This window comes from Streptomyces sp. NPDC002853 (assembly GCF_053591915.1).
Genome location: NZ_JBSFUS010000006.1, coordinates 115,343 through 173,013 on the forward strand (window position 1 = coordinate 115,343; position 57,671 = coordinate 173,013).

Below are 57,671 nucleotides of genomic sequence, written 5' to 3' on the forward strand. Positions count from 1 at the left end.
TCGTCGAGCGTGCCGCGCGAGCCGGCCACCGTGAAGACCACGGCGTCCACGGCCGGGTCCACTGCCACGAAGGAGATGACCTTGACGCCGTCCGCGAGCTTGATGCCCGTCATGCCACCCGCGGGGCGGCCCTGCGGGCGTACCTGCGAGGCCTGGTAGCGCAAGAGCTGGGCGTCGTCCGTGATGAAGACCAGGTCCTCCTCGCCGGTGCGCAGCTCGGCCGCGCCGACGATCCGGTCACCGTCCTTGAGGGTGATGACCTCGAGCTCTTCCTTGTTGGACGGATAGTCCGGGACGACGCGCTTGACCACGCCCTGTTCGGTGCCCAGGGCCAGACCCGGTGAGGACTCGTCCAGGGTCATCAGGCAGATCAGCTTCTCGTCCGTCTCCAGGGAGAGCAGCTCCGAGACCGGCGCGCCTCCGGAGAGGTTCGGCGCCGAATGCGTCTCCGGGAGCTGGGGGAGGTCCACCACGGAGAGGCGCAGCAGGCGTCCGGCAGAAGTCACCGCGCCCACCTCGCCGCGCGCGGTCGCGGGCACCGCGGAGACGATCACATCGTGCTTGACGCGCTTGGTGTCGCTCTCGGCGAACGGCTCGCCGTTGGCCGTACGGGCCAGCAGGCCGGTCGAGGACAGGAGCACGCGGCAGGGGTCGTCCGCCACCTGCAGCGAGACGGTGGGCGCCGGGGTGCCCGCCGACTCCAGGAGGACCGTGCGCCGGTCGGTGCCGAACTTCTTGGACACGGCGGCCAGTTCGGCGGAGACCAGCTTGCGCAGCTCGGCGTCCGACTCCAGGATGCGGGTCAGCTCCTCGATCTCGGCGTTGAGCTTGTCGCGCTCGGACTCCAGCTCGATGCGGTCGAACTTGGTGAGGCGGCGCAGCGGCGTGTCGAGGATGTACTGCGTCTGGATCTCGCTCAGCGAGAAGCGCTCCATCAGGCGCTCCTTGGCCTGCGCGGAGTTGTCGCTGGAGCGGATGAGGCGGATGACCTCGTCGATGTCCAGGAGGGCGACCAGAAGGCCCTCGACCAGGTGCAGCCTGGCCTGCTTCTTGCCGCGGCGGAACTCGCTGCGGCGGCGCACCACGTTGAAGCGGTGGTCGAGGTAGACCTCGAGCAGTTCCTTGAGGCCGAGCGTGAGGGGCTGGCCGTCCACCAGGGCCACGTTGTTGATGCCGAAGGACTCCTCCATCGGCGTCAGCTTGTAGAGCTGCTCGAGGACGGCCTCCGGGACGAAGCCGTTCTTGATCTCGATGACCAGGCGCAGGCCGTGCGAGCGGTCCGTGAGGTCCTTGACGTCCGCGATGCCCTGCAGCTTCTTCGAGCCGACCAGGTCCTTGATCTTCGAGATGACCTTCTCGGGGCCCACGGAGAAGGGCAGTTCGGTGACGACCAGGCCCTTGCGGCGCGCGCTCACGTTCTCGACGGCCACCGTCGCGCGGATCTTGAAGGTGCCGCGCCCTGATTCGTACGCGTCCTTGACCCCGGTCAGGCCGACGATGCGGCCGCCCGTGGGCAGGTCGGGGCCCGGGACGAAACGCATCAGCGTCTCCAGGTCGGCCCCGGGGTGCTTGATCAGGTGACGGGCGGCCGCGATGACCTCGCCGAGGTTGTGCGGCGGCATGTTCGTCGCCATGCCGACGGCGATGCCCGAAGCGCCGTTCACCAGGAGGTTCGGATAGGCCGCCGGGAGGGTGACCGGTTCCTGCTCCTGGCCGTCGTAGTTCGACTCGAAGTCGACCGTGTTCTCGTCGATCGACTCCGTCATCAAGGACGTCGCGTCGGCCATCTTGCACTCGGTGTACCGCATGGCGGCCGGCGGGTCGTCGTTGCCGAGGGAGCCGAAGTTGCCGTGGCCGTCCACCAGCGGCAGGCGCATGGAGAAGGGCTGGGCCATGCGCACCAGGGCGTCGTAGATCGACGCGTCGCCGTGGGGGTGCAACTTACCCATGACCTCGCCGACGACGCGGGCGCACTTCACATAGCCGCGCTCCGGGCGCAGGCCCATCTCGCTCATCTGATAGACGATGCGCCGGTGCACCGGCTTCATGCCGTCGCGGGCGTCCGGCAGGGCGCGCGAGTAGATGACCGAATACGCGTACTCGAGGAAGGAGCCCTGCATCTCGTCGACGACGTCGATGTCGAGGATCTTCTCCTCGAACGAGTCATCGGGCGGCGGGGTCTTCGTGCTGCGGCGGGCCATCGCTGCTGCGGCTCCTTCAGGGTGTCTGCCAGGGCATCAAAGGGATCTGACGCCGACCATTGTGGACTGTCCCACTGACAACGCCGACCACGACCCGGACTTCGGGGCCGACTACGCCGAGCGCGGAGCGGGAACTTCACAGGTTGTCGGCACGCTTGCATACAGTGTCAGGACTGGCAGAATTTCCAGCTTTTCGCGATCGAAGGGACGTACATGCCCATGGGTCACACGGCCACAGCCGAGGCCGGCTCCGGCGGCCTGACAGCGACCGAGCACCGGCTGGCCAACGGCCTGCGCGTGGTGCTCTCCGAGGACCACCTGACCCCGGTCGCCGCGGTCTGCCTCTGGTACGACGTCGGTTCACGCCACGAGGTCAAGGGGCGTACGGGCCTCGCGCACCTCTTCGAGCACCTCATGTTCCAGGGTTCGAAGCAGGTGCAGGGCAACGGCCACTTCGAGCTGGTGCAGGGTGCGGGCGGTTCGCTCAACGGCACCACGAGCTTCGAGCGCACGAACTATTTCGAGACCATGCCCACACACCAGCTCGAGCTGGCCCTGTGGCTGGAAGCCGACCGCATGGGCTCGCTGCTCTCCGCGCTCGACGAAGAATCCATGGAGAACCAGCGCGACGTCGTCAAGAACGAGCGCCGCCAGCGCTACGACAACGTTCCGTACGGCACGGCCTTCGAGAAGCTGACCGCCCTCTCGTACCCCGAGGGCCACCCCTACCACCACACCCCGATCGGCTCCATGGCCGACCTGGACGCGGCGACGCTGGAGGACGCGCGGGCGTTCTTCCGTACCTACTACGCGCCCAACAACGCGGTTCTGTCGATCGTCGGCGACATCGACCCGGAGCAGACCCTCGCCTGGGTCGAGAAGTACTTCGGGTCCATCCCCTCGCACGACGGCAAGCAGCCGCCGCGCGACGGTTCGCTGCCCGACACGATCGGCAAGGAGCTGCGCGAGGTCGTCGAGGAAGAGGTCCCCGCCCGCGCCCTGATGGCCGCCTACCGCCTCCCGGAGGACGGCACGCGCGCGTGCGACGCGGCCGACCTGGCGCTGACGGTCCTCGGCAGCGGCGAGTCGTCGCGGCTCTACAACCGCCTCGTGCGCCGCGACCGCACCGCCGTGGCGGCCGGTTTCGGCCTGCTGCGGCTCGCCGGCGCCCCCTCGCTCGGCTGGCTCGACGTGAAGACGTCCGGTGACGTCGAGGTCCCCGTCATCGAGGCCGCGGTCGACGAGGAGCTCGCCCGCTTCGCGGAAGAGGGCCCCACCGAGGAGGAGATGGAGCGCGCCCAGGCACAGCTGGAGCGCGAGTGGCTCGACCGTCTCTCCACGGTGGCGGGCCGCGCGGACGAACTCTGCCGGTACGCGGTCCTGTTCGGCGACCCGCAGCTCGCCCTCACCGCCGTCGGGCGCGTCCTGGACGTCACCGCGGAAGAGGTCAGGGCGGCCGCCGCCGCGCGCCTGCGCCCCGACAACCGCGCGGTGCTCGTGTACGAGCCCATCGAGGGCGCTGCCGCCGCCGAAGCCACCGACGAGGACGAAGAGGAGGCGGCGAAGTGACCGAGGCCGCAACGATGCAGTTCCACCCGCAGCCCCAGGCGGGCGACGCACGGCCGTGGGCCTTCCCCGCGCCCGAGCGCGCCACCCTGGACAACGGCCTCACGGTGCTGCGCTGCCACCGCCCCGGCCAGCAGGTCGTCGCGGTGGAGGTCCACCTGGAGGCGCCGCTCGAAGCCGAGCCCGCCGGCCTGGACGGCGTCGCCACCATCATGGCGAGGGCCTTCAACGAAGGCACGGACAAGCACTCCGCCGAGGACTTCGCCGCCGAACTCGACCGCTGCGGCGCCACCATGGACGCGCACGCCGACCACCCCGGCGTACGCGTATCGCTCGAAGTCCCGGTCTCCCGCCTCCCGAAGGCGCTCGGTCTGCTCTCCGACGCCCTGCGCGCCCCCGCCTTCGCGGACAGCGAGATCGAGCGCCTCGTGCGCAACCGCCTTGACGAGATCCCGCACGAGGCCGCCAACCCGGGGCGTCGCGCCGCCAAGGAGCTCTCCCGGCAGCTCTTCCCGGCGACCTCGCGCATGTCGCGCCCCCGTCAGGGCACCGAGGAGACGGTGACGCCCATCGACTCGGCGGCGGTGCGCGCCTTCTACGAGAAGCACGTGCGTCCCGCCACGGCGACCGTCGTCGTCGTGGGCGACCTGACCGGTGTCGATCTGGACGCCGTGCTCGCCGACACCATCGGGGCCTGGACGGGCGGCACCGCCGAGCCGCGTCCGGTGCCCCCGGTGACCGCGGACGACACCGGGCGTGTCGTCATCGTGGACCGCCCCGGAGCCGTCCAGACGCAGCTGCTCATCGGCCGCGTGGGACCGGACCGCCACGACCGCGTGTGGCCCGCGCAGGTGCTCGGCACGTACTGCCTCGGAGGCACCCTCACCTCGCGCCTCGACCGCGTCCTGCGCGAGGAGAAGGGATACACCTACGGCGTACGGTCGTTCGCCCAGGTCCTGCGTTCCGCACCGGACGGCACCGGCGCCGCGATGCTCGCCATCAGCGGCTCCGTGGACACCGAGTCCACGGGCCCGGCGCTCGACGACCTGTGGAAGGTCCTGCGCACCCTCGCGGCCGACGGCCTCACGGACGCCGAGCGCGATGTCGCCGTGCAGAACCTGGTGGGCGTGGCCCCGCTCAAGTACGAGATGGCGGCGTCCGTCGCGGCCACCCTCGCCGACCAGGTCGAGCAGCACCTGCCGGACGACTTCCAGGCCCAGCTGTACCGCCAGTTGGCCGCGACCGGCACCGTGGAGGCCACTGCCGCCGTCGTGAGCGCCTTCCCGGTGGACCGGCTGGTGACGGTGCTGGTCGGTGACGCCGCGCAGATCGAGGAGCCCGTCAGGGCGCTCGGCATCGGTGAAGTGAGTGTGGTCACGGGCTGAGTGGCAGTCAGGACATATCGGGACCCCAGTGGCTGAGATTTACCACTGGGGTCCTCTTATGTCCGAATTGATATGGAGGTTACGTGTCTGACCTGTGGCGTGCGCTACAAAAGCTCTGATCCGTTTGTCGTTTGAAAGATGGCCCGCTTAGCGTCATCCCGGCTGTTCGTCATGCAGTACGCCGCACCCGCGGCACCGGACAGTCATCGCCGAGTCCCCGTACGGCGCGAGCCAGGGGAGCCGGGGACCCACATGTCCCCTTGGGGTGAATCGGGAACCTTGCCGTCAGGTGAGGGACTCGTAGGAGACCTTCCTGCTCCGAACCCGTCAGCTAACCCGGTAGGCGAGAAGGAAGGAAAGGATCAGCCGCTTCATGGCGTTCACCCGTGCCACCGGGAAGCACCGTCGCCCGAGCCGCCTCACGCGTACGACCGCGAACGTGGCGGGCGTCGCCGCCCTCACCACCACCGGTGTCATCGGAGGCCTGGCCGCTCCGGCGCTCGCCGCCGACGACGCGGCGGCTCTTGAGCACACCGGCCTGACCCAGGCCATCTCCGTGGGCGACTCGCTCGCCGAGAGCATCGACGCGCAGGCCGCTGCCCAGCAGCAGGCCGCCGACGACGCCGCAGCCGCCAAGAAGGCCGAAGAGGCCGCCAAGAAGAAGGCCGAAGAGGCGAAGCGCAAGGCCGAGGCCGAGGCGAAGGCCAAGGCCAAGAAGGAGCGCGAGGCCAAGGAGCGTGCCGCTCGCGAGGCCGAGCGCAAGCGCCTCAACAGCTACGTCTCCCCGATCTCCGGCTCGTACGTCTCCACGGGCTATCAGACCGGCGGCGCCATGTGGTCCTCCGGCAGCCACACCGGCGTGGACTTCCACGCGGCCTCCGGTACGTCGGTCCACGCGGTCGGCTCCGGCACCGTCGTCGAGGCCGGCTGGGGCGGCGCCTACGGCAACAACGTGGTCATCAAGATGAACGACGGCACGTACACCCAGTACGGCCACATGTCGTCCCTCGGCGTCACGGTCGGCCAGGCGGTCACTCCGGGCCAGCAGATAGGCCTCTCCGGCTCCACCGGCAACTCCAGCGGCCCGCACCTGCACTTCGAGGCCCGCACCGGCGCGGACTACGGCACGGACATCGACCCCGTCTCGTACCTCCGCTCGCACGGCGTCAACGTCTGATCCCAGCGGTCGAACGCGGACGCACGAGCGTCACTGATTCACCGAAAGCCCCGGCTCGTCGAGCCGGGGCTTTCGCCGTTCCCGCATCTCCTCTGGCCAAAAGTATCCCTGGATTTCAGCCTGCCGTCGGAAATTCGGCCGCCCTGCAATAGAGTCGCAGAACAGGCGTCGATCGACCGCGTTTCGCGGGGATTAAGGCGGAGGTCAGTCATGCGCATTCCCGCGCACTCGGTATGCACGGCAATCCGGGACGACATCGTCTCCGGTGTCTACGAACGGGGCGGCCGGCTCACCGAGGAACTGCTCGCGCGCCGCTACGGAGTCTCCCGTGTCCCGGTGCGCGAAGCCCTGCGCACCCTCGAGGCAGAGGGCTTCGTCGTCACACGCCGGCACGCGGGCGCGTGCGTCGCGGAGCCGACCGCGCAGGAGGCCGCCGACCTCCTCGAGATCCGCGCGCTCCTGGAGCCTCTGGGCGCCGCTCGCGCCGCCCATCGCCGCACGGAGGCGCACCTGAAGGTCCTGCGCGGTCTCGTCAGGCTCGGTCAGGAGCGGGCGAGGCGGGGACACAGCGAGGATCTGCGCTCCCTGGGCGGCTGGTTCCACGAGACGCTCGCCCAGGCTTCCGGCAGCCCGGGCCTCACGGCCTTGCTCACCCAGCTCCGGCACAAGATCGCCTGGATGTACGTGGTCGAGGCGTCTGCCGCTCCCGCCGAGGCCTGGGCCGAGTACGCCGCGATCGTCGACGCGGTGACGCGCGGGGACGCGGAGCGCGCCAGGTCGCTCACCGCGGCCCACACGGAGCGGACGACGGCCGCGCATCGTGTGAGGGATTCGCAACATGTCGTAAACACGGTGGGCCTGCGGCATTAACAGAGGCGCCGTATACAAAGAAGTGCTATTCGGAGGGGGCGAATTCCTGCTGCCCGAATTCAGCTTCCGATGCCCTGCGCCGGTATTCGGTCAATGGGCACAGTCGATGAGCGCAGCCAATGGGTACGGTCAATGCGTGCGGTCAAGCGTGTGGTCAATGGGCATGGAAAAGCCGTAGGGCCCGCCCCCATTTCGGGGGAGGGCCCTACGGCGTATGAGTCTCAGCCTTTGTCAGACGGTCTCGGGGAGTTCCTCGAGGCCGTCCGCGACCAGCTTCGCCAGACGGTCGAGGGCGGCGTCCGCACCCTCGGCGTCGGAGGCGAGCACGATCTCCTCGCCGCCCTGCGCGCCCAGACCGAGCACCGCGAGCATGGAGGCGGCGTTCACGGGGTTGCCGTCAGCCTTGGCGATCGTCACGGGGACGCCGGCGGCGGTGGCCGCGCGGACGAAGATGGAGGCGGGTCGGGCGTGAAGGCCCTCGGCCCAGCCGACGTTGACGCGGCGCTCAGCCATGTGTTGCTGCCCTTCCAGGTGTCTCACACTTGTCTAGACCAGTGTCTCATGCCGTCACGAGTGCTCCGCCGGGCCGCAGGTCCATACGGTGCCGGCCGATGGTCCGGCTCCGTCGACCGTACGTCCTCGCGCCCCGGGCCCTCGTCCCGCTGTTCGACGTCTCCTAGCCTGCCCCGGCCAAGGCGGCCCCGCGACCCGTACCCTGGGCCCATGCAGACCCCGTCGGACCGGCACGCATACCCCTCCCACTGGGAAGCCGATGTCGTCCTGCGTGACGGAGGCACCGCCCGGATCAGGCCGATCACGGCCGAGGACGCGGACCGCCTGGTCAGCTTCTACGAACAGGTCTCGGACGAGTCGAAGTACTACCGCTTCTTCGCGCCCTACCCCCGTCTGTCCGCCAAGGACGTGCACCGCTTCACCCATCACGACCAGGTGGACCGGGTGGGTCTCGCGGCCACCGTGGGCGGTGAGTTCATCGCCACCGTGCGCTTCGACCGCATCGACGAGCGCGGCATGTCCGCCAGCGCGCCCGCCGACGAGGCCGAGGTCGCCTTCCTCGTGCAGGACGCCCATCAGGGCAGGGGGGTCGCCTCCACCCTGCTCGAACACATCGCCGCCGTCGCCAGGGAGCGCGGCATCCGCCGCTTCGCCGCCGAGGTGCTGCCCGCGAACACCAAGATGATCAAGGTGTTCACGGATGCGGGCTACCAGCAGAAGCGCAGCTTCGAGGACGGCGTCGTACGGCTCGAATTCGATCTGGAACCGACCGACCGCTCCCTCGCCGTGCAGCGCGCCCGTGAGCAGCGGGCCGAGGCGCGGTCGGTGCAGCGGCTGCTCACGCCGAAGTCGGTCGCGGTCATCGGCGTCGGACGCACGCCGGGCGGCGTGGGGCGCAGCGTCCTGCGGAACCTGCGCGAGGCGGGCTTCACGGGGCGGCTGTACGCGGTGAACGGCGCGTTCGAGAAAGGCACCGAGGTCGACGGGGTGCCCGCGTACCGCTCTGTGCGGGACATCGAAGAGACGGTCGAGCTCGCCGTCGTCACCGTGCCCGCCGAGCGGGTGCCGCAGGCCGTCGACGAGTGCGGCGAGCGTGGGGTGCTCGGACTCGTCGTGATCTCCGCCGGATACGCGGAGAGCGGCCCCGAAGGGCGGGAGCGGCAGCGCGAACTGGTGCGCCAGGCGCGGTCGTACGGCACGCGCATCCTCGGCCCGAACGCCTTCGGGGTCATCAATACGTCGCCGGACGTACGCCTCAACGCCTCGCTGGCCCCGCATCCTCCCGAGCGCGGCAGGATCGGCCTCTTCACGCAGTCCGGTGCGATCGGCATCGCGCTCCTCTCCGGGCTGCACCGGCGTGGTGCGGGCCTGTCGACCTTCGTGAGCGCGGGCAATCGCGCGGATGTGTCGGGCAACGACGTCCTCCAGTACTGGTACGAGGACCCGGACACCGATGTCGCCCTGATGTACCTCGAATCCATCGGCAACCCGCGCAAGTTCACCCGGCTCGCCCGGCGCGCGGCCACGGCCAAGCCGCTGGTCGTGGTGCAGGGGGCGAAGCACAGCGGAATCGCGCCCACGGGCCACGCCGTGCAGGCCACGCGGCTTCCGTATGCCACGGTGTCGGCGCTGCTCCGCCAGGCGGGAGTCATCCGGGTCGACACCGTGACGGAGATGGTGGACGCGGGGCTGCTGCTCGCGGGGCAGCCGTTGCCCTCCGGGCCGCGGGTGGCGATCCTCGGCAACTCCGAATCGCTCGGGCTGCTCACGTTCGACGCGTGTGTCGCCGACGGGCTCCGGCCGCTGCCGCCGGTGGATCTGACCACGGGTGCCACTCCCGCGGACTTCCGCGTGGCGCTCGCCGACGCGCTGTCGGACGACGCCTGCGATGCCGTGATCGTCACCGCCATCCCCTGGGTGGGCGAGGACGGGGCCACCACCACCGCCCCCGAGGGGGAGGAGCTTGCCGCTGCGTTGCGGGCGGCTTCTGCCGGGTGCCCGGCGAAGCCGGTAGCCGTGGTCCACGTGGAACTCGGCGGCCTCGCCGAAGCGTTGGCTGCCGCCAGCCGGACCCGGCCTGACGCCGCTGCCCGGGTTTCCTCCGCACCCGGCAGCGAGCGCTGTGCCCACCCGCCCCGCCCCGCGGAACGCCCGCCCACGGCAACGACGGCTGCGGAGAGCGCCCCCGAAGCCTCCGGCCCGGCCCAGCCGCACCGAATCCCCGCCTACCCCGCCGCCGAACGCGCCGTCCGGGCCCTCGCCGAAGCCGTGAAGTACGCCCAGTGGCGGCGCGAGGCCAAGGAACCCGGCAAGGTCCACGAGTACGAGGACATCGACGAGAGCGGCACCGCCCGGCGGATCGACGAGCTGCTCGCCGCGCAGGACGACCCGCGCGGCGCCACCCTCGCCCAGGACGACGCCCGCGAACTGCTCGGGCGGTACGGCATCGACGTACGGGACGCCCGGCCCGCGCCCGACCCGGACGCGGCCGTGGCCGCCGCCCGCGCGCTCGGCTACCCCGTGGCCCTCAAGACCACGGCCCCGCACCTGCGCCACCGCGCCGACCTCGGCGGCGTGCGGCTCGACCTGGCGGACGAGGAACAACTGCGCCGGGCCTACGAAGATTTGACCCGCGCCTTCGGCAGGCCCGCCGAGCTGCGGCCCGTCGTGCAGGCGATGGCGCCCCGCGGCGTCGACACCGTCGTCCGGGCGGTCATCGACCCGGCGGCCGGAGCGGTGCTCTCGTTCGGGCTCGCCGGCGCCGCGTCCGAGCTGCTCGGCGACACCGGGCACCGCCTCGTCCCGGTCACCGAGCGCGACGCGGGTTCCCTGGTCAGGTCCATCCGGACCGCCCCGCTCCTCTTCGGCTGGCGCGGTTCGGCGCCGGTCGACACCCCGGCACTCGAAGAGCTGCTCCAGCGGGTCTCGCGCCTCGTCGACGATCACCCCGAGGTGGTCGCCGTGTCCCTGGAGCCCGTGGTCGTCGCCCAGCGCGGCCTTTCCGTGCTCGGCGCCTCCGTGCGGCTCGCGCCCCCGCCGGCCCGCGGCGACCTCGGCCCGCGGTCGCTGCCCGGGTACTGAGGCGGCCAGTGGGGCACCGTGCGCCCTCCGTCGGGTCGTAGGATGGACGGCATGGCAAAGACCGGTACGACGACCCAGGGGCTGCGCGCGGCGATCGAGCGCAGCGGCTACTACCCGGCCCTCGTGGCCGAGGCGGTGGAGGCCGCGATCGGCGGCGAACCCATCGGGTCCTACCTGGTCCACCAGGAGACCACGTTCGACGCGAACGAAGTGCGCCGGCACGTGACGGTCCTCGTCCTGACGGGCACGCGCTTCATCGTCAGCCACACCGACGAGCAGGCCGCGGACAGCACCTCCCCGACGCCGTACGCGACGACCTCCACGGAGTCCGTGAAAATCGGCCGGATCTCGTCCGTGGTCGTCAGCCGCGTCGTCGCCAACCCCGAGAAGTACGTGCCGGGCTCGCTGCCCCGCGAGGTCGTCCTGACCATCGGCTGGGGCGCCGTGTCGCGCATCGACCTGGAGCCCGCCGCCTGCGGCGACCCCAACTGCGAGGCGGACCACGGCTACACCGGCAGCTCCACCGCCGACGACCTCAGCCTCCGCGTCAGCGAGGCGGGCGACGGACCGGACACGGTGCGCCAGACCCTGGCCTTCGCCCAGGCGCTGTCCGAGGCGACCGCGGACACCGCCCGCTGATGTCCCTGCCCGCCTGGGACGACGTACAGCCGCTCGCCCTCGACTCCGCCCCCCTGCCCGAGTACGGCGTGGGCTCGCTCGCCGACCTGTTGCCCACGCTCGTCTCCCACCAGGGTGTCGAGGGCTTCACGCCCGTCATCCCGGAACTCGCCCCGGCCGACCGGAACTGCGTCTTCCTGATCGACGGCCTCGGCTGGCAGCAACTGCGTGCCCACCCGGACGAGGCGCCCTTCCTGACCTCGCTCATCGGTTCGTCGCGCGGCGGCACGGGCCGCCCGATCACCGCGGGCTTCCCCGCCACCACCGCGACCTCCCTGGCCTCGGTCGGCACGGGCCTGCCGCCCGCGTCGCACGGCCTGCCGGGCTACACCGTGCGCAACCCCGCCACCGGCGAGCTGATGAACCAGCTCCGCTGGAACCCGTGGACGGACCCGCGCAAGTGGCAGCCGTACCCCACCGTCTTCCAGCAGGCCCACGCGGCGGGCGTGCACACCGCACAGGTGTCGTCCCCGACCTTCGAGAACACGCCGCTCACCAAGATCGCGCTGAGCGGCGGCAGCTTCCGCGGCCGGCTCTCCGGCGAGGACCGCATGGACCTCGCGGCCGAGCAACTGGGTGCGGGCGACCGCTCGCTGGTCTACACGTACTACGCGGAGGTCGACGGCAAGGGGCACCGCTTCGGCGTCGACTCCGACGCCTGGCGCGGCCAGCTGATGTACGTCGACCGTCTGGTCCAGCGCCTCGCCGAGCAACTCCCGCCGCGCAGCGCCCTGTACGTGACCGCCGACCACGGCATGCTCGACATCCCCTTCGACGAGCAGTCCCGCATCGACTTCGACGAGGACTGGGAGCTGCGCGCCGGAGTCGCCCTCCTCGGCGGCGAGGGCCGCGCCCGCCATGTGTACGCGGTCCCGGGTGCCGAGAACGACGTCCTGACCGTCTGGCGCGAGGTGCTCGGCGAGCAGTTCTGGGTGGCGAGCCGGGACGAGGCCATCGCGGCGGGCTGGTTCGGCCCGCCCGGCGCCATGGACGAGCGGGTGTACGGACGCATCGGCGACGTCATCGCGGCGGCCCACGACGACGTGGCGATCATCGCCTCCGAGAAGGAACCGAAGGAATCGGCCCTGGTCGGCATGCACGGCTCCATGACCCCCGTCGAGCAGCTCGTGCCGCTCATCGAAGTACGCTCCTGATCAGACCGCCGACCCGCACCGCCCCCGCACGCCCCGAAAGGCCGCAACTCCCCATGCCCGAGCTGGTGTTCTTCTCCGGAACGATGGACTGCGGAAAGAGCACCCTGGCTCTGCAGATCGAGCACAACCGATCGGCCCGCGGCCTGAAGGGGATGATCTTCACCCGTGACGACCGCGCCGGCGAGGGCAAGCTCTCCTCGCGGCTCGGCCTCGTCACGGACGCCATCGAGGCCGCGGACGGCTTTGACTTCTACGCCCACCTCGTCGACCACCTCTCCCAGGGCGGCCGCGCGGACTACGTGATCGCGGACGAGGCGCAGTTCCTCGCCCCCGGCCAGATCGACCAGCTGGCGCGCGTCGTCGACGACCTGGGCCTCGACGTCTTCGCCTTCGGCATCACCACCGACTTCCGCTCCAAGCTCTTCCCCGGCTCGCAGCGACTGGTCGAAATCGCCGACCGCGTCGAGGTGTTGCAGGTCGAGGCGCTGTGCTGGTGCGGCGCCCGCGCCACCCACAACGCCCGCACCATAGGCGGTGCGATGGTCGTCGAAGGCGCGCAGGTCGTCATCGGCGACGTCGACCACGCGGCGGACGAGGTGGGCTACGAGGTGCTGTGCCGCCGCCACCACAGGCGCCGGATGACGGCGGCGACCTCGCGCGCGGGCGCCCTGTCGCCGGACGTGCTGCCGGTCGACACGTCCGCGCGCGTCTGAGTCAGCTCTCCGAGCGCACGAGTGTGAAGACCGCCCCCTCCGGGTCGGCGACCGTGGCCTCCTGGCCGTGGGCGCCTGCGTGCGGGGGCCTGATGACGTGGCCGCCGAGTTCCACGACCCGCTCCACCGACTCGTCCACGTCGGCGACCTCGAAGTACGTCATCCAGTGCGCGCCCCGGTCCCGCGGCAGCGCCTGGCCCACGCCGTGCACCGAGGCCACCGGGCGGCCCTCGACCTGCAGCGTCACGTAGTCGAAGTCGGCCGAGACGACCGCCTCTTCGGTATATCCGAAGACCGCTTGATAGAACTTGACGACGCCCGCCGTCTCCTGCGTGACCAGTTCGTTCCAGGCCGGGGCCCCGGGCTCCCCGCCGAGCGCGGCGCCCACATGCTCCGCCGCCTGCCAGATCCCGAACACCGCGCCCGCGGGGTCCACCGCGATGGCCATCCGCCCGGCCGCGCCCGCGTCCAGCGGTCCGACGCCGATCGTGCCGCAGCAGTGCCGTACGGCCTCGGCCGTGGCGTTCACGTCGTCCGACGCCAGGTACGGCGTCCAGGCGATCGGCAGGTGGTGGTCGGGCGGCAGCTGACCGATCCCGGCGACCTCGTGGCCGTCGAGCAGCGCCCGTACGTAGGGCCCGAGCTGCTCCGGCCCCGGCCGGAACTCCCAGCCGAACAAGGCTCCGTAGAACTCCTGGGTCGTGGCCAGGCCATGCGCCATCAGACTCACCCAGGTGGGTGTGCCGGGCGCGCGGCGGACGGCCCCCGAGCCGTCATGCCGGCCCGTCGACCCCCGTGCCTCCGTCATCGTCACTCTCTCCTCGGCCCTTCAGGTGGCCGCTCGGCTCCGCATTTCGCATGCACGTACCTGTGTCGCGCCCTGGCCCGCCCGTGCAGATGCTCGCACCACCTGTGACGCCCCGCGCCCCGGCCGCGCCGCTTGTTCCGGCTCCGCCCCAGAGGATGCCCGGTTTGCCGTTCCTCATCCGTAAACGCGCGGTTGCTCTGTGGTGTCGTTCGGCAGTACACGGTGTGCCCGCTTCCATACGCCGCGTGTTCGGCGGTCGTACGGCGGAGCAGGGTAGCCGGACCTGGCCGATGCGGCCACCCCGTGCGCAAGGATGGGGCCCATGAATGCCATCATCTCCGCATCCGAACTCGCGAGCGACCTGGCGGGCGAGAACCCGCCAGTGCTCCTGGACATCCGCTGGCAGCTGAGCACCGCCAAGGCGGCGGGTGCCCCCGCCTTCGACGGCCGGGCCGAGTACGAGAAGGGGCACATCCCGGGCGCCGTCTTCGTCGACCTGGACGCCGATCTCGCGGGGCCGGCCGGCTCGGGCGGACGGCATCCGCTGCCGGACGTGCGGCACTTCGGAGCGGTGATGCGGGCGGCCGGGGTCTCGGCCGACCGGGACGTGATCGTGTACGACGGCGGGCAGGGCTGGGCCGCCGCACGCGCCTGGTGGCTGTTGCGCTGGACGGGTCACCCCTCCGTGCGGGTGCTCGACGGCGGGCTCGCCGCGTGGGGCGGCCGGCTGGAGTCCGGGGACGAGCGCCCGGCGGCCCCGGGGTCGTTCGCCCCCGAGACGAACACCACCGACCTCCTAGACGCCGACGCCGCGGCGGCCCTCGCCCGCTCCGGGCTGCTCCTGGACGCCCGCGCGGCCGAGCGCTACCGCGGTGACGTGGAGCCGATCGACCGGGTCGGCGGTCACATCCCGGGCGCGGTGTCCGCGCCGACCACGGAGAACGTCACGGCCGACGGCACTTTCAAGCCGGCCGCCGACCTCGCGGACCGCTTCAACTCCCTGGGCGCGTCCGACACTTCCGAGGTCGGCGTCTACTGCGGCTCAGGGGTGTCCGGCGCCCACGAGGTGCTCGCCCTCGCGGTGGCGGGCATCCCGGCGTCGCTGTACGTCGGCTCGTGGTCGGAGTGGTCATCGGACGAGTCCCGCCCGGTGGCCAAGGGCCCGGACCCGCAGTAGCCGAGGCACGTCAGGGGCCCCGCACCTGCACGGTGCGGGGCCCCTGACGGCTTACGACGCCTTGCTACTCCTGCTTCTTGCGGCGCGTGCCGAAGACGATCTCGTCCCAACTGGGCACTGCCGCGCGTCGGCCCGGACGGACGCCGTCCGCCTCCGCCTGGCGGTCGGTGGTGCCGGTCAGGCGGTCGCGGTGGCTGGCCACCGAGCGCGGCATCAGGACGTCCGCGTACGCGGCGCCCGCGCCGGCCGATGCCGCGGGGGGCTCCTCCGCGTCCGGGTCCTGCTCGGGCTCCTCCGCGGGCGGGAGATCAGTCGCCGGGAGCGCGGGGCGCTCCGGCACGATCATGTCGCCGCGGAAGCTCGGCACCGCCTCCAGGAGGCTGGTGAGCGAGTCCCGCTCCGACTCCGACACGGCGGCGGTCGCGGCGGTCGACGTGCCCTCCTCCGCAGGTTCCGGAGGCAGCGGCACGCCGGGACGCTCCAACTGCCGGTCCAGGGCGCGGTCCAGCGGCCGGTCGAGCGAGGGCCGGTCACGGGGCAGCCGTGCGATGCGCGGCACGAACGGGAAGCTGGGCTCGGGCGCGGCGATGTCGTCCGTCTCGCCGATCAGCGAACGCGCCTCGTCGTCCACGGCCTGTACAAGCCGCCGCGGCGGGTCGTACGTCCAGCTCGCGGAGTGCGGTTCGGTCGCGACGCGGTAGACGAGCAGGACCTCCCAGGTGCCGTCGTCGCGGCGCCAGGAGTCCCACTGGACGGTTTCCTTGTCGGCGCCGCGCAGGAGCAGACGCTCCGAGACGGCCTCGCCGAGCTGGGGTCCGGTGTTCTCGCCGGGACGGCGCACGGGAGTCTTGCGGGCCCGCTCAGCCATGAAGGCGCGCTCGGCGAGCACGGGTCCCTCGAAGCGGCGGACGCGGTCGACGGGGATTCCGGCGAGCGAGGCGACTTCCTCCGCGCTGGCACCGGCACGTATACGCGCCTGGATGTCGCGGGGACGGAGGTGGCTCTCCACCTCGATCTCGATCTGGCCGAGACGCGGACGGTCACCGCGCACCGCGGCGCGCAGTCGCTCGTCGATCGGAAGCGTGTACTCCGTGCTGTCCGCAGCCTTCAGCACCAGCCGTGTGCCGTCGTTGCTGACGGCCACGACACGCAGTTCGGGCATGGGGACCTCCCGGGTGGTGCCTGCCGACGTCACGTGCGTCGCTGCTTCCGCTAGTCGAGTGTGGCCTGCCCGGGTGCAGCCTGCCACAACCTTGCCGAGTTGCCCGGCGTGTCGGGCATGGGCCCAAGGTCGCCGTTATGGCACGGTTACCTCTTCGCAACTCTCAGTGACCAATTTGGTCACCCTGTGCAGCGAGCCCCCTCCCGGCGGACCTGGCAGGCCCCGGGCACCCAGGTGGGAGACCGGACCCAGGGCTCGCAACAGTACTCCATTCGGGCCATGCGGGTGGTCCGCCGCGCCGCCGAAGTTCTCACGGGGGACGGGAGTTGGCGCCTCTTGATACCCGGGCAGGGTGGTGCACGAGTGGCACACTTCACGGAATCTCCAAAAGCGGAACTATCCACTTCACCCATACGTCCCTTTCTCGTGCAGTCAGTCGAGAAAGGCAGGCAAGGGTCGGAGATGCGTGAAAAGCCGGATTCCGGCAAGGAGTCGAAGGACCGGACGGAGCCGACGGACTCGGGGGAGACGAAGCGGCGTCTCGATCTGAGCGTGCCGCAGGTGGCGGGAAGCGCCGTGGCGGCTGTCGTGGCGGCGAAGCTCGCGTCGAGCTTCGGTGTCTACGGCACGATCCTCGGCGCCGGCGTGGTGAGTGCCGTCGCGACCTGCGGCGGCACGATCTTCCAGCACTTCTTCAGCCGCACGGGCGAGCAGATACGTGACGTCACGGTGCAGGCCAAGCCAAGGGCTCGGCAGGTCCCGCTGACCGACGGCTCGGGAGCGCCGGTGGCGGAGACGTTCAGAGCGGCGGCCCACACGGGTGCGGCAGCGCGCACCGGGGCGGGGCCCGTGACGACGACATGGGGGAGGACGGTCGAGCCGGACGCCGCTTCGGTGCCGCCTTCCGCGGGTGACGTGGACGCGGACCGCACGACCGTGCTTCCCGCCACCACCGCCGTTGACGCGGATCGCACGAACGTGCTCCCGCTGGTGGACGCCGACACGGACCGCACGACACTGCTGCCCGCGGTGGACACCGGAGCCGACGCCGAGAAGACGCAAGTGCTCGGTTCGGTCGACGCCACACAGCTCGTGCCCCGGGACGACGCGACGCGCGTCCTGCGACAGGCGGCGCCGCCCGCGCCACAGGAACCGGCGGCACCACCGCTTCCCTCCGACGAGTTCACCCACGGCACCACGCACCGCACACAGGTCCGCAGCTGGAAGCGGCCGTTGATCGCGGCCGCGGTGGTCTTCGGTGTTGCCATGGCCGGCATCACGACGTACGAGATCGTCTCCGGCGAGGACTTCAGCGGGGGCCACGGCACCACGATCGGCAACGGCTTCTCGGGCCGGAACAGCTCGCCGAACCAGCAGCCCACCCCCTCGACCGATCCCTCCGGGCAGCCGTCCGACGGCGCTTCCACGGGCACGGACGACGGTTCGCAGCAGGACGGCGACGCGTCGCAGGACCCGGAAGGGACGAACTCGCAGGCGCCGGACAACGGCAACGACTCGGGCTCCGGCTCGAAGGACGACCCCGACAAGGGATCGGGCTCCGGCACGGACTCCGGGGACGACGACGGCTCGAAGACGGACCCGACCCCGACGCCGACCCCCACCCCGACTCCGACGCCGACCCCGTCGAGCGGTGACGACACCGACGGCGGAAGCGACGTCCAGCGGGGAGAGACCGCCACTCCGTAGCCGGCCCTCCCCGTGGGCGGCGGTCCTCAGTCGCCCAGGACGCGCCGCAAGTAGTCGTTGCCGAACATGCGCTCCGGGTCGAGGCGGTCACGCAAGGCCGTGAACTCGGCGAAGCGCGGGTAGGCCTGCGCGAAGTAGTCGGCGCCGCGGGTGTGGATCTTGCCCCAGTGGGGCCGCCCCTCGTGCGCGGTGAAGATCCGCTCCGCTGCGGTGAAGTACGCCTGGTAGGGCGTGCCCCGGTACATGTGGACGGCGATGTACGCGCTCTCCCGGCCCGAGGCCGTGGAGAGCGCGATGTCGTCCGCGGGGGCCGTACGGACCTCCACGGGGAAGCTGATCCGCAGATTCGAGCGCTCCACCATCGTCTTCAGCTCACGCAGCGTCTCCACGAGGGCCGCCCGCGGAACGGCGTACTCCATCTCCACGAAGCGCACGCGGCGCGGGCTTGTGAAGACCTTGTAGGGGATGTCCGTGTAGGTGCGGGCGGAGAGTGCCTTGCTGGAGATCTTGGCGATGCCCGGGATGGTCGCGGGGACGGCCCTGCCGATCGTGTTGACCACCTGGAAGAGGCCGTTGGAGAGAATCTCGTCCTCTACGAAGGCGCTGACTTTGCCGGGCGGGGCGGCGGGGCCCAGGCTGCGGTTGTTGCGCTTGGTGGTGCAGTTGCCGGTGTGCGGGAACCAGTAGAACTCGAAGTGTTCGTTCTCCGCGTTCAGCGCGTCGAACTCGCCGGTGACCCTGTCGAAGGTCATGGGCTCCTCACGGGCGGTGAGGAAGAAGACGGGCTCCACGGCGAAGGTGATCGCGCTGATCACGCCGAGAGCGCCGAGGCCGATCCTGGCCGCCGCGAAGACCTCGGCGTTCTCCTTCTCGGAGCAGATGAGGACCGTCCCGTCCGCGGTGACCAGCTCAAGTGCCTTGATCTGGGCGGAGATGGAGGCCGAGTCGCGGCCCGTGCCGTGCGTGCCGGTGCTTGTCGCGCCGGAGACGGTCTGCTCCATGATGTCGCCCATGTTCGTGAGCGACAGGCCCTCGCGGGCGAGCGCCGCGTTCAGGCGCTTGAGCGGAGTGCCCGCTTCCACCGTGACGGTGCCGGCCTCGCGGTCGATCTTCCGGATGCCGGTGAGGAGTTCGGGGCGTATCAGGAGACCGTCGGTCGCCGCGGTCGCCGTGAAGGAGTGGCCGGTGCCGACCGGCTTCGCCCTGAGGCCGTCCTCCCTGGCCGCACGGAGCGCGGCCGAGAGCTCGTCGACCGACGCGGGGGTGACCTCCCTGGCCGGGCGTGCGGTGACGTTGCCTGCCCAGTTACGCCACGGTCCTGTGCTCTTCCCGCTGCCCGTGCCCGTTGCCGTGCTCATGGGTCCCTCCCCGTTGCGGAACCGGCGTTCTCAGCCGGCGATACCCAAGGAACCCGACCGCCACCGCGACGACCCCGGAAAGCCCGGGGACCGCGTACCCGGCGTCCGATCCGGCCGCGTCGATGACCCAGCCGGCCGCGGAGGAGCCGAGCGCGACGCCGACCGCGAGTCCGGTGCTCACCCAGGTCATGCCCTCGGTCAGCTTCGCGCGTGGTACGTGCTGTTCGACGAGGGCCATCGTCGTGATCATGGTCGGCGCTATGGAGAGGCCCGCGATGAACAACGCCACGGCCAGAAACGGAAGGTTCCCGACCAATTGAAGCGGGATCATACTCACGGCCGTCGTACAGACGCCCAGCAGCCACCTCGGGGCGGGAGCGCCCTTGAAGTGCACGAGCCCGAAGGCCGCTCCGGCCAGACAGGAGCCAAGGGCGTACACCGCGAGAGCCAGGCTCGCCATCGCCTTGTGGCCGAGGTCCTCGGCGTACGCGACGGTCACCACGTCGATGGACCCGAAGATCGCGCCGGTCGCCACGAAGGTCGCGACCAGGACCTGCAGCCCGCCGGAGCGCAGCGCCGATTCCTTCGTGTGGTGTTCGCGGCCGTGCGGCACGGGCTCGGTGGCCCGCTGGGCCGTCAGCCAGAAGACGCCCACGGCCAGGAAGACCCCGGCGAGGAGCGGCCCGGCCTCCGGGAACCACACCGTGGAGAGGCCGATCGAGATGATCGGCCCGAAGATGAAGCAGACCTCGTCCACCACGGACTCGAAGGAGTACGCGGTGTGCAGCTGCGGGGTGTCCCGGTAGAGCACCGCCCAGCGCGCCCTGATCATCGAGCCCACGCTCGGCACGCAGCCGACGAGCGCGGCGAAGGCGAAGAGCGTCCAGTCCGGCAGCTCGTACTTCGCGCAGACCAGCAGTCCGGCGACCGCCGCCAGGGACGCCAGGGTCGCGGGCCGCAGCACCCGGCGCTGGCCGTACCGGTCGACCAGACGGGAGATCTGCGGGCCGATCGCGGCGGCCGAGAGCGCCACGGTCGCGGAGAGCGCGCCCGCGAGTCCGTACCGCCCGGTGAGCTGGGACACCATCGTCACGATGCCGATGCCCATCATCGAAAGCGGCATCCGTCCGAGGAAGCCCGCCGTCGAGAACCCCTTGGTGCCGGGGGCGGCGAAGATGGCGCGGTAGGGGCTGGGCACGTGCGACTCCGCTGAGGCGCCGGAGCGGTCGTGCACGGATGTGCGCGCGGGCCCCGGTAAGGCGTAAAGATGGCCAATACAGCTTACGGTTCCGACAGGGCCGGACGCACCATGATTTTCCGGCTGTCAGTGGCGGGTGGCAGGATCGGATACATGTCCGATGCGCTCGATGCCTCTCCCTATGACGCCCTGCTGCTGCTCTCGTTCGGCGGCCCCGAAGGGCCAGACGACGTGGTCCCGTTCCTGGAGAACGTGACGCGGGGCCGCGGCATCCCCAAGGAGCGGCTCAAGGAGGTGGGGCAGCACTACTTCCTGTTCGGCGGCATCAGCCCGATCAACGACCAGAACCGCGCCCTCCTTGACGCGCTGCGCAAGGACTTCGCCGATCACGGGCTCGACCTGCCGGTCTACTGGGGCAACCGCAACTGGGCGCCCTATCTGACCGACACCCTGCGCGAGCTCGTCCAGGACGGCCACCGGCGCGTGCTCGTCCTCGCCACCAGCGCGTACGCCTCGTACTCGGGCTGCCGCCAGTATCGGGAGAACCTGGCCGACTCCCTGGCCGTGCTCGCCTCCGAGGGCCTTGACGTGCCGCGCGTCGACAAGCTGCGGCACTACTTCAACCACCCCGGCTTCGTCCGCCCCATGATCGACGGGGTCCTGAAGTCCCTGGCAGACCTCCCCGAAGACGTGCGGGAAGGGGCGCACCTCGCCTTCACGACGCACTCCATCCCGACGGCGGCCGCCGACACCTCCGGCCGCGTCGAGGACCACGGGGACGGCGGCGCGTACGTCGCGGAGCACCTGGACGTGGCCCGCCTCATCGCCGACGCGGTGCGCGAGGAGACCGGCGTCGAGCACCCCTGGGAGCTCGTCTACCAGTCGCGCAGCGGCGCCCCCCACATCCCGTGGCTCGAGCCCGACATCTGCGATCACCTGGAGGAGCGCCGGGACGCGGGCGCGCCCGCCGTGGTCATGGTCCCGATCGGTTTCGTGTCGGACCACATGGAGGTGCTGTACGACCTCGACACCGAGGCCGAGGCGAAGGCCGCGGAGCTGGGCCTGCCCGTCCGCCGCTCGGCCACGGTGGGCGCCGATCCGCGGTTCGCCGCCGCGGTCCGTGAGCTGGTCCTCGAGCGCTCCGCCGCCGAGAGCGGCCGCGAGGTCGCGCCCTGCGCCCTGGGCGCGCTCGGCGCGAGCCACGACCTCTGCCCGGTGGGCTGCTGCCCGGCGCGCGCCCCGAAGCCGGCCGCAGCCGGCGCCGACAGCCCGTACGCGTAAGGACGCCGACGTGACCGACCTCAAGGCAGAACTCCTCGGCGTCGCCCTGGAGGCCGCGCACCGCGCGGGAGCATTCCTGCGCGACGGACGCCCGGACGACCTGGGCGTGGCCGCCACCAAGACCAGTGCGGTCGATGTCGTCACCGAGATGGACATCGCGTCCGAGAAGCTGATCACCGACTTCCTCGCCGAGCGCAGGCCCGACGACGGGGTGCTGGGCGAGGAGGGCGCGAGCTCCGAGGGCAGCAGCGGCGTCCAGTGGGTGATCGACCCGATCGACGGCACCGTCAACTACCTGTACGGCCGCCCCGATTGGTCGGTGTCCATCGCGGCCCGCAAGGACGGCGAGACGCTGGTCGGCGTGGTGCACGCCCCGATGCGCGGGGAGACCTACCGAGCCGTCCTCGGAGAGGGCGCCTTCGTCAACGACAAGCCCGCGCGCACCCGCCCCGCGCCCCCGTTCGCACAGGCCCTCGTCGGCACCGGGTTCGGTTACGTCGCCGAGCGCCGCGCCCGGCAGGCCGAGGTGGCCCGGCAGCTGATCCCGCTGGTCCGTGACATCCGCCGGGGCGGCTCGGCGGCCATCGACCTCTGCGACGTCGCGCTCGGCCGCCTGGACGCGTACTACGAGCGCGGGCTCAACCCCTGGGACTTCGAGGCCGGAGACCTCGTCGCGCAGGAAGCGGGCGCCCTGACCGGTGGACGCCCCGGAGAGCCCCCCACGGGCGAGCTGACCATCGCGGCCCCGCCCGGCCTCTTCGAGGACCTGCAGGGCCGCCTTGAGGAGCTCGGCGCCTGGCACGACTGACCCGCCGCACGGACCGGCACGCAGAAGGGCCCCGGCATCTCGTCCACGGATGCCGGGGCCCTTGTGCGTGCGATGGATCAGGCGTGCAGCACGCCGACCTCCACGCCGTGCTCGGCGGCCAGACGGTGGAGATCCTCGAGCTCGGCCTGCTCGACCTCGGCAAGGAAGTCGTCGCCCGTCTCACGGGCCTTCGTGAGGTCGGATTCCGTGGCCTTTATGCGCTGCAGCAGTCCTGCGGTAAAAGCGTCCATGGTTGCGCCCCCTCGGCTGGGTCGTGGGTCGATGGCACGGGGGTGTGCCCTCAAGAAGGGGCGATCACGTCTCAAGCCGCCCTGGAGGAAGCGGTTCGTGGCGCGCCACATACAAAGCGTGATCGCGGGGTGTGAGGTCGTCCTCCCCTCGCTCCCTCTCACGGAAACCTCAACCCTCGGAGAAAATCCCGCATTCCCGGGCCAGGACACCGCCTTACAGCCGGTTTATGGCCGAAAGGGGCAGGATGGAGGCCACACCCCACGAACAGACCTGCCCGCAGGGGCACAGAGGAAGGACAGCGACGTGCGCGTACTCGTCGTCGAGGACGAGCAACTGCTCGCCGATGCGGTGGCCACCGGACTGCGCCGGGAGGCCATGGCCGTCGACGTCGTGTACGACGGAGCGGCCGCCCTGGAACGCATCGGGGTCAATGACTACGACGTCGTGGTGCTCGACCGGGACCTCCCGCTCGTGCACGGGGACGACGTCTGCCGCAAGATCGTCGAGCTCGGCATGCCGACCCGCGTCCTGATGCTCACCGCGTCGGGCGACGTCAGCGACCGCGTCGAGGGCCTCGAGATCGGCGCCGACGACTACCTCCCCAAGCCCTTCGCGTTCAGCGAGCTCACGGCACGCGTGCGTGCCCTCGGGCGGCGTACGAGCGTGCCGCTGCCGCCCGTCCTGGAGCGCGCCGGGATCAAGCTCGACCCGAACCGCCGCGAGATCTTCCGCGACGGCAAGGAGATCCAGCTCGCGCCCAAGGAGTTCGCCGTCCTCGAAGTGCTGCTGCGCAGCGAGGGCGCCGTCGTCTCCGCCGAGCAGCTCCTCGAGAAGGCCTGGGACGAGAACACCGATCCGTTCACGAACGTGGTCCGGGTGACCGTCATGACCCTGCGGCGAAAGCTCGGCGAGCCCGCCGTCATCGTGACGGTGCCCGGCTCCGGCTACCGGATCTGATTCCCGGTGGCCGCGACCCCGGCGCCACCAGGAGCGCCTCCGAAACCCACCTGGGACCCCAGGAAGGCCGAGCCGCCCTTTCCGTGGCTGCGGCCCACGATCCGCATACGGCTCACGTTGCTGTACGGCGGCATGTTCCTGATCGCGGGCATCCTGCTGCTCTCGATCATCTACCTGCTGGCCGCGCAGGCACTGAACGTGGGCAGTGACCTGCCGTTCAAGATCGTCTCCGGCCAGGTGGCCAGCGACTCCTGCAACTTCCCGAGCTCGCCGTCGGCCGGTGAGCTCAACAACGCCATGAACGCCTGCGTCAACGAACAGCGTCAGCACGCCCTGGACAACCTCCTGAGCCGCTCGCTGCTCGCCCTGCTCGGGCTCGCGGTGATCGCCTTCGCCTTCGGTTACGCGATGGCGGGCCGCGTCCTGTCGCCGCTGGGCCGCATCACGCGCACCGCGCGCCGGGTGGCCGGCACGGACCTCTCGCGGCGCATCGAACTGGACGGCCCGGACGACGAGTTGAAGGAGCTCTCGGACACCTTCGACGAGATGCTGGACCGCCTGGAGCGGGCCTTCACGGCTCAGCAGCGGTTCGTCGGCAACGCGTCGCACGAGCTGCGCACCCCGCTGGCGATCAACCGCACGCTGCTCGAGGTGCACCTCTCCGACCCGGGGGCGCCCGCCGAGCTCCAGCAGCTCGGCAAGACGCTCCTGGCGACCAACGAACGCAGCGAGCAGCTCGTGGAGGGCCTGCTGCTGCTCGCCCGCAGCGACAACCAGATCGTGGAGCGCAAACCGGTCGACCTCGCCGAGGTCGCCGACCGCGCCGTCGACCAGGTGCTGGCCGAGGCGGACGCGAAGGGCGTGGAGATCCGCGGTGAGCGCGGCCCGGCCGTCGTGCAGGGCAACGGCGTACTCCTGGAGCGGATCGCCCTGAACCTCGTCCAGAACGCCGTCAGGTACAACGTGCCGGACGAGGGCTGGGTCGAGGTCACCACGGAGGCCCAGCACGGCCAGGCGGTCCTCGTGGTGTCGAACACGGGCCCCGTGGTGCCCGCGTACGAGATCGACAACCTCTTCGAGCCGTTCCGGCGGCTCAGGACCGAGCGCACGGGCAGCGACAAGGGCGTGGGACTCGGCCTGTCGATCGCCCGGTCGGTGGCACGGGCCCACGGGGGCCGTATCATCGCGGAGCCGCGCGAGGGGGGAGGGCTCGTGATGCGAGTCACCCTTCCTCTCTGAGATGCTGCCGCAGACGCGCCGCCATGTTCGCTTTGCGCGGAATTTTCGGGACCTGTTCCCAGAGATTTCCTGTGCGATCGATCACAGGGGCGAATTTTCGGCCATCTACTCTCCGTGATCGTGAAAGTCGTTGGAAAGCCGGGAAAATCCGGGTTTTCAGGGGTCTTGATCACGGGAAGTACACGGGGTGGCGCCTGTGAAGTGCGACATTCGGACCGTGTACGGTCCCGATCGCCATCCAAACCGATCACCTCTTCAGGGGTGCGGTTGGGTGTCGATTGAGTAACAGACCTTGATGTGAGGCAAAATCTCCGCCTCAGGTCGGGCACAAGTCCGGCCTCTCACGCGTTACGTGCGCTGAGACACCGCAGACACCCAGAGGGGGAGAGCGACATGGCAACGGACTACGACACCCCACGCAAGACCGACGATGACGTCAACGAGGACAGCATCGAGGAACTCAAGGCGCGGCGGAACGACAAGTCGACCTCGGCAGTGGACGTCGACGAGTTCGAGGCCGCAGAGGGCCTCGAACTGCCCGGCGCGGACCTGTCGAACGAGGAGCTCGCCGTTCGGGTGCTCCCGAAGCAGCAGGACGAGTTCACCTGCATGAGCTGCTTCCTGGTGCACCACCGCAGCCAGCTGGCCAGGGAGAAGAACGGCCAGCCGATCTGCCGCGACTGCGACTAGGGCAGGGTCGGCCGTGACAGGCTCGACCCCGCCGAGGAAGCGCCGCTTCCGTAAGCGCGGAGCGGACCAAGGAAGCGCCGTCCCCGACGGCGTGCGTGACGACGAGCGGGGCTCTTCCCCCACAGGAACAGCCTCGCTCGGACCAGCGGACGCACTAGAGGTGGCACAGGACGAGACGGCGGCCGACAAGGCGTCCAGGACCCGTGGGTCCAAGGGCCGCGTTGCCGCCGTCACGGACGGAGTCAAGGCGGGCGTACGCGCGAGCGGACGCGGCGCCAAGGCCGGCATCGGCTATCTCGCCGACCGGATCATCGAGAACGCCCCGCGGATCCCGGTCCGCGACCTTTCCGCTCTCCGCAAGCAGTTCCCGGGTCTCGACCCCGATCAGCTCGCGGACAAACTCATCTCCGGCGCCGCCAACGCGACCTCGACGGTCGGGGCCGGGATCGGCGTCGCCGTGATGATGCCCGTGCCGCCCGCGATGCCCGCGGAGCTGGCCGCCGAGATCACCGGCGTCGCGGCGATCGAGCTGAAGCTGATCGCCGAACTCCACGAGGTCTACGGCTGCCGTCCCCCCGGCAACCTCAAGGAGCGCAGCACCGCCTACCTCACGTCGTGGACCGAGGAGCGCGGCATCGACGTGGCCAAGCCCGCGTCGATCAACGCGGCGCTCGGCGGCCAGATGAAGCGCGAGCTGCGCCAGCAGATCATGAAACGCATGGTGCGGAACCTCCCGAACCTGATGCCCTTCATGGTCGGCGCCGCGGTCGGGGCGGTGATGAACCGCCGGGACACCAAGAAACTCGCTGAGCGGGTCCGTGCGGACCTGCGGAGGACCCAGGTGCCCTGGGGCGCCCTCATCGAGTTGCCGCCCCTTGAGCAGCCCGCGCAGCCCCTGGACCCGTCACGTCCCGGCAACCCGCCCGAGGAGCTGGGCGCCTGACGCCGAGCCCCTCCCGCCGCGGGTCTACGAGGCCCGTACCGCCGTGAGCGCCGCCGCGAGCGCCTCGGGGTGCCGCGTCGACACGTACACGTACGGAGTCGGGTCCTGCGGGTCCGTGATCTCGACGCGCAGTGCCGTGGGGATGTAGGCGCGCAGCAGCATGAAGGCGCGCGGGTCGGCCTTCGGGCCGCGCCAGGCGCGCGCCCCCTCCGCGTCGAGCACCTCGGGCTCGCCCAGGGCGGAGACCGGGATCTTCGCGTCACCCGCGACGAGCGAACCCGCCACCACGCGGATCCGGGGGGAGCCGTACGAACTGGTGACGACCGCGGCGACCGCCGTCCCGGCGACCAGGCCGCCGAGCAGCGGCAGGGTGCCGAAGGGGAGCATGATCAGCGCCGTCGCGACGCCGACCAGGAGCGAGACAAGCCACCAGGAACGGGGCGCCGTCAGGCGTTCTTCGTAAGGCTGCATGTATGCAAGCTTGGCACGATGAGCTGAGTGAGCGGACTCGCGGGTAAGGTCTGCGGCTGTGAGTGGTACTTCAGCAGCTCTGACGCCCCCGGCCGACGCAATAGCGCCCGTCCGCCACCCCGACGCGCCCGCCCCCGGCGAGCTCATCGGAGCCCACTACGAGCACTGTTTCGGCTGCGGCGAAGGACAGGCCCACGGGCTGCACCTCGCGACGCGTGCCGGTGAAGGCGTGGGCGTCACCGCCGAGTTCACCGTCCGCGAGGCCCACCAGGGCGCTCCGGGCCTCGCCCACGGCGGCGTGCTCGCCACGGCGCTCGACGAGACGCTCGGCTCGCTGAACTGGCTGCTTCGGGTGATCGCCGTGACCGGCCGGCTCGAGACCGACTTCGTGCGGCCCGTGCCGCTGGGCACCGTGCTCTTCCTCGAGGCCGAGGTGACCGCCGTCTCCGGACGGAAGATCTACTCCCGGGCCACCGGGCGGATCGGCGGCCCTGAGGGGCCCGTGGCCGTCCGCGCCGAGGCCCTCTTCATCGAGGTCAAGGTCGACCACTTCATCGACAACGGCCGCCCGGAGGAGATCCGGGCCGCCATGGACGACCCGGACCAGATCCGCCGCGCACGTGCCTTCGAGGTGAACCCGTGACCCCCGCACCCCGTCCGGAGCTCGACGTGCTGATCCGTCGCGTCGACTCCGATGTACCGCTGCCGTCTTACGCGCAGCCCGGCGACGCCGGAGCGGATCTGCGGACCACCGAGGCGTGCGAACTCGCCCCGGGCGAGCGGGCGGTTCTGCCCACCGGGGTGTCTGTCGCGCTGCCGGAGGGGTACGCGGCCTTCGTGCACCCGCGTTCCGGGCTCGCGGCCCGCTGCGGTGTCGCCCTGGTGAATGCCCCGGGGACGGTGGATGCCGGGTACCGTGGAGAGATCAAGGTGATCGTGGTGAATCTCGACCCGCGCGAGCGCGTGCGGTTCGAGCGCTTCGACCGGATTGCCCAACTGGTCGTCCAGCAGGTCGAGAAGGTGCGCTTCCGAGAGGTGGCGGAGCTTCCCGGCTCGGCGCGGGCCGAGGGGGGCTTCGGGTCCACCGGCGGCCATGCCGCCGTGGGCGCCGGCTCGGGTGACAAAACGGGTGGGAATCGATACGCATCGGTCGTATCTGACCGGGAAGGACAGTGACGTGTTCGGACGTCGCAAGAAGGACAGTGCCGCCGAGGACGCGGCGGGCGAGGCCGAGCAGGTCGTCGAGGGCCCTGACGGTTCTGACAGCGACGACACGGCCGCGGCGCCGTCGCGCGTGAGGCTCGAGCCCGAGCCCCGCCCCGACGGCCCCTGGGACCTCTCGGAGGTCCGGGAGCCCGGCGAGGGCCGGGTGGACCTCGGTGGCCTCTTCGTACCGGGTGTCGAGGGCATGGAGCTGCGGGTGGAGGTCGCGGGTGACGCGATCGTCGCCGCGACCGTCGTGCTCCAGGACAGTGCCATCCAGCTGCAGGGCTTCGCCGCCCCCAAGAAGCAGGGCATCTGGGGCGAGGTCCGCGAGGAGATCGCCTCGGGCATCACCCAGCAGGGCGGGGTCATCGACGAGGTCGAGGGGCCCCTCGGCTGGGAGCTGCGCGCGCAGGTGCCGGTGCAGCTGCCGGACGGCACGGGTGGCGTGCAGGTCGTGCGCTTCATCGGTGTCGACGGTCCGCGGTGGTTCCTGCGCGGGGTCATCTCCGGCCAGGGCGCGGTGCAGCCGCAGGCCGCGGGTCTCCTGGAGCAGATCTTCCGGGACACCGTCATCGTGCGCGGCGACGGCCCGATGGCGCCTCGTGACCCGATCGTCCTGAAGCTGCCGGACGACGCCCAGATGGTCGCCGAGGGCGCTGTCCAGCAGGAGCAGCAGGAGGGCTCGCGCTTCTCCGGTGGCATGGGCCAGCTCCAGCGGGGCCCTGAGATCACCGAGGTGCGCTAGCACTTCCGCCGCAGCAAGCAGTACAGGCCGATGGGCCGCACTCCCGGACGGGAGTGCGGCCCATCGGTGTTTTCGCAGGTGGGGGCGGGGAGGCGCACGTACTCGTAAGAGAGTCGTCAACGGAGTGCCGACGGACGTAAGGGAGCCGTCAACGGCGGTCGTTTCCGGCCAGGGAGGGGGTTTGCTCAAGGCGCCGGATCAATCGCATCTCATCTCTCTCATCTAGGAGCACACGATGGCCGACGTGGCCTTCGTCGTCACCACGCTCGCGGTCTTCGCGCTGGTGGCGCTCATCGCCAAGGGGGTGGCGAAGCTGTGACTGCCGAGAACATCGTCGGTCTCGTCGTGGCCGTCGCCCTGCTGGGCTATCTCGTACTCGCTCTTGTGTTCCCGGAGAGGTTCTGAGTACGGACATGAGCCCTGTTACAGCTGGTGTGCTCCAGTTCCTGGCGCTGATCGTGGCGCTCGCCCTGGCATACCGTCCGCTCGGCGACCACATGGCCCGGGTCTACTCCTCCGACCGGCATCTGCGCGTGGAGAAGTGGATCTACAAGGGCATCGGCGCCGACCCGAACACGGAGATGCGCTGGCCCGCCTATCTGCGCGGGGTCCTCTCCTTCTCCGCCGTGAGCGTGCTGTTCCTGTACCTCCTGCAGCGGCTCCAGGGTTCACTGCCCGGATCGCTCGGCTTCAAGGCGATCGACCCCGATCAGGCCTTCAACACCGCCGCGTCCTTCGTGGCGAACACCAACTGGCAGTCGTACTACGGCGAACAGGCCATGGGCCACGTCGTGCAGACCGGCGGTCTCGCGGTGCAGAACTTCGTGTCCGCCGCCGTCGGCATCGCCGTCGCGGTGGCCCTCGTACGCGGCTTCGCCCGCTCCCGCACGGGTGAGCTGGGCAACTTCTGGGCCGACCTGGTGCGCGGTGTCGTACGCGTCCTGATCCCGATATCGGTGATCGGCGCGGTCGTCCTCGTCGCCTGCGGCGCGCTGCAGAACTTCTCCGGCATCCATGGGGTCGGCCAGTTCATGGGCGGCAGCCAGGAGTGGAACGGCGGTGCGGTGGCCTCGCAGGAGGTCATCAAGGAGCTGGGCACCAACGGCGGCGGTTACTTCAACGCCAACTCCGCCCACCCCTTCGAGAATCCGAACGGATTCTCCAACCTCTTCGAGGTCTTCCTGATCCTGCTGATCCCCTTCGCGATCACGAGGACCTTCGGGCAGATGGTCGGTTCCCTCAGGCAGGGGTACGCGATCCTCGCCACGATGGTGACCATCTGGGTCGGGTTCACCGCGCTGATGATGTGGACGGAGTTCCACCACGGGGCTCCCGCCCTCGACATCGCGGGCGGGGCGATGGAGGGCAAGGAGACGCGCTTCGGGATCGCCGGTTCGGCGATCTTCTCGGTCGCCACGACGCTGACCTCGACGGGCGCGGTCAACTCCTTCCACTCCTCCAACACCGGCTTCGGTGGTGGACTCGATCTCCTCGGCATGCAGTTGGGGGAGATCGCACCCGGCGGCACGGGTTCGGGTCTGTACGGAATGCTGATCATGGCGATCATCGCGGTGTTCATCGCCGGTCTCATGGTCGGCCGTACGCCGGAGTACCTCGGCAAGAAGATCGGCACCCGCGAGATCAAGCTGGCCGCCTGCTACATCCTCGTCACCCCGGCCCTGGTGCTCGGCTTCACGGCGGTGTCGATGGCACTGCCCACGCCCAAGGACTCGATGCTCAACTCCGGGGCGCACGGCTTCTCGGAGATCCTCTACGCCTACACGTCGGGCGCCAACAACAACGGTTCGGCGTTCGCCGGACTGAGCGCCGACACCAACTGGTTCAACACCACGATCGGTCTCGCGATGCTGCTCGGCCGCTTCCTGCCGATGGTGTTCGTCCTCGCGCTCGCGGGTTCGCTGGCCGAGCAGAAGCCGGTACCGGCGACGGCGGGCACCTTGCGCACCGAGAAGCCGCTGTTCACCGGGTTGCTGGTCGGCAGCATCATGATCATCACCGGTCTGACCTACTTCCCGGCGCTTGCCCTCGGGCCGCTGGCCGAAGGTCTTGCGTCATGAGTACTTACACGAAGAAGCCAGAGGAGCCCAGCTCCATGTCCACCGCTACCCCCACCCGTGCCCCGCACCAGGACGTGCCCGGCGGGCACAAGGACGGCAAGGACGGCCAGGACGCCGGCCGCGTCGGCGGCGGCCTGTTCGACCCCAAGCAGCTTTGGAAGTCCTTCCCGGACGCCGTGCGGAAACTCGATCCGCGGGTGATGGTCAAGTCGCCCGTCATGTTCGTGGTGCTCGTCGGCTCGGTGATCACCACTGTCCTCGCGGTCAAGGACCCGGGGGACTGGTTCGGCTGGGCGATCGCGGTGTGGCTCTGGCTGACCACGATCTTCGCCAACCTGGCGGAGGCGGTGGCCGAGGGCCGCGGCAAGGCGCAGGCGGACACGCTGCGCAAGGCCAAGACCGACACGGTCGCGCGCCGCCTGAACGGCACGGCCGAGGAGCAGGTGCCCGGCACCGCGCTGCGCATCGGCGACCTGGTCATCTGTGAGGCGGGCGACGTGATCCCCGGCGACGGAGACGTCGTCGACGGTGTCGCGAGCGTCGACGAGTCGGCGATCACCGGTGAATCGGCCCCGGTGATCCGGGAGTCGGGCGGCGACAGGTCCGCCGTCACAGGCGGCACGAAGGTCCTCTCCGACCGCATCGTCGTCAAGATCACGACGAAGCCCGGCGAGACCTTCATCGACCGCATGATCAACCTGGTCGAGGGAGCGGCCCGGCAGAAGACGCCCAACGAGATCGCCCTCAACATCCTTCTCGCGTCCCTCACCATCGTCTTCCTGCTCGCGGTCGTCACGCTCCAGCCGTTCGCCGTGTACGCCGGTGCCGAGCAGTCCATGATCGTCCTTGCCGCGCTCCTGGTCTGCCTGATCCCCACGACCATCGGCGCGCTGCTCTCCGCGATCGGCATCGCGGGCATGGACCGCCTGGTCCAGCGCAACGTACTGGCCATGTCCGGAAGGGCGGTCGAGGCCGCGGGTGACGTCTCGACGCTGCTGCTCGACAAGACGGGCACGATCACGCTCGGCAACCGGCAGGCCGCCGAGTTCGTGCCGGTACGCGGGACGACCGAGGCCGAGCTCGCGGACGCCGCACAGCTCTCGTCACTGGCCGACGAGACGCCCGAGGGGCGCTCCGTCGTCGTACTGGCGAAGGAGAGGTACGGGCTTCGCGAGCGTCACCAGGGGGAGTTGGAGGGCGCCGAGTGGGTCGCCTTCACGGCGCAGACGCGGATGTCGGGCGTCGACCTCGTCGAGGGCGGCGCGGGCCGCAAGGTCCGCAAGGGGGCGGCCGGTTCGGTCGTCGCGTGGGTCACGCGGAACGGCGGCACGGTCTCCGAGGACACCCAGGCCCTCACCGACACGATCTCGCAGGCCGGTGGCACACCCCTCCTGGTCGCCGCCGACGACGAGAAGGGGGCCCGTGTCCTCGGCGTCATCCACCTGAAGGACGTCGTCAAGGAAGGCATGCGGGAGCGGTTCGACGAGCTGCGGCGCATGGGCATCAAGACGGTCATGATCACCGGTGACAACCCGCTGACCGCCAAGGCCATCGCGGACGAGGCGGGCGTGGACGACTTCCTCGCCGAGGCCACGCCCGAGGACAAGATGGCGCTGATCAAGCGGGAGCAGGCGGGCGGCAAGCTCGTCGCGATGACCGGTGACGGCACGAACGACGCACCCGCGCTGGCCCAGGCGGACGTGGGCGTGGCCATGAACACCGGTACCTCGGCCGCCAAGGAGGCCGGGAACATGGTGGACCTGGACTCCAACCCCACCAAGCTCATCGAGATCGTCGAGATCGGCAAGCAACTCCTGATCACCAGGGGCGCGTTGACGACCTTCTCGATCGCCAACGACGTCGCGAAGTACTTCGCGATCATCCCCGCCATGTTCGCCGTGGTGTATCCCGGTCTCGACAAGCTCAACATCATGAACCTGTCCTCTCCGGAGTCAGCGATTTTGTCGGCCGTCGTCTTCAACGCGCTGATCATCGTCGCCCTGGTGCCGCTGGCCCTGAAGGGCGTGCGCTACCGGCCGATGAGCGCGGACAGGATGCTGCGGCGCAACCTCGGCGTCTACGGACTCGGCGGTCTCGTCGCCCCGTTCGTCGGCATCAAAATCATCGACATGGTCATCTCCCTCATCCCCGGGCTGTAGTTCTCTCCGCTGAAAGCGTGCTGATCGTCATGAACAACTCCGTCGGAAGTACGGCACGGCTGCTTGGCGCGGGTCTGCGTGCCCTGCTCGTGCTGACCGTGATCTGCGGTGTCATCTATCCGCTCGCCGTCACCGGAATCGCCCAGGGCCTGTTCCACGACAAGGCCAACGGCTCCGAGATCAGGAGCGGGGGCGAGGTCGTCGGCTCCGAACTCATAGGGCAGCGGTACGACCTGCCGCTGAAGAAGGGCCAGGAGACCGCCGCGCCCGACCTGAAGTGGTTCCAGCCCCGGCCGTCCAACGGTCTCGGCTCCAACCAGGACTCGGGGGTGAACACCCGGTACGACCTGATCCTGTCGGGCGCGACGAACCTGGCCGGCGACAACAAGGACCTGATCGCGAACGTCAGCGCGGCCAAGGCGGCCGTGGTCAAGGACAACTCCACGGCCGGCTTCAAGGTGCGGCCGTCGGACGTGCCGGCCGAGGCCGTCACCTCGTCCGGCTCGGGTCTGGACCCCCACATCTCCCCGGAGTACGCGGAACTTCAGGCCCACCGAGTGGCCGAGAGGAACGGTCTTGCCGTGCGCGCGGTCGAGAAGCTGGTCGACGAGCACACCGACGGGCGGATCCTCGGCTTCGTGGGCGAGCCCCGCGTCAATGTCCTCCAGCTCAATGTGGCGCTGAAGGAGCTTGTCGGGGACGGGAGGTGAGCATCGCCGCCACGAGTTGATTTACCCCCAACTCCCTTGTGGCCCGCGGCGGTTCGGGTCCGGCGACCGAAGCATTGCGGGCCACGATCGCGTACGTCCATACTGTGCCGGTCACGCGGGGGGAGACCGGTGCGGTGAGCGGACGGCGCGTGCCCGCCGTGGTGCGGAGCGGCCGGTACCACGGGATGGTGCTCGGGGCAGCCGCGCTTGCCGTCCTGCTTGCGGCCACGGTGCTCGCCGCCCTCGCCGCGCTGACCGAGAAGGCCGTAGAGGGCGGGGTGCGGCAGCGGCTCACCGCGGACCGGGAAGCCGCCGTCGAGGTCGCCGGGCGCTACGACGCCGGCAGCGTGCGGAAGGTGGACGCGGACGTACGCGCCGCGGTCGGCCGCACCTACGGCGAGGTGCCCCATCGGACCCGGCTCGCGCTGCGGGCACCGGCGGCCCGCAACGACGAGCTCTCCGTGACCGAGGCCGGGGGCCGGCGCCGCGAGGACGCCACCATATCCGTGATCGCGCTCGAAGGGGCCAGGTCGCACGCCGGTCTCGTGGCGGGCCGCTGGCCGCGCGCGGGTGCGGGCGGCGCGGCCGATGCGCCCGTGGAGACCGCGTTGACCAGGACGTTCGCCGCCGAACTCGCCGTCCGCACGGGCGACTCGGTGAACGTGCGCGGCGCCGGTGGGCGTCCGGTGCGGATGCGGGTCGTCGGGCTCTACGGGACCGAGGGACGCGCGCCCGCGGTCTGGGCGGGGCTCAGCAGTACGTTCGGGACGCCCGACTCCATCGCGCTCGTGCCACGCGGTGCGTTCACGGCGCGGCCGGGGCTCGCGAAGGACGCGGGCGCGCTGTGGCTGGGCGTGCCCGACGCACGAGGGCTGCGGCTCGGCGACATCGGTCCGCTGGCCGAGCGGGCCCGGCGGTTCGGTGGCAGCGATGCCTCGCTCTCGGTGCTGCGGGGCACGGACCCCGAGGCGGAACTGACGGTCTCGGCAGGGCTGCGCAGGGCGCTCGACCGGCTCACCACGCCCATCGCCGTGGCCCGCGCCGGGCTCTACGTCCCCGCCACGCTGCTTGCCGCCCTCGCGGTCGCGGCCCTGGTGCTCACCGGGCGGCAACTCGCCGAACACAGGCGCCCGGAGCTGGCGTTGCTGGCGGCGCGGGGCGCAGGGACGCGGCGGCTCGTGGTGTCGACCGGGGTGCAGTGGGCGGCGGTGGCCCTTCCGGCGGGGGTGGCCGCGCCCTTCCTCGCGGGTCCGCTGCTGCGGCTCCTCGAAGGGGCGGGGGTGCTGCACGGCGGGGTGCCGGACGCCGCCGCGATCGGTGCCGCCTGGGTGGCCGCCGCCTTCGCCGTCGTGGTGCACGGGTGCGCGGTGCTGCTGCCGACGCTGCGGGTGGTGCGGGACCGGCGGGCGGTGAGCCGGCTTCGCCTGCGGGTGGGCAGGTTCGCGGGGGCGCAGCGGGTGGGGGCCGATGTGGTGCTGGGGGCGGTGGCCGTCCTGGGGTGGCTGCAACTGCGGCAGTACCGCTCTCCGGTGACCGGTGACGGTGTCGATCCGGTGCTCGTGTTCGCGCCGGTGATGATGACCACCGCGGCAGCGCTGCTCGTGTTGCGCCTGCTGCCCTTCCTGACACGGGCCGTCGACCCGCTCGCCCGGCGTGGCAAGGGGCTCGTGCTGCCGCTCGGCGGATGGCAGATCGCGCGGCGCGCGGCCCGGCACGCGGGGCCCGCCCTGGTGGTCACGCTCGCCCTGGCCGTCGCGGCCCTGAGCAGCACCGCCCTCGCCGTTCTCGACCGGGGGGACCACGACCAGGCCGCTTTTCAGGTGGGGGCCGACCTGCGCATCGAACCAGGGGAGGGCGTGCCCGCCGGGGAGCGGCGTGCGGCGTACGGTGCGTTGCCGGGGGTCGACGCGGTCACTCCCGTGGTGACCACGGAGGGGTACATCGGGCAGGACGCGGTGGCCGTCACCGGCGTCAACACCGGGCGTGGGCCGGTGCCTTCGCTGCGGGGGGATCTCGCGGAGCGGCCCGTCGGGGACCTTGTCGCGCCGCTGGGGAAGGGGATTCCGACGCACGGGCTCGCTGTGGGCGATGCCCGTCCCGTGCGGGAACTCCCGCTGCGGGTGCGGTTGTCGGCCGACGGGGCCGGTCGCGCCGTGCCGGTGCGGCTGACGGTCTTCTTCGAGGACGACGACGGACTCGTCCACTCAAGTGACCTTCTTCTTGAAGAAGGCGGCTCTCGGACCCTTCCTTTGAAGGTGCCCGTACGAAGCGGTGGCCTACGGATCCTGCAGATCGACCTGAGCATGGCGGGCGAGACCGTGCGGCGCACCTACCGTCTGCGGATCGACCGGGTGCCGGGGCTCACCCCGAGGGCCGACTGGCGCGACCTGAGGGAGGACGCCCCTGACCGGTACGGGGCGGGTTGCCCCGGGGCCGAGCGGCCGCGCGGGGAGGTGGGGGAGGCGCCCGGTCCCGTGCTGTGCGGCGACGAGCCCGGGGCCGGAGTGCTGCTCGACGCGGTGCTTCGGGGGCCCGACACGCGGCTCAAGTACCCGACGTGGAGCGTCCGGCTCGGCACGGACAGCGCCAAGGGGCGCCCCGCGGCGCCCGCGCTCGCCGATCGTGTGCTGCTTGACTCCGGGGCGGTGCGGGTCGGGGACGTCGTGACCGTGCGGCGCGGTACGGGTGGCAGTGCCCGGCTGAAGATCGTCGGACGGGTCGAGGCGGTGCCGGGCGAGGCGCGTGACCGGCCACGTCTCCTTGCCGACTCGCGCGCGATGGCGGCCCAGCTGGTGTTGAGCGGGGCGTTGCCGGAGGCGGAGAGCGCGTGGTGGGCGGGGGCGGCGCGGGGTGACGCGAGCGCCGCGTGGGAGGCGGTGCGGGACAGCCCTCGGCTCGGAACCGCCGTGGACGCGCCGCACGCGCGCGTGGCCCTCGGCGAGGACCCGCTGCGGCGGGGCGCCCGTGGCGGCCTCTGGCTCTGCCTCGCCCTCGCACCGGCGTTCGCCGTCATCGCCTTCACGCTGCACACGGTGCTCGCGGCGCGGTCCAGGGAACGGGAGTTCGCGCTGCTACGGGCCCTGGGCGTACGCCGGGGCCAACTCGCCGCGTACCTCTGGACGGAACAGCTGGCGCTCGCGGGCGTGGCCGCACTCCTCGGCACGCTCCTCGGAGCGGGCCTCGCAGCGGTGATCATGCCGGTGGTGACGGTGGACGCGACCGGCGCCCCGGTCTTCCCGGAACTGCTCACCGAGGTTCCGTGGATGCGGGTGTGGGCGGTGGCGGGCGGGGTGACGCTGGTGATCTGCGGGGTGGTGAGCGGGGTGGTGAGGGTCCTCGGGCGGGTGGATCTGGGGCGGGTCCTGCGGGCGGGGGAGGAGACGTGAGGGGGCCTGAGGGGTTGATGCGGGTCAGGGGAGCGGTGCGAGGGGAGTTGGGGGTTCTCGGGGGCCTGGCCCTCGCTGTTCTCGTGCTCTGCGGCATCGCTGCCGGTGCGCCCGGGCTGCTGGAGGTTGCTTCGGGGCACGCGCTGGGGCACCGGCTCGAGCAGGTGCAGCGCGACGCCCCGGGAATCACCCACCGGATGCGGTTCGGGCCGGAGGAACAGCGGCCCGGGGCGGAAAGCACCCTGGCCGCCGACCTGCGGCGGTACTCGAAGATCGTCGAGAACGCCGCCCCCGCCGCCCTCCGCGGAGAACTCCTGCGCGACTCCACCCGCATCGCCCTGCCCGGCGTACGCACCCGTGACGGCACCACCCTGTCCCTCGTGTACGCGAGCGACGCACCGCCCCGCTCCGCGTACGCCGCCGGACGGCCCCCCGCAGCGAGGGGAGGCGTCGTGGAGATCGCCGTCTCCACCCGTACCCGTGACGCCCTGAAGCTGCGGCTGGGGCAGGAACTCCGGCTCGGGCCGGGTGCGTTGGAGATAGCGGAGGCTCCGGCACGCGTCGTCGGGTTCTACGCCGCCAAGGGCGAGCGGCGGCTCTGGCGCGAGCAGCCCCTGCTCGCACGCACGGGAAAGGACCCGCGGGGCGGGGCGGTGCGGTACGCGGGCGCCCTGCTCGCCCCGCGCGGCGTCGAAGTGCTGCAGAGCCAGGCCGAGGCCGACCTCACCGTGCTGTGGGGCATGCGCCTCGACCTCGGCGAGAACGCCGCGCGCTACGTCGGCGACCAGGGGCAGCGCGACTTCGAGCGCCACATGCTCCGCTACCCGGAGTCCGTACGGCAGGTCACGTGTGCGGTGGGGATGGTCGGCGGCGGCATGTACTGCGCCTTCGGTGCCCACCCGGCGGCCGAGTCGGAGACCGCCACCGAACTGCCGGACACCCTGGAGGAGTTCCAGGCGCAGTGGCGGCAGGGCAGCGTCGTGATCTCCTTCGCGCTCGCCTCGGTGACGGCGGTGGGGCTCGCCACGGTGGTCGTCGGCGCGCTGCTCTCCGTACGCCGGTGCCTCGGCGTCCACCGGCTGCGACGCGCGCGTGGGGCGTCGGCCCCGGGGATCGCCCTGGGGCGCGGAGCGGTGACCGCGCCGGCCGTGCTGCTGGGGTTCGTGGGCGGGTGCGCGGCCGCCTCGGTGCTGCCGGGGCCGTCGGCGGCGTACGGGCGAGGGCTGCTCGTCGCCCTGGGCGCGTGGCTGGTGCTGCCCCTGCTGACCTGGTGGGCCGTCCGCGACCGGGCCCTGCTGCGGGACGAGGGGGCGAGCCGCGGGCGCCGCGTCGTCGCCGAGGTGAGTGTGGTGGCCGTCGCTGTGGCGGGCGTCCTCGCGCTGCGGGCCCGCGGGACGGCGGGCGGGGCGAGCGGCGACCCCCTGCTCGCCGCCGTCCCCGTACTCCTGGGGCTCGCCACGGTCGTGGTGCTGGTGCGCCTCTACCCGTGGCCGGTACGCCTCGTCGCCCGCCGAGCCGCCCGTGGACGCGGAGCCGTGGCCCTCGTCGCGCTCCGTGGCGCCGCCAAGGAGGCCCCCGCGCGGGCGCTCGCGCTGCTCGTCCTGGTGGTGACGCTGGCCGGTGCCGTGTTCGGCGGCCTGGTCGCCCAGACGCTCACGGAGGGGCGGCGGGACACCGCCGCCTGGCGGGTGGGCGCCGATGCCTCCTTCCTGGGAGCGGGGCGCGACCCGGACACCGCGGGGCGCCTGGCACGCGCGCGTGGCGTGCGGGAGACGGTGGCGGTGCGACAGCTGCGGGTCGATCCGGTGAGCGCCACGGACGGCGGGCGGTACGGGATCGCGAGCCTGGTGGGCGTCGACGGCACGGAACTGCGGTCCGCCGCGGGGAGTTCGGCGGCGGCTCGCGCGCTGCGGGACGCCGGTCTCAGCGGGGGCGGGGCCAAGGGCGACGGGCGCGACATCCGTGTGCTCGCCGACGCCGCCCACGCGGGGGACCTGCTGACCATCACCCTCCACGGCAAGGAGCGCCGCCTGCGCGTCGTGGGCACCCTCCCCGAGGCCGTGCGAGGCGACCCCGCCCTGGGCCCCGTACGCTCCTCCACCGAGGCGAGGGACCACCTCCTGCTCGCCGACAACCGGGACCTCAAGGCCTTCGCCGCGAGCGAGTTCGAGGAGTCCGCCCTTCTCCTGTACGGCCCGCATCTGGACACCGGTGAGCTGCGCTCGGTCGTCCCGCGCACCGCGCCGGGCGCCGCCACCGGAGAGCTGCGGATCCGCACCGAGGAACAGTCCGAGGCCGGGGAGGACGGTCTGATCGCGGCCATGACCGTCGCGCACACCGCCTGCACCGCCGTGGCCGTGTTCCTCGCGCTGCTCGCCCTCGTCCTGGAACTCCTGCTGTCCGCGCCCGCCCGCGGCAGCACCGCCGCCCGGCTGCGCACGCTGGGGCTCGGCGGGCGTGCCACCGCCGGGCTGCATCTGCTCCAGCTGCTGCCCATGGTCCTCGCGGCAGTGGCCGGGGGCGTCGCGCTCGGTCTGACCCTGCCCGGGTTGCTCGGCCCCGCCCTCGACCTGCGGGTGTTCACCGGCGGACCCACCGCGCCCGCCCTGCGGACCGACGCTCTGTTCACCGCGGTTCTGGCCGCCGGGACCTTCGCCCTGGTGGCCGTGGCGGTGGGTGTGGAGACGTGGCTGGGGCGGCGAAGGGGACTCGGAGCAGTGCTGCGACTGGGGAGGAACGATGACTGAGCTCGCCGATCTGGAGGCCCGCGCGAACGCCGCGCGCCGTCCCGCGGAGGACGAGGGCCTTGTCGTCTGCGACAACCTCGTACGTGTCTACCGCACCGAGAAGGTGGAGGTGCAGGCCCTCCAGGGGCTCGACCTGGTGGTCGGGGAGGGGGAGTGCGTGGCGCTCGTGGGCGCGTCCGGGTCCGGCAAGTCCACCCTCCTGTCGATCCTCTCCGGGCTCGATCTGCCGACCGCCGGCCGGGCCCGGGTCGCCGGGCACGACCTGCTCTCCATGGGACGCCGCGAGCGCCTGGGCTACCGCAGGAACACCGTCGGCTTCGTGTGGCAGCAGACCGGGCGCAATCTGCTGCCCTACCTCAGTGCACTGGAGAACGTCGCGCTGCCGATGAGGTACGCGCGCGTGCCCCGTCGCGAACGCGCGGCGCGGGCCGCCGAACTGCTCGACGTGCTTGGCGTCGCGTACTGCGGCGCGCGGCGGCCCGCCGAGCTCTCCGGCGGCGAGCAGCAGCGCGTCGCCGTGGCGGTCGCCACCGCCAACTCCCCGCGGGTGCTGCTCGCCGACGAGCCCACCGGAGAGCTGGACACGGCCAGTGGCGAGGAGGTGTTCGCCGCCCTCCGCCGCGCGAACGAGGAACTCGGGGCGACCGTCCTGGTGGTCACGCACGACCCGCTCGTCTCCGGCCAGGTCCGCCGCACGGTACGCATCCGGGACGGCCGCACGGCCACGGAGACGCTGCGTGAACGGGGCGGTGCGGGCGAGGAGTTCACGGTTCTGGACCGGGCCGGGCGGTTGCAGCTGCCGCGCGACTATGTGGAGCGCTATGGGCTGCGCGGGCGCGTACGGCTCACGGAGGAGCCGGACCACATCGGCGTCTGGGGCGAAGGGCCGGATCCGACCTCGCCCCCTGCCTGAAGCCTTGACGGAAGTCAGGTCCGTACCTATGGTCACGGCCCAACACGCGTGTTCAGAAAGGCACTTGAAGTTCACATACGAGAATGGATGGCCCTTCGCATGGCTGACACCCCCACACCCGTGCGCCACCACCGCAGACCCCGCACGGCAGTCCTCGCGACCCTCGCCACCGTGGTGACCGCCCTGGTCGCCGCCCTCCTGGCCTGGCCCGGCGCCGAGCGCGCCGACGCCGCGCCGAGCACCTTCGCGCACCCCGGAGTCACCGTCTCCCGCGGCCAGCTGGACTTCACCAGGGAGAAGGTCAACGCCGGCGCCCAGCCCTGGAAGGGCGCCTACGACCAGATGATGGGCAGCAAGTACGCCTCCCTGTCGCGCACGCCGAAGCCCCGCGCGGTCGTCGAGTGCGGCTCCTACTCGAACCCCAACTACGGGTGCACCGACGAGCGCGAGGACGCGATAGCCGCGTACACCACGGCCCTCGCCTGGTACCTCACCCGTGACGAGCGCTACGCGAAGAAGTCCATCGAGCTGATGGACGCCTGGTCCGGCACGATCAAGGACCACACCAACAGCAACGCCCCGCTGCAGACCGGCTGGGCGGGATCAACCTGGCCCAGGGCCGCCGAGATCATCAAGCACACGTACACCGGCGGCTGGAACAACTCGGGCCGCTTCGCCACGATGCTGCGCACCGTCTATCTGCCCGAGATCATCAACGGCTCCAACTCCAACGGCAACTGGGAGCTGTCGATGATGGAGGCCGCCATCGGCATCTCCGTCTTCATCGAGGACAAGGGGTCCTACGACAAGGCGATGGCGAAGTTCCGCACCCGCACCGCCGCGTACGTCTATCTCGCCTCCGACGGCGCACTGCCCAAGACCGTGCCCAGCCAGAACCTGGACACCCGCGCCAAGATCGTCAAGTACTGGCAGGGACAGGGCACCTTCATCACCGGGCTCTCCCAGGAGACGTGCCGCGACTTCACCCACACCGGATACGGGCTCTCCGCGATCTCCCATGTCGCCGAGACCAGCCGCATCCAGGGCGAAGACCTCTACCAGACGGACGTCGGCGAGCGGCTGCGCCAGGGGCTCGGCTTCCACGCCAAGTACGAACTGGGCGAGGCGCCGCCGAGCTCGCTGTGCGGCGGCTCGGTCCACCGGGGCTTCGGCCCCGTCACCGAGGTGGGTTACAACGCGCTCCACGACCGCCTCGGTCACGCCATGACCAACACCCAGAAGCTCACCGAGAGGAACCGCCCGGCAGGTTCCAACAACCTGTTCGTCGCCTGGGAGACCCTGACCCACGCGGCCAACCCGCGCTGACACGGACCTTGTTGGGCCGGGCGCGCGCTGACCATACTGGCGCCCGGCCCCGCAGGGCCGCACAGGGGGAGTGGGCATGACCGAGCGCGCGATCGTCGTCGAGGACCTGCACCGGACGTACGGCGGCGGCGCGTCCGCCGTGCACGCCCTGCGCGGCGTCTCCTTCTCCGTCCCGCGCGGTGAGCTGGTCGCCCTGAAGGGGCGGTCGGGGTCCGGCAAGACCACCTTGCTCAACCTCGTCGGCGGGCTCGACACCCCGGACGCGGGCAAGATCACCGTAGAAGGACTCGGACTCGCGGGACTCGGCGAGGACGGCCTCCTGGAGCTGCGCCGCGACCGCGTCGGCTTCATCTTCCAGTCCTTCGGGCTCATCCCGATCCTCACCGCCGCCGAGAACGTCGGCGTACCCCTCCGGCTCCGAAAGACCGACCCCCGCGCGCGCGAGGAGCGTGTCGCGCTGCTGCTCGCCCTCGTCGGTCTGTCCGATCACGCCGAGCAGCGGCCGGGCGAGCTCTCCGGAGGACAGCAGCAGCGCGTGGCGATCGCCCGCGCCCTCGCCAACAAGCCCTCCCTGCTCATCGCGGACGAACCCACCGGGCAACTGGACGCCGAGACCGGGCTCGCCGTGATGGAGCTGCTGCGCGCCGTCGTGCGCGGCGAGGGCGTCACCACCCTGGTGGCCACGCACGACGCGGCACTGCTCGACCTCGCCGACCGGGTCCTGGAACTGCGCGACGGCGAGATCGTCCGGCCCTGATCCCCGCGGCCCGCCACATCAGGGTTGTGTCAAGGTGCGCCCCCGGGCGCACCTTCGTCCGTTATGCGGGAAATGTTGGCCGTAAGGTCGACTCTGCGAACACAGCGGTTTCGGGAAGACAATGGGGCCATGGCACGCGGCAAGCTTCGGATATACCTCGGTTCGGCACCGGGCGTCGGCAAGACGTACGCGATGCTGTCCGAGGCGCACCGCCGCATCGAGCGCGGCACCGACTGCGTGGTGGCCTTCGTGGAGCACCACGACAGGCCGCGCACCGAGGTCATGCTGCACGGCCTGGAGCAGGTGCCCCGCAAGGAGCTCGACCACCGCGGCACCCACTTCACCGAGATGGACGTCGACGCCGTCCTGGAGCGCGCGCCCGCCGTCGCCCTCGTGGACGAACTTGCGCACACGAACGTCCCCGGCTCGCGCAACGCCAAGCGCTGGCAGGACGTCGAGGAACTCCTCACCGCGGGCATCGACGTCGTCTCGACCGTGAACATCCAGCACCTGGAGTCCCTCGGCGACGTCGTCGAGTCGATCACCGGCGTACGCCAGCGCGAGACCGTGCCGGACGAAGTGGTGCGGCGCGCGGACCAGATCGAGCTCGTCGACATGTCGCCACAGGCGCTGCGCCGCCGCATGGCCCACGGCAACATCTACAAGCCCGACCGGGTCGACGCTGCCCTCTCCAACTACTTCCGGCCCGGCAACCTCACCGCCCTGCGCGAGCTCGCGCTCCTCTGGGTCGCCGACCGGGTCGACGAATACCTCCAGCAGTACCGCGGCGAGCACGACATCCGCTCCACCTGGCAGGCCCGCGAGCGCATAGCCGTCGGGCTCACCGGCGGTCCCGAGGGCCGCACGCTGATCCGCCGTGCGTCACGGATGGCGGCCAAGGGCTCCGGCAGCGAGATCCTCGCCGTCTACATCGCCCGCAGCGACGGCCTGACCGCGGCCTCGCCCAAGGAGCTCGCGGTCCAGCGCACCCTGGTGGAGGACCTGGGCGGCACCTTCCACCACGTCATCGGCGACGACATACCGGCCGCGCTGCTCGACTTCGCCCGCGGCGTCAACGCCACCCAGATCGTCCTCGGCTCCTCGCGGCGCAAGACCTGGCAGTACATCTTCGGACCCGGCGTCGGCGCGACGGTGGCCCGCGACTCGGGCCCCGACCTGGACGTCCACATCGTCACGCACGACGAGGTCGCCAAGGGCCGCGGCCTGCCCGTGGCGCGCGGGGCACGGCTCGGCCGGTCCCGGAGCATCTGGGGCTGGCTGGTGGGCGTGGGCGGCCCGGCGCTCCTGACGCTGCTCCTCACCCATGTCGACGCCGACCTGGGCCTCGCCAACGACATGCTGCTGTTCCTGACGCTCACCGTCGCCGCCGCGCTGCTCGGCGGTCTCCTGCCGGCCCTGGCCTCGGCGGCGTTCGGCTCGCTGCTCCTGAACTACTACTTCACGCCGCCGCGGCACCTGTGGACGATCTCCGACTCCAAGAACATCGTCGCGATCATCGTCTTCGTGGGCGTCGCGATCTCCGTCGCCTCCGTCGTGGACCTCGCCGCCCGCCGCACCCACCAGGCCGCGAGGCTGCGCGCGGAGTCGGAGATACTCTCCTTCCTCGCGGGCAGCGTGCTGCGCGGCGAGACCTCGCTCGACGCGCTCCTGGAACGGGTGCGCGAGACCTTCAGCATGGACTCGGTGGCCCTCCTGGAGCGTGCCAGTGACGTCGCCCCCTGGACCTGCGCGGGCCGGGTCGGCGAGGGGCGCACGCTGGAGCGCCCGGAGGACGCGGACGTGGACATGCCGGTCGGCGACCACATGGCGCTCGCCCTTTCCGGCCGGGTGCTGCCCGCCGAGGACCGCAGGGTGCTCGCCGCGTTCGCCGCGCAGGCCGCGGTGGTCCTGGACCGCCAGCGCCTGCGGGACGAGGCACAGCAGGCCCGCACCCTCGCCGAGGGCAACCGCATCCGCACCGCGCTGCTCGCCGCCGTCAGCCACGACCTGCGTACGCCCCTCGCGGGCATCAAGGCCGCCGTCACCTCCCTGCGCTCCGACGACGTGGCCTGGTCCGAGGAGGACCAGGCCGAGCTCCTCGAAGGCATCGAGGACGGCGCCGACCGCCTGGACCACCTGGTCGGCAACCTCCTGGACATGTCACGGCTGCAGACCGGCACCGTCACGCCGCTGATCCGCGCGATCGACCTCGACGAGGTCGTCCCGATGGCGCTCGGCGGCGTCCCCGACGGCAGCGCGGACCTCGACATCCCCGAGACGCTGCCCATGGTCTCCGTGGACAAGGGCCTCCTGGAGCGCGCGGTCGCCAACATCGTCGAGAACGCGGTCAAGTACAGCCGCGCCGCCGAACCGGTCCTGGTCTCCGCGAGCACGCTCGGCGACCGGGTCGAACTGCGTGTCGTGGACCGCGGCCCCGGCGTCCCCGATGCCGCCAAGGACCGCATCTTCGAGCCCTTTCAGCGCTACGGTGACGCTCCGCGCGGCGCGGGCGTGGGCCTGGGCCTCGCGGTCGCCCGCGGCTTCGTGGAGTCCATGGGCGGCACGCTGGAGGCCGAGGACACCCCCGGCGGCGGCCTCACCATGGTCCTCACCCTGCGGGCGGCGGCGGGCGGACCGCCGGCGCTGCCCGACCTCTCCGCCCAGGCCGTCTCATGACCGCCGCCACCGAAAAGACCCACAAGCCCGAAAGGCAGGTACGGATGACCCGGGTGCTCGTGGTCGACGACGAGCCGCAGATCGTACGCGCCCTCGTGATCAACCTGAAGGCGCGCAAGTACGACGTGGACGCGGCCCCGGACGGGGCCACCGCGCTCCAGCTCGCCGCCGCTCGCCACCCCGACGTGATCGTGCTCGACCTCGGTCTGCCCGACATGGACGGGGTCGAGGTCATCAGGGGCCTGCGCGGCTGGACGCGCGTCCCGATCCTGGTGCTCTCCGCGCGGCACAGCTCGGACGAGAAGGTCGAGGCGCTCGACGCGGGCGCCGACGACTACGTCACCAAGCCGTTCGGCATGGACGAGCTCCTGGCCCGCCTGAGGGCCTCCATCCGCAGGGCCGAGCCCACCGGAGCGGGCGAGGACGAGGTGATGGTGGACACGGAGGACTTCACGGTCGACCTGGCCGCCAAGAAGGTCAACCGCGACGGGCGAGACGTGCGCCTGACGCCCACCGAGTGGCACCTCCTGGAAGTCCTCGTGCGCAACACCGGCCGCCTGGTCAGCCAGAAGCAGCTGCTCCAGGAGGTGTGGGGCCCTTCGTACGGTACGGAGACGAACTACCTGCGCGTCTACATGGCGCAACTGCGCCGCAAGCTGGAGGCGGACCCCGCCCATCCGCGGCACTTCATCACCGAGCCGGGAATGGGTTACAGGTTCGAGCGATGAGTCAAGGGTCGGGTCGGGGCTGAGCGGGCATAAGCACAGATGAGCGCACCCATTGCGGCGCTGTCGGCGACCCCCGGTACGCTTCCTGTATGAGTGCTGTTCCTGGTTCCGAGAAGCCGGCAGGCCGTTTCCGGCGCATGCTCGACCGGCTGTCCTCCTCCCAGGAGGATCTGGAGTCGGAGGAGCTGCGCGAGGATGCCGAGACGGCTGGATGCACCCGTATCGGAGACTGCCACGACCGCCAGATAGTCACGGTTACTGGTACCTTGCGCACGGTCACCCTGCGGCCACGCGCCGGCGTTCCCGCCCTGGAGGCGGAGCTGTTCGACGGCTCCGCGGCTCTGGACGTGGTGTGGCTCGGCAGGCGCTCCATCGTGGGGATAGAGCCGGGGCGCAGACTGATCGCGTCCGGCCGGATCTCGATGAGCCGGGGCCGCCGGGTGCTCTTCAACCCGAAATACGAACTCAGACCCCTCGGACGGGAGTAGCCGGTGACGTCCCTCGACAAGCCGACGGACCAAGGAAGCACGGATCAGGACGCCGATTCCAGGGCCGTTACCGAGGCCGCGCTCTTCGAGGCCTTCGGCGGCGTGCGGGGCATGGTGGAGACCGTCCTCCCCGGCCTCCTCTTCGTGACGATCTTCACGATCAACAAGGACCTGCACATGTCGGCCATCGCGGCCCTCGCGGTGTCCCTGGTGCTCGTGGCGGTCCGTCTGATCACGAAGGACACCGTCAAGCACGCCTTCAGCGGTGTCTTCGGGGTCGCCTTCGGTGTCGTCTTCGCGATGATGACCGGCAACGCCAAGGACTTCTACCTGCCGGGCATGCTCTACACCCTGGGCCTCGCCCTCGCCTACATCATCACGGCCATCGCGGGCGTCCCGCTGATCGGCCTGATCCTCGGCCCGGTCTTCAAGGAGAACCTCTCCTGGCGGACCCGCAACCCGGGACGCAAGAAGGCGTACACCAAGGCCAGTTGGGCCTGGGGCCTGATCCTGCTCGCCAAGTGCGCGATCCTCTTCCCGCTCTACTGGTGGGCGGACACGACCCAGTTCGGCTGGGTCCTGATCGCCCTGAAGATCCCGCCCTTCCTGCTCGCCGTCTGGCTGACCTGGGTCTTCCTGGCGAAGGCTCCGCCGCCGATCGACGTGTTCGCCGAGATGGAGGCCGCGGAGAAGGCCGAGGAAGAGCGCAAGACCGCGGCGCGCGGCCGCGAGGCCTGAGCAGCGCTTGCTGCACGTAGAGGGGGGGCGCCCGGAAGTTTCCGGGCGCCCCCCCTCTACGTAGAACACGGCGGGTTCGTCGTGGCTGGTCGCGCAGTTCCCCGCGCCCCTTCGGGGCGCGTCACCGGCTAGCTGGCCGCGTCTTCCTTCCGCACCGACAGCAGGTCCTCCAGCTGCTCCTCGCGGGCCTGGGCCGCCACGAAGAGGAGCTCGTCGCCCGCCTCCAGGGAGTCGTCCGGGGTCGGCGCGAGGACGCGCGTCCCGCGGATGATCGTCACGAGCGAGGTGTCCTGGGGCCACTGGACGTCGCCGACGGTCGTGCCCGCCAGCGCCGACTCGGGCGGCAGGGTCAGCTCGACGAGGTTCGCGTCGCCGTGGCTGAAGCGCAGCAGGCGTACGAGATCACCGACGCTGACCGCCTCCTCGACGAGCGCGGACATCAGACGCGGGGTCGAGACCGCGACGTCGACGCCCCAGGACTCGTTGAAGAGCCATTCGTTCTTGGGGTTGTTCACCCGGGCGACGACCCGCGGGACGCCGTACTCGGTCTTCGCGAGCAGCGAGACGACGAGGTTGACCTTGTCGTCGCCGGTCGCGGCGATCACCACGTTGCAGCGCTGGAGCGCCGCCTCGTCGAGCGAGGTGATCTCGCAGGCGTCGGCAAGCAGCCATTCGGCCTGCGGTACGCGCTCGACCGAGATGGCCGTCGGCGCCTTGTCGATGAGCAGAATCTCGTGCCCGTTCTCCAGGAGCTCACCGGCGATGGAACGTCCCACCGCGCCTGCTCCGGCAATGGCGACCCTCATCAGTGACCGCCTTCCTCGGGGCCTTCGGCGAACGCCGCTTCGACCTTCTCGACCTCGTCGGTGCGCATCATCACGTGCACCAGGTCGCCCTCCTGGAGCACCGTCTGCGAGGTCGGCAGGACCGCCTCGCCCAGCCGGGTGAGGAAGGCCACGCGGACGCCGGTCTCCTCCTGGAGCTGACTGATCTTGTGGCCGATCCAGGACGCGGACGCGTGCACCTCGGCGAGCTGTACGCCGCCGGTGGGGTCGCGCCACAGCGGCTCGGCCCCGGAGGGCAGCAGCCTGCGCAGCATCTGGTCGGCGGTCCAGCGAACCGTGGCGACGGTGGGGATGCCGAGGCGCTGGTAGACCTCGGCGCGGCGCGGGTCGTAGATGCGGGCGGCGACGTTCTCGATGCCGAACATCTCGCGGGCCACGCGGGCGGCGATGATGTTCGAGTTGTCGCCGCTGCTGACCGCGGCGAAGGCGCCCGCCTCTTCGACGCCGGCCTCGCGCAGGGTGTCCTGGTCGAAGCCGATGCCGGTGACGCGACGGCCGCCGAAGCCGGAGCCCAGACGGCGGAAGGCGGTGGGGTCCTGGTCGATCACGGCGACCGTGTGCCCCTGTTGTTCCAGGGTTTGCGCGAGAGCGGATCCGACTCTCCCGCAGCCCATGATGACGATGTGCACGCCCGTCCTTCCGGCTGTGTCAATACTTTTTGCTCAGGCTGAACGGTAAAAGCGTCTCAGACCGACGCCCAAGCTACACACGCACGGTCCGCGGAGGGCACCCCCGTGCACCTGCCGGTACTCGCCGGGGCGGGTGCGATCTCAGTCCACGCTGCGCAGCAGGCCCTCGACGTTCTTGAGCCGGTAGCTGAGCTCGACGAGCTGCAGCCGCGCCGCTTCCTGCTCGGACCTGGCACGTTCGACGACCTCGCGGTACTGCTCCATCGCCTCGGCCCACTGGCGGTCGCGCTCGCGGTTGCGCTGCGACTGGAAGTAGGCGACCGCCACGACCGCGCCGGCGAGTATCAGGAAGAAGGCGACCGGGATGATCACGTCGTCCATTAAGACCCCTCAGGTGAGTGCTGTCCTGCCTCGTCGGACGCGTCCTCCCGGACGGCCGCGAGGATCGTGTCCACGTTCAGGCGCACGTCGAACGGCGCCAGTTCGAAGTACTTGAGCGCCTTGCCGTCGTCGGAGAGTTCCAGGCGGCCGACGACGAGACCGGCCTTCTCCAGGCGTTCGAGGTGCATGTAGAGCAGGGGCCGGGAGACGCCGAGCCGCCGCGCCAGTTCGCTGACGTACAGCTGTCCCGGGGCGAGCTCGGTGATGATCCGGATGCGTTGGGCATGGCCGACCGCGGAGAGGAAGGCGAGCAGCTCTTCGCTGTCCATGGCCCGCCTTCTCACTGGTGTTCTCGCTGGTCCCCAAACCTGTCAGCCAAGACTTACGCATGACGGGTTCCACTGTCAATCCGCCTCCCCTCGCTTCGTAATGACAGTTGACGGCCTGCTCCTACACCTGTCAGTCTCGACTTACACATGGAGGACGAAGGGGTGGGATCGGTATGAGTAAGGGGTCGGCAACGGTGCGCGTGGCGAGATGGAGCGCGCTGCATCCGGGGCGCGCGATCATCGGCTGGCTGGTGTTCGTGGCGCTCTGCCTGGGGGGCGGCATCGCCACCGGCATGAACAGCGCGAGCAGCGAGGACTACCGCGTGGGGGAGGCGGGACGCGCCGAGGCCCTGGCGACCGAGGGCGGCGTCCAGTTGCGGCCCACGGAGCAGGTGCTGATCCGCTCCAGGTCGGGGCCGCTGGACAAGACGGCGGCCGGCGCCGCGGTCAAGGACGTCACCGCCCGGATGAAGTCGCTGCCGGAGGTCGCGTCGGTGGCGGCCCCGGTCCGCTCCGAGGGCGGACGCGTACTGCGCATCCAGGTGGAGCTGAACGGCCCCGACCAGGACGGCAAGAAGAACGTCATCCCGCTCCAGGCGCAGACCGAGCAGGTCAAGAAGGCCCACCCGGACCTGGTGATCGAGGAGACCGGCACCGCCTCGGTGAGCAAGGGCGTCAACGACCAGCGGGGCGAGGACCTCGCCTTCTCCGAGACGATCACGCTCCCCATCACGCTGATCACGCTCGCCCTGGTCTTCGGCTCCGTGGTCATGGTCGGCGTACCGCTGCTCCTCGCCATCACCTCGATCATGGCGACCATGGGCCTGACGATGCTGGCCTCACACCTGCTGCCGGACACCGGCGTCGGGATGAACATGATCCTGCTCATCGGCATGGCGGTCGGCGTCGACTACACGCTCTTCTACCTCAAGCGCGAGCGCGAGGAACGGGCCCGCGCGGGCGGCAGCCTCACGTCCGAGGCGCTGGTCGAGGCGGCCGCGGCCACCGCGGGCCGCGCGATCGTGGTCTCCGGACTCGCGGTGATCGTCTCCACCGCCGCCCTCTACCTCGCGGGCGACGTCATCTTCGACTCCCTGGCCACCGGCACCATCCTGGTCGTGGCCGTCGCCGTGATCAGTTCGGTGACCGTGCTCCCCGCGCTGCTGGTCAAGCTCGGCAGGCGCGCCGACCGCCGGGCGCTGAAGCGGCAGGCGCGGGGCAAGTCCGTGAGGACGTACGGAGAGAAGAAACCCGGACGGGCCTGGAACGCGCTGCTGACCCCGGCTCGTAAGCGCCCCGCGCTCACCCTCGGCCTCTCCGTCCTCGTCCTCCTCGGCCTGGCCCTGCCCGCCCTGGACATCGAGCTCAAGGACCCGGCGCGCGACAGCTTCTCGCGCGACATCCCGGCCATGCAGGCGTACGACCGGCTGCTCGACGCCTTCCCCGAGCAGCGCATCCGGCACCAGGTCGTGGTGCGGGCCGAGGCATCGCGGGCCGGCGAGGTGCGCGAAGCCCTGACCGCGCTCGACCGCAGGGCGCAGGACGACCCGCTGTTCGCGCACCCCTCCGCGGCTCCGCTCCTGCGCACCTCGCAGGACCGCAGGACCACCACACTGGAGCTCAACGCCCCGCACGCCACCTACTCCGAGAAGGCCGTCGCGACCCTCGACCACCTGCGTGACGACTACCTCCCCGCCACCGTCGGCAGACTGCCCGGCGTCGAGACGGCCGTCACCGGCGAGGTGCCCCATGGCACCGACTACGTGGAGCACCAGAACGAGAAGCTGCCGCTCGTCCTCGGATTCCTGCTCCTGATGACCTTCGCCATGACGGTCATCGCGTTCCGCTCGGTCGTCCTCGGGCTGCTCGGCATCGTGCTCAACCTGCTCTCCGCCGCCTCCGCGCTCGGACTGCTCGTCCTGGTCTTCCAGGGGCAGTGGGCCGAGGAACTGCTCTCGTTCGTGTCGCTCGGCGGGATCTCCTCGCGGGTGCCGCTCTTCCTCATCGTGATCCTCTTCGGGCTCTCGATGGACTACCAGGTGTTCGTCGTCAGCCGGATCCGGGAGGCCGCCCTGCACGGCGTACCCACCCGGCAGGCCGTCATCGAGGGCATCGGCTCGTCGGCCAAGGTCGTCACCAGTGCCGCGATCGTCATGGTCACCGTTTTCGCGAGCTTCGTGATGCTGCACATCCTGGAGATGAAGCAGATGGGCTTCGTCCTCGCGGCGGCCGTCCTGCTCGACGCGTTCGTGATCCGCATCATGATTCTGCCGGCGGCACTGCTGCTCCTCGGGCGTGCCACCTGGTGGCCGTCCCGCGCGATCCACCGCGCCGAGCAGCGGGCGGCCGAGCGGTACGGTGCGCGGGAGGTGCCGCAAGCACCGCAGACCGCCGACGGCCGTCCGGTTTCCGGGCATTGGGCGGAGCCCCCGGCGGCGCGTCGTGGCTAACCGGCGCGGTTAGGGGGTGGTGGGTGGGCGGCCACCCATTCGAACGCTTACGATCCTCTGCGTGTCCAAACTGACCGACGTGCCCAAACGGATCCTCATCGGGCGCGCACTGCGCAGCGACCGGCTCGGAGAAACCCTCCTGCCGAAGCGCATCGCTCTACCCGTGTTCGCGTCCGACCCGCTCTCCTCCGTGGCCTATGCACCGGGAGAAGTGCTCCTCGTCCTCTCGATCGCGGGTGTGTCGGCGTACCACTTCAGCCCCTGGATCGCTGTCGCGGTCGTCGTGCTGATGTTCACCGTCGTCGCGTCGTACCGGCAGAACGTGCACGCCTACCCGAGTGGTGGTGGCGACTACGAGGTCGCCAACACCAACCTCGGCCCCAAGGCCGGGCTCACCGTCGCGAGCGCGCTGCTCGTCGACTACGTCCTGACCGTGGCGGTGTCGATCTCCTCGGGCATCGAGAACCTCGGCTCGGCGATCCCGTTCGTCGTCGAGCACAAGGTCCTCTGCGCCGTCGCCGTCATCGTGCTCCTCACGGTGATGAACCTGCGCGGCGTGAAGGAGTCGGGAAAGCTCTTCGCCATCCCGACGTACGTCTTCGTGGCCGGCGTCTTCATCATGATCGCCTGGGGCGCCTTCCGGGGCATCGTCCTCGACGAGACGATGAAGGCGCCCACCGCGGACTACGTGATCAAGCCCGAGCACGAGGGCCTCGCGGGCTTCGCCCTCGTCTTCCTGCTCCTGCGGGCCTTCTCCTCCGGCTGTGCCGCGCTCACCGGCGTCGAGGCGATCAGCAACGGCGTCCCGGCCTTCCGCAAGCCCAAGAGCAAGAACGCCGCGAGCACCCTGGCCCTGATGGGTGCCCTCGCCGTCACCATGTTCTGCGGCATCATCGCGCTCGCCATGACGACCAAGGTCCGCATGGCGGAGTACCCGGGCAAGGACCTCTTCCACAACGGGGTCCCGGTCGGTTCCGACTACGTCCAGAACCCGGTGATCTCCCAGGTCGCCGAGGCCGTCTTCGGCAACGGCAGCTTCCTGTTCATCGTGCTCGCCGCCGCCACCGCGCTCGTCCTGTTCCTCGCGGCCAACACGGCGTACAACGGCTTCCCGCTGCTCGGCTCGATCCTCGCGCAGGACCGCTACCTGCCGCGTCAGCTGCACACCCGGGGCGACCGGCTCGCCTTCTCCAACGGCATCGTGCTGCTCGCGGGCGCCGCGGCCCTCCTCGTCGTCATCTACGGCGCGGACTCGACCCGCCTGATCCAGCTCTACATCGTCGGCGTCTTCGTCTCCTTCACGCTCAGCCAGATCGGCATGGTCCGGCACTGGAACCGCCATCTGCGCACCGAGAAGAACCAGGCCAAGCGCCGCCACATGATCCGCTCGCGCGCGATCAACACCTTCGGCGCGTTCTTCACGGGCATGGTCCTGATCGTCGTGCTCGTCACGAAGTTCACGCACGGCGCGTGGGTCGCCCTGCTCGGCATGGTGATCTTCTACGCGACGATGTCCGCGATCCGCCGTCACTACGACCGCGTCGCCGAGGAGATCGCCGCCCCGGACACCCCGTCCGACGACAGCGTGCGGCCCTCGCGCGTGCACTCCATCGTCCTGGTCTCCAAGATCCACCGGCCGACGCTGCGCGCCCTGGCCTATGCCAAGCTGATGCGCTCGGACACGCTCGAAGCGCTGAGCATCAACGTCGACCCGGCGGAGACCAAGGCCCTGAAGGCCGAATGGGAGCGGCGCGGCATCACCGTCCCGCTGAAGATCCTCGACTCGCCCTACCGCGAGATCACCCGGCCGATCATCGAATACGTGAAGAACCTGCGCCGGGAGAGCCCGCGCGACGTGGTCAGCGTGATCATCCCGGAGTACGTGGTGGGCCACTGGTACGAGCACCTGCTGCACAACCAGAGCGCGCTCAGGCTCAAGGGCCGCCTGCTCTTCACGCCGGGCGTGATGGTCACCTCCGTCCCCTACCAGCTCGACTCCTCCGAGGCCGCGAAGAAGCGGGCCAGGAAGCGTTCGGAGTGGAACGCGCCGGGCGCGGTGCGCCGGGGCCCGGTGGAGAAGCGCCCCAAGGAGCCGAGCAACGGCAACAAGGGCTGACCCCCGCGGTTGGTGAGCGGCCGGACCACACCCACGTAGACTGGTGGGCTGTTGTCCGGCCGTTTTCCTTTCGGCCGATGCCCCCTTACGTAGTGGAGTCACCCCGCCATGCAGGCAGAACCGAAGAAATCGCAGGCGGGGAACTCGAAGGAGGGCTCGCAGGCGGCCTCCCTCATCGGGCAGGAGTACGAGGTCGAGGTGGGCCCGGTCGCGCACGGCGGCCACTGCGTGGCCCGCACGGCCGAGGGCCGCGTCCTCTTCGTCCGGCACACGCTCCCCGGCGAGAAGGTCATCGCGCGCGTGACCGACGGCGACGAGGAGTCCCGCTTCCTGCGCGCGGACGCGGTGACGGTCATCGAACCGTCCAAGGACCGCGTCGAGGCCCCCTGCCCGTACGCGGGCCCCGGCCGCTGCGGCGGCTGCGACTGGCAGCACGCGAAGCCCGGCGCACAGCGCCGCCTCAAGGGCGAGGTCATCACCGAGCAGCTCCAGCGGCTGGCCGGCCTGACCCCCGAGGAGGCCGGCTGGGACGGCACGGTCGTCCCGGCCGAGGGCGACAAGCTGCCCCCGGGCGAGGTCCCGGCCTGGCGCACCCGCGTCCAGTACGCGGTGGACCCCGACGGCAACGCGGGCCTGCGCCGCCACCGCTCGCACGAGGTCGAGCCGATCGAGCACTGCATGATCGCGGCGCCGGGCGTCTCGGAGCTCGGCATCGAGAAGCACGACTGGTCCGGCATGGAGTCGGTAGAGGCCATCGCGGCGACGGGCTCCCAGGACCGCCAGGTGATCCTTGAGCCCCGGCCGGGCGCGAGGCTCCCCCTCGTCGAACTGGACAAGCCGGTCTCGGTCCTGCGCATCGCCGAACAGGACGGCGGCGTCCACCGCGTGCACGGCCGCCCCTTTGTCCGCGAGCGCGCCGACAACCGCACGTACCGCGTCGGCAACGGCGGCTTCTGGCAGGTCCACCCGAAGGCCGCCGAGACGCTGATGCTGGCCGTCATGCAGGGCCTGACGCCGCGCAAGGGTGACACGGCCCTCGACCTCTACTGCGGCGTGGGCCTGTTCGCGGGCGCCATCGCCGACCGCGTCGGCGACAAGGGCGCCGTCCTTGGCATCGAGTCCGGCAAGCGAGCCGTCGAGGACGCCCGCCACAACCTCGCCGCCTTCGACCGCGTCCGCATCGAGCAGGGCAAGGTCGAGGCCGCCCTGCCGCGCACCGGCATCACGGAGGTCGACCTGATCGTCCTTGACCCGCCGCGCGCGGGCGCGGGCAAGCAGACGGTGAAACACTTGACGGGTCTGGGAGCACGCAGGATCGCGTACGTGGCCTGCGACCCGGCAGCGCTGGCACGGGACCTGGGGTACTTCCGCGAGGGCGGCTACCGGGTGCGGTCGCTGCGGGCGTTCGATCTGTTCCCGATGACTCACCACGTGGAGTGTGTGGCGATCTTGGAGCCCGCCGCCAAGGGTTCCTGACGCCGGCTCCCCGGCGCGGAAAGGGACGGCACGTGGAGCAGCCTGCGGCAGGAGCGGCGGGGGCCGGTCCGGGAGAGCCCGGGCAGCAGGCTCTCTTCGGGTGGGCGGACGCCTCCCTGGCGCCCTCCGCCGCGCCCGGGGCCTTCCGGGACAGCCCGCAGGCCCGGCGGATGCTCGACGTGCGGGAGGTCTACGCGGAGCGGGCGGCGCTCGACTCGCCGCGCGGCCAGCAGATCATGGCCCGGTTGCCGGGGGTGCGCGTGACGGAGGTCGCCGGGCACTGGCGCATCCCCGAGCTCCACGGCAACGACGGCAACATCGCCCGGTGGGTCCGCATCAAGACCGAGACACTCGTCCTCGGGGTCAAGCAGACGCTCACCACGCGCTTCAACGGCAGGTCGGCCGACTGGATCGCCCCCGGCCCCTCCAACGGCTGCGCGATGGCCTGCGCCTACTGCTACGTCCCCCGCCGCAAGGGCTTCGCCAACCCCATCACGCTGTTCACCAACATCGAGGCGATCGTCGCCCACGTCCGGCGCCACGTCCGGGCCCAGGGACCCAAGACGGAACCCAACCAGTGCGACCCACGGGCCTGGGTCTACGACATCGGGGAGAACGGCGACTGCTCCGTCGACGCCCTGGTCTGCGACAACACCGCGGATCTCGTCGCCGCCTTCCGTAGCCTGCCGACGGCCAAGGCGTCCTTCGCGACCAAGTTCGTCAACCCCGATCTGCTCGCCTACGACCCGCAAGGGCGCACCCGGGTGCGCTTCTCCCTCATGCCCGCCGTCGACGCCCGCCTCCTGGACATCCGCACCAGCCCGGTCGCCGAGCGGATCGCCGCGGCCGCCGACTTCCTGGACGCGGGCTACGAGGTGCACTTCAACCTCTCGCCGGTCGTGCTGCGCCCGGGATGGCAGCGGGACTGGGCCGACCTGCTCGACCACCTCGACGACGTCCTGCCCGCCCGCGTGAAGGAGCAGGCGGCGGCCGAGGTCATCATGCTGACGCACAATCAGGCGCTGCACGAGGTCAACCTGGGCTGGCACCCCCGGGCCGAGGACGTGCTGTGGCAGCCGGAGGCCCAGGAGACGAAACGCTCCCAGAACGGGGCCATCAACGTCCGCTACAACCAGGAGATCAAGCGGAGTTCCCTGGCCCGCATCCAGGAGCTGCTGACCGAGCACGCGCCGTGGCTGCGCGTCAGGTACGCCTTCTGAGCACGCGGGCCCGCGGGCCCGCCTCAGGTCTCAGCCCGAAGCCGGCGCCAGGCCGACCAGCCTCGCGCTGTCCTCCCACAGAGCCCGCGCCACCTCGTCCCGGCGGGCGGCCTCCGACACCTCCGGCCAGCCGAGCCGCCCCCCGCGCAGGGCGGCGAGCACGCGGCCGTCCGGCGGCC

The 57,671-nt window shown here is 71.0% G+C and carries 49 protein-coding genes and 1 riboswitch (2 of these 50 running past the window's edge); of the genes, 36 read left to right on the forward strand and 13 right to left on the reverse strand.

The features are described 5' to 3' along the window. A protein-coding gene (locus ACWD02_RS17730; protein ID WP_451211076.1) for a DNA gyrase/topoisomerase IV subunit A crosses the window boundary here: on the reverse strand, nucleotides 1-2,201 show its 5' portion. Its footprint begins 253 nt before the window's first position; only the first 2,201 of its 2,454 coding nucleotides appear in the window; it begins with the start codon at nucleotides 2,199-2,201; its stop codon lies beyond the left edge, outside the window. Nucleotides 2,202-2,420: 219 nt separating this feature from the next. On the opposite strand from ACWD02_RS17730, the gene ACWD02_RS17735 reads away from it, so the two are divergent. From ACWD02_RS17735 to ACWD02_RS17750, 4 genes are all read left to right on the forward strand, one after another. Beyond that, on the forward strand, nucleotides 2,421-3,770 hold the full coding sequence (locus ACWD02_RS17735; RefSeq protein ID WP_451212020.1) for a M16 family metallopeptidase: 1,350 nt from the start codon (nucleotides 2,421-2,423) through the stop codon (nucleotides 3,768-3,770). Continuing rightward, a complete protein-coding gene (locus ACWD02_RS17740; protein ID WP_451211078.1) occupies nucleotides 3,767-5,152 on the forward strand; it encodes a M16 family metallopeptidase in 1,386 nt (461 codons plus the stop codon). The genes ACWD02_RS17735 and ACWD02_RS17740 overlap by 4 nt, the downstream gene beginning before the upstream one ends. Before the next feature lie 197 nt (nucleotides 5,153-5,349). Next, nucleotides 5,350-5,513: riboswitch (cyclic di-AMP (ydaO/yuaA leader) on the forward strand. Nucleotides 5,514-5,525: 12 nt separating this feature from the next. After that, entirely contained in the window at nucleotides 5,526-6,329 is an 804-nt protein-coding gene (locus ACWD02_RS17745; protein ID WP_363209948.1) for a M23 family metallopeptidase, read from the forward strand. A gap of 210 nt (nucleotides 6,330-6,539) precedes the next feature. Beyond that, nucleotides 6,540-7,199, forward strand: coding sequence for a GntR family transcriptional regulator (locus ACWD02_RS17750; protein ID WP_451211081.1), 660 nt, complete (start codon nucleotides 6,540-6,542; stop codon nucleotides 7,197-7,199). A 231-nt stretch (nucleotides 7,200-7,430) separates the two neighbouring features. Here ACWD02_RS17750 and ACWD02_RS17755 read toward each other — a convergent pair whose 3' ends face one another. Beyond that, entirely contained in the window at nucleotides 7,431-7,712 is a 282-nt protein-coding gene (locus ACWD02_RS17755; protein WP_190085156.1) for an HPr family phosphocarrier protein, read from the reverse strand. 210 nt (nucleotides 7,713-7,922) lie between these two features. Here ACWD02_RS17755 and ACWD02_RS17760 point away from each other — a divergent pair, with 210 nt between their 5' ends. Genes ACWD02_RS17760 through ACWD02_RS17775 form a run of 4 tightly spaced genes read left to right on the forward strand, consistent with a single transcriptional unit; the run spans nucleotide 7,923 to nucleotide 13,338 of the window. Further along, nucleotides 7,923-10,793 carry a bifunctional acetate--CoA ligase family protein/GNAT family N-acetyltransferase gene (locus ACWD02_RS17760; RefSeq protein ID WP_451211084.1) on the forward strand — a complete coding sequence of 957 codons (2,871 nt, stop codon included), beginning with the start codon at nucleotides 7,923-7,925 and terminating at the stop codon, nucleotides 10,791-10,793. Nucleotides 10,794-10,835: 42 nt separating this feature from the next. Next, nucleotides 10,836-11,432 carry a DUF5998 family protein gene (locus ACWD02_RS17765; protein ID WP_361842999.1) on the forward strand — a complete coding sequence of 199 codons (597 nt, stop codon included), beginning with the start codon at nucleotides 10,836-10,838 and terminating at the stop codon, nucleotides 11,430-11,432. Continuing rightward, nucleotides 11,432-12,625 (forward strand): alkaline phosphatase family protein, encoded by a 1,194-nt coding sequence (locus ACWD02_RS17770; RefSeq protein ID WP_451211087.1) that lies wholly within the window; start codon nucleotides 11,432-11,434, stop codon nucleotides 12,623-12,625. Before ACWD02_RS17765 ends, ACWD02_RS17770 begins: the two co-directional genes overlap by 1 nt. Nucleotides 12,626-12,678: 53 nt before the next feature. Continuing rightward, entirely contained in the window at nucleotides 12,679-13,338 is a 660-nt protein-coding gene (locus ACWD02_RS17775; protein ID WP_451211089.1) for a thymidine kinase, read from the forward strand. A 1-nt stretch (nucleotide 13,339) separates the two neighbouring features. On the opposite strand, the gene ACWD02_RS17780 is transcribed toward ACWD02_RS17775, so the two are convergent. After that, a complete protein-coding gene (locus tag ACWD02_RS17780; protein WP_451211092.1) occupies nucleotides 13,340-14,146 on the reverse strand; it encodes a VOC family protein in 807 nt (268 codons plus the stop codon). A gap of 322 nt (nucleotides 14,147-14,468) precedes the next feature. Here ACWD02_RS17780 and ACWD02_RS17785 point away from each other — a divergent pair, with 322 nt between their 5' ends. Beyond that, nucleotides 14,469-15,323, forward strand: a complete 855-nt coding sequence (locus tag ACWD02_RS17785; protein ID WP_451211094.1) for a sulfurtransferase — start codon at nucleotides 14,469-14,471, stop codon at nucleotides 15,321-15,323. Nucleotides 15,324-15,387: 64 nt separating this feature from the next. Here ACWD02_RS17785 and sepH read toward each other — a convergent pair whose 3' ends face one another. Further along, nucleotides 15,388-16,485 carry a septation protein SepH gene (gene sepH / locus ACWD02_RS17790; protein WP_451211097.1) on the reverse strand — a complete coding sequence of 366 codons (1,098 nt, stop codon included), beginning with the start codon at nucleotides 16,483-16,485 and terminating at the stop codon, nucleotides 15,388-15,390. A 462-nt stretch (nucleotides 16,486-16,947) separates the two neighbouring features. Between sepH and ACWD02_RS17795 the strand changes: the two genes are divergently transcribed. Next, entirely contained in the window at nucleotides 16,948-18,192 is a 1,245-nt protein-coding gene (locus tag ACWD02_RS17795; protein ID WP_451211099.1) for a hypothetical protein, read from the forward strand. Between the two features lie 26 nt (nucleotides 18,193-18,218). Here the strand turns inward: ACWD02_RS17795 and ACWD02_RS17800 are convergent, their stop codons facing one another. Both ACWD02_RS17800 and ACWD02_RS17805 read right to left on the reverse strand, forming a co-directional pair. Beyond that, nucleotides 18,219-19,550 carry a D-arabinono-1,4-lactone oxidase gene (locus ACWD02_RS17800; protein ID WP_451211100.1) on the reverse strand — a complete coding sequence of 444 codons (1,332 nt, stop codon included), beginning with the start codon at nucleotides 19,548-19,550 and terminating at the stop codon, nucleotides 18,219-18,221. Beyond that, nucleotides 19,498-20,748 carry an MFS transporter gene (locus tag ACWD02_RS17805; RefSeq protein WP_451211104.1) on the reverse strand — a complete coding sequence of 417 codons (1,251 nt, stop codon included), beginning with the start codon at nucleotides 20,746-20,748 and terminating at the stop codon, nucleotides 19,498-19,500. Before ACWD02_RS17805 ends, ACWD02_RS17800 begins: the two co-directional genes overlap by 53 nt. A gap of 153 nt (nucleotides 20,749-20,901) precedes the next feature. Here ACWD02_RS17805 and ACWD02_RS17810 point away from each other — a divergent pair, with 153 nt between their 5' ends. Continuing rightward, nucleotides 20,902-22,029: a ferrochelatase gene (locus ACWD02_RS17810; RefSeq protein ID WP_451211107.1), complete on the forward strand. Its 1,128-nt coding sequence runs from the start codon at nucleotides 20,902-20,904 to the stop codon at nucleotides 22,027-22,029. A gap of 10 nt (nucleotides 22,030-22,039) precedes the next feature. After that, nucleotides 22,040-22,837 (forward strand): inositol monophosphatase family protein, encoded by a 798-nt coding sequence (locus ACWD02_RS17815; RefSeq protein WP_451211109.1) that lies wholly within the window; start codon nucleotides 22,040-22,042, stop codon nucleotides 22,835-22,837. A gap of 77 nt (nucleotides 22,838-22,914) precedes the next feature. On the opposite strand, the gene ACWD02_RS17820 is transcribed toward ACWD02_RS17815, so the two are convergent. Then, a complete protein-coding gene (locus tag ACWD02_RS17820; protein ID WP_351173867.1) occupies nucleotides 22,915-23,088 on the reverse strand; it encodes a hypothetical protein in 174 nt (57 codons plus the stop codon). A 304-nt stretch (nucleotides 23,089-23,392) separates the two neighbouring features. Here ACWD02_RS17820 and ACWD02_RS17825 point away from each other — a divergent pair, with 304 nt between their 5' ends. The 4 genes from ACWD02_RS17825 (at nucleotide 23,393) to ACWD02_RS17840 (ending at nucleotide 26,918) form a co-directional block, all read left to right on the forward strand. Beyond that, a complete protein-coding gene (locus tag ACWD02_RS17825; protein ID WP_135331070.1) occupies nucleotides 23,393-24,046 on the forward strand; it encodes a response regulator transcription factor in 654 nt (217 codons plus the stop codon). A 6-nt stretch (nucleotides 24,047-24,052) separates the two neighbouring features. Then, the gene (locus tag ACWD02_RS17830) at nucleotides 24,053-25,285 is read left to right on the forward strand and encodes a sensor histidine kinase (protein WP_451211113.1); all 1,233 of its coding nucleotides are present in this window, start codon (nucleotides 24,053-24,055) and stop codon (nucleotides 25,283-25,285) included. Between the two features lie 393 nt (nucleotides 25,286-25,678). Continuing rightward, the gene (locus ACWD02_RS17835) at nucleotides 25,679-25,975 is read left to right on the forward strand and encodes a DUF4193 domain-containing protein (protein WP_055544889.1); all 297 of its coding nucleotides are present in this window, start codon (nucleotides 25,679-25,681) and stop codon (nucleotides 25,973-25,975) included. Nucleotides 25,976-25,988: 13 nt separating this feature from the next. After that, nucleotides 25,989-26,918: a hypothetical protein gene (locus tag ACWD02_RS17840; protein WP_451211115.1), complete on the forward strand. Its 930-nt coding sequence runs from the start codon at nucleotides 25,989-25,991 to the stop codon at nucleotides 26,916-26,918. A 24-nt stretch (nucleotides 26,919-26,942) separates the two neighbouring features. On the opposite strand, the gene ACWD02_RS17845 is transcribed toward ACWD02_RS17840, so the two are convergent. Further along, nucleotides 26,943-27,389, reverse strand: coding sequence for a DUF3093 domain-containing protein (locus ACWD02_RS17845; protein WP_363209931.1), 447 nt, complete (start codon nucleotides 27,387-27,389; stop codon nucleotides 26,943-26,945). Between the two features lie 58 nt (nucleotides 27,390-27,447). Between ACWD02_RS17845 and ACWD02_RS17850 the strand changes: the two genes are divergently transcribed. The 16 genes from ACWD02_RS17850 (at nucleotide 27,448) to ACWD02_RS17925 (ending at nucleotide 48,046) form a co-directional block, all read left to right on the forward strand. After that, on the forward strand, nucleotides 27,448-28,032 hold the full coding sequence (locus tag ACWD02_RS17850; RefSeq protein WP_363209930.1) for a PaaI family thioesterase: 585 nt from the start codon (nucleotides 27,448-27,450) through the stop codon (nucleotides 28,030-28,032). A gap of 26 nt (nucleotides 28,033-28,058) precedes the next feature. Then, complete coding sequence (gene dut, locus ACWD02_RS17855) at nucleotides 28,059-28,565, forward strand: dUTP diphosphatase (RefSeq protein ID WP_451212023.1); 507 nt, start codon at nucleotides 28,059-28,061, stop codon at nucleotides 28,563-28,565. A gap of 1 nt (nucleotide 28,566) precedes the next feature. Beyond that, nucleotides 28,567-29,340, forward strand: a complete 774-nt coding sequence (locus ACWD02_RS17860; RefSeq protein ID WP_451211118.1) for a DUF3710 domain-containing protein — start codon at nucleotides 28,567-28,569, stop codon at nucleotides 29,338-29,340. Nucleotides 29,341-29,655: 315 nt separating this feature from the next. Beyond that, nucleotides 29,656-29,745, forward strand: a complete 90-nt coding sequence (gene kdpF, locus ACWD02_RS17865; RefSeq protein WP_033264828.1) for a K(+)-transporting ATPase subunit F — start codon at nucleotides 29,656-29,658, stop codon at nucleotides 29,743-29,745. Between the two features lie 8 nt (nucleotides 29,746-29,753). Then, on the forward strand, nucleotides 29,754-31,418 hold the full coding sequence (gene kdpA, locus ACWD02_RS17870; RefSeq protein ID WP_451211121.1) for a potassium-transporting ATPase subunit KdpA: 1,665 nt from the start codon (nucleotides 29,754-29,756) through the stop codon (nucleotides 31,416-31,418). A 35-nt stretch (nucleotides 31,419-31,453) separates the two neighbouring features. Further along, a complete protein-coding gene (gene kdpB, locus ACWD02_RS17875; RefSeq protein ID WP_451211123.1) occupies nucleotides 31,454-33,577 on the forward strand; it encodes a potassium-transporting ATPase subunit KdpB in 2,124 nt (707 codons plus the stop codon). A gap of 29 nt (nucleotides 33,578-33,606) precedes the next feature. After that, nucleotides 33,607-34,287, forward strand: coding sequence for a potassium-transporting ATPase subunit C (locus ACWD02_RS17880; protein WP_451212027.1), 681 nt, complete (start codon nucleotides 33,607-33,609; stop codon nucleotides 34,285-34,287). 134 nt (nucleotides 34,288-34,421) lie between these two features. After that, nucleotides 34,422-37,673: an FtsX-like permease family protein gene (locus ACWD02_RS17885; protein WP_451211126.1), complete on the forward strand. Its 3,252-nt coding sequence runs from the start codon at nucleotides 34,422-34,424 to the stop codon at nucleotides 37,671-37,673. Continuing rightward, nucleotides 37,670-40,420 carry a hypothetical protein gene (locus ACWD02_RS17890; RefSeq protein ID WP_451211129.1) on the forward strand — a complete coding sequence of 917 codons (2,751 nt, stop codon included), beginning with the start codon at nucleotides 37,670-37,672 and terminating at the stop codon, nucleotides 40,418-40,420. The genes ACWD02_RS17885 and ACWD02_RS17890 overlap by 4 nt, the downstream gene beginning before the upstream one ends. Next, on the forward strand, nucleotides 40,413-41,333 hold the full coding sequence (locus ACWD02_RS17895; RefSeq protein WP_451211132.1) for an ABC transporter ATP-binding protein: 921 nt from the start codon (nucleotides 40,413-40,415) through the stop codon (nucleotides 41,331-41,333). The genes ACWD02_RS17890 and ACWD02_RS17895 overlap by 8 nt, the downstream gene beginning before the upstream one ends. A gap of 99 nt (nucleotides 41,334-41,432) precedes the next feature. Continuing rightward, on the forward strand, nucleotides 41,433-42,659 hold the full coding sequence (locus ACWD02_RS17900) for an alginate lyase family protein (protein WP_451211135.1): 1,227 nt from the start codon (nucleotides 41,433-41,435) through the stop codon (nucleotides 42,657-42,659). Nucleotides 42,660-42,735: 76 nt separating this feature from the next. Further along, the gene (locus ACWD02_RS17905; protein WP_451211137.1) at nucleotides 42,736-43,416 is read left to right on the forward strand and encodes an ABC transporter ATP-binding protein; all 681 of its coding nucleotides are present in this window, start codon (nucleotides 42,736-42,738) and stop codon (nucleotides 43,414-43,416) included. A gap of 129 nt (nucleotides 43,417-43,545) precedes the next feature. After that, nucleotides 43,546-46,092, forward strand: a complete 2,547-nt coding sequence (locus ACWD02_RS17910) for an ATP-binding protein (RefSeq protein WP_451211140.1) — start codon at nucleotides 43,546-43,548, stop codon at nucleotides 46,090-46,092. Nucleotides 46,093-46,136: 44 nt separating this feature from the next. Next, nucleotides 46,137-46,820: a response regulator gene (locus tag ACWD02_RS17915; protein WP_451212030.1), complete on the forward strand. Its 684-nt coding sequence runs from the start codon at nucleotides 46,137-46,139 to the stop codon at nucleotides 46,818-46,820. Between the two features lie 89 nt (nucleotides 46,821-46,909). Further along, complete coding sequence (locus ACWD02_RS17920) at nucleotides 46,910-47,308, forward strand: OB-fold nucleic acid binding domain-containing protein (protein WP_160507673.1); 399 nt, start codon at nucleotides 46,910-46,912, stop codon at nucleotides 47,306-47,308. A gap of 3 nt (nucleotides 47,309-47,311) precedes the next feature. Continuing rightward, entirely contained in the window at nucleotides 47,312-48,046 is a 735-nt protein-coding gene (locus ACWD02_RS17925) for a DUF3159 domain-containing protein (RefSeq protein WP_451211142.1), read from the forward strand. Between the two features lie 128 nt (nucleotides 48,047-48,174). Here ACWD02_RS17925 and ACWD02_RS17930 read toward each other — a convergent pair whose 3' ends face one another. From ACWD02_RS17930 to ACWD02_RS17945, 4 genes are all read right to left on the reverse strand, one after another. Continuing rightward, nucleotides 48,175-48,852, reverse strand: a complete 678-nt coding sequence (locus tag ACWD02_RS17930) for a potassium channel family protein (protein ID WP_363209917.1) — start codon at nucleotides 48,850-48,852, stop codon at nucleotides 48,175-48,177. After that, a complete protein-coding gene (locus ACWD02_RS17935; RefSeq protein WP_451211146.1) occupies nucleotides 48,852-49,520 on the reverse strand; it encodes a potassium channel family protein in 669 nt (222 codons plus the stop codon). Before ACWD02_RS17935 ends, ACWD02_RS17930 begins: the two co-directional genes overlap by 1 nt. 141 nt (nucleotides 49,521-49,661) lie before the next feature. Beyond that, a complete protein-coding gene (locus ACWD02_RS17940) occupies nucleotides 49,662-49,901 on the reverse strand; it encodes a hypothetical protein (protein WP_451211149.1) in 240 nt (79 codons plus the stop codon). After that, complete coding sequence (locus tag ACWD02_RS17945; protein WP_363209915.1) at nucleotides 49,901-50,230, reverse strand: ArsR/SmtB family transcription factor; 330 nt, start codon at nucleotides 50,228-50,230, stop codon at nucleotides 49,901-49,903. The genes ACWD02_RS17940 and ACWD02_RS17945 overlap by 1 nt, the downstream gene beginning before the upstream one ends. Before the next feature lie 173 nt (nucleotides 50,231-50,403). On the opposite strand from ACWD02_RS17945, the gene ACWD02_RS17950 reads away from it, so the two are divergent. From ACWD02_RS17950 to ACWD02_RS17965, 4 genes are all read left to right on the forward strand, one after another. Further along, nucleotides 50,404-52,680 carry an MMPL family transporter gene (locus ACWD02_RS17950; protein ID WP_451211152.1) on the forward strand — a complete coding sequence of 759 codons (2,277 nt, stop codon included), beginning with the start codon at nucleotides 50,404-50,406 and terminating at the stop codon, nucleotides 52,678-52,680. Between the two features lie 61 nt (nucleotides 52,681-52,741). Beyond that, nucleotides 52,742-54,796, forward strand: a complete 2,055-nt coding sequence (locus ACWD02_RS17955) for an APC family permease (protein ID WP_451211155.1) — start codon at nucleotides 52,742-52,744, stop codon at nucleotides 54,794-54,796. A gap of 108 nt (nucleotides 54,797-54,904) precedes the next feature. Next, the gene (locus ACWD02_RS17960; protein ID WP_451211158.1) at nucleotides 54,905-56,272 is read left to right on the forward strand and encodes a class I SAM-dependent RNA methyltransferase; all 1,368 of its coding nucleotides are present in this window, start codon (nucleotides 54,905-54,907) and stop codon (nucleotides 56,270-56,272) included. 32 nt (nucleotides 56,273-56,304) lie between these two features. Continuing rightward, nucleotides 56,305-57,492, forward strand: a complete 1,188-nt coding sequence (locus ACWD02_RS17965) for a spore photoproduct lyase family protein (RefSeq protein ID WP_451211161.1) — start codon at nucleotides 56,305-56,307, stop codon at nucleotides 57,490-57,492. A 30-nt stretch (nucleotides 57,493-57,522) separates the two neighbouring features. Here the strand turns inward: ACWD02_RS17965 and ACWD02_RS17970 are convergent, their stop codons facing one another. Next, on the reverse strand, nucleotides 57,523-57,671 hold the 3' end of the coding sequence (locus ACWD02_RS17970; protein ID WP_451212033.1) for an SDR family NAD(P)-dependent oxidoreductase. Its footprint extends 751 nt past the window's final position; 149 of the gene's 900 nt are visible here — the last part of the coding sequence; the start codon falls outside the window, past its right edge — the gene reads right to left on this strand; it ends in the stop codon at nucleotides 57,523-57,525.

Coding starts and splice junctions, on each gene's coding strand:
- ACWD02_RS17735 (WP_451212020.1), top strand. CDS start 2,421: ATGGGTCACACGGCCACAGCCGAGGCCGGCTCCGGCGGCCTGACAGCG.
- ACWD02_RS17745 (WP_363209948.1), top strand. CDS start 5,526: ATGGCGTTCACCCGTGCCACCGGGAAGCACCGTCGCCCGAGCCGCCTC.
- ACWD02_RS17750 (WP_451211081.1), top strand. CDS start 6,540: ATGCGCATTCCCGCGCACTCGGTATGCACGGCAATCCGGGACGACATC.
- ACWD02_RS17755 (WP_190085156.1), bottom strand. CDS start 7,712: ATGGCTGAGCGCCGCGTCAACGTCGGCTGGGCCGAGGGCCTTCACGCC.
- ACWD02_RS17760 (WP_451211084.1), top strand. CDS start 7,923: ATGCAGACCCCGTCGGACCGGCACGCATACCCCTCCCACTGGGAAGCC.
- ACWD02_RS17765 (WP_361842999.1), top strand. CDS start 10,836: ATGGACGGCATGGCAAAGACCGGTACGACGACCCAGGGGCTGCGCGCG.
- ACWD02_RS17770 (WP_451211087.1), top strand. CDS start 11,432: ATGTCCCTGCCCGCCTGGGACGACGTACAGCCGCTCGCCCTCGACTCC.
- ACWD02_RS17775 (WP_451211089.1), top strand. CDS start 12,679: ATGCCCGAGCTGGTGTTCTTCTCCGGAACGATGGACTGCGGAAAGAGC.
- ACWD02_RS17780 (WP_451211092.1), bottom strand. CDS start 14,146: ATGACGGAGGCACGGGGGTCGACGGGCCGGCATGACGGCTCGGGGGCC.
- ACWD02_RS17785 (WP_451211094.1), top strand. CDS start 14,469: ATGAATGCCATCATCTCCGCATCCGAACTCGCGAGCGACCTGGCGGGC.
- sepH (WP_451211097.1), bottom strand. CDS start 16,485: ATGCCCGAACTGCGTGTCGTGGCCGTCAGCAACGACGGCACACGGCTG.
- ACWD02_RS17795 (WP_451211099.1), top strand. CDS start 16,948: ATGCGTGAAAAGCCGGATTCCGGCAAGGAGTCGAAGGACCGGACGGAG.
- ACWD02_RS17800 (WP_451211100.1), bottom strand. CDS start 19,550: ATGAGCACGGCAACGGGCACGGGCAGCGGGAAGAGCACAGGACCGTGG.
- ACWD02_RS17810 (WP_451211107.1), top strand. CDS start 20,902: ATGTCCGATGCGCTCGATGCCTCTCCCTATGACGCCCTGCTGCTGCTC.
- ACWD02_RS17820 (WP_351173867.1), bottom strand. CDS start 23,088: ATGGACGCTTTTACCGCAGGACTGCTGCAGCGCATAAAGGCCACGGAA.
- ACWD02_RS17835 (WP_055544889.1), top strand. CDS start 25,679: ATGGCAACGGACTACGACACCCCACGCAAGACCGACGATGACGTCAAC.
- ACWD02_RS17845 (WP_363209931.1), bottom strand. CDS start 27,389: ATGCAGCCTTACGAAGAACGCCTGACGGCGCCCCGTTCCTGGTGGCTT.
- kdpA (WP_451211121.1), top strand. CDS start 29,754: ATGAGCCCTGTTACAGCTGGTGTGCTCCAGTTCCTGGCGCTGATCGTG.
- kdpB (WP_451211123.1), top strand. CDS start 31,454: ATGTCCACCGCTACCCCCACCCGTGCCCCGCACCAGGACGTGCCCGGC.
- ACWD02_RS17880 (WP_451212027.1), top strand. CDS start 33,607: ATGAACAACTCCGTCGGAAGTACGGCACGGCTGCTTGGCGCGGGTCTG.
- ACWD02_RS17895 (WP_451211132.1), top strand. CDS start 40,413: ATGACTGAGCTCGCCGATCTGGAGGCCCGCGCGAACGCCGCGCGCCGT.
- ACWD02_RS17900 (WP_451211135.1), top strand. CDS start 41,433: ATGGCTGACACCCCCACACCCGTGCGCCACCACCGCAGACCCCGCACG.
- ACWD02_RS17905 (WP_451211137.1), top strand. CDS start 42,736: ATGACCGAGCGCGCGATCGTCGTCGAGGACCTGCACCGGACGTACGGC.
- ACWD02_RS17910 (WP_451211140.1), top strand. CDS start 43,546: ATGGCACGCGGCAAGCTTCGGATATACCTCGGTTCGGCACCGGGCGTC.
- ACWD02_RS17915 (WP_451212030.1), top strand. CDS start 46,137: ATGACCCGGGTGCTCGTGGTCGACGACGAGCCGCAGATCGTACGCGCC.
- ACWD02_RS17920 (WP_160507673.1), top strand. CDS start 46,910: ATGAGTGCTGTTCCTGGTTCCGAGAAGCCGGCAGGCCGTTTCCGGCGC.
- ACWD02_RS17930 (WP_363209917.1), bottom strand. CDS start 48,852: ATGAGGGTCGCCATTGCCGGAGCAGGCGCGGTGGGACGTTCCATCGCC.
- ACWD02_RS17940 (WP_451211149.1), bottom strand. CDS start 49,901: ATGGACGACGTGATCATCCCGGTCGCCTTCTTCCTGATACTCGCCGGC.
- ACWD02_RS17945 (WP_363209915.1), bottom strand. CDS start 50,230: ATGGACAGCGAAGAGCTGCTCGCCTTCCTCTCCGCGGTCGGCCATGCC.
- ACWD02_RS17950 (WP_451211152.1), top strand. CDS start 50,404: ATGAGTAAGGGGTCGGCAACGGTGCGCGTGGCGAGATGGAGCGCGCTG.
- ACWD02_RS17960 (WP_451211158.1), top strand. CDS start 54,905: ATGCAGGCAGAACCGAAGAAATCGCAGGCGGGGAACTCGAAGGAGGGC.